Origin of the sequence: Shewanella insulae, from assembly GCF_009831655.1 — a bacterium.
In the GTDB taxonomy this organism is placed as follows: Bacteria; Pseudomonadota; Gammaproteobacteria; order Enterobacterales; family Shewanellaceae; genus Shewanella; species Shewanella insulae.
Genome location: NZ_WRPA01000027.1, coordinates 1 through 52,023 on the forward strand (window position 1 = coordinate 1; position 52,023 = coordinate 52,023).

Here is a 52,023-nt window from a genome sequence, read left to right on the forward strand (position 1 = left end):
AAAAGTAGCACTGATCGCCTGCATGCGAAAGCTCATCGTGATCTTGAATACCATGCTTAAAAGCGAGGAGCTGTGGTGCGCAAAAAACGGATAAATATATTGACTAAACACCACAGTCACTTGTTATAATGTTTAAATACATTTGAGAGTTCTGCATCAGACAAAGACCTAAGTATTCTCAACGTATGTTTATTAGCCAGTTCTTTGCCCTGAAGTTCATTTAAAATGGCAACAACCTCATCAGCGACTAATACTTCAGAGCGTTTTCTATTGATAAACAGCAATCCCATTTCTCTCAAAGAATTTAATCCATCCAAAACATTATTTTGAGGTACAGGATTAATCAAATGTTCTATTGCAGATGCTTCATCCATAGATATCCCTAAGCGATCTGCCAACATATTTAATATGCTTCTCTCATCATCAGTAATCCTTGCCTCTCGATTAATTTTCTCATCATTCAGAAATGCAACGCTAAAACAATCATGATAAATAGCTAACTGTCTTCCCCTACAAAAATCTTCAGACCCAGAACTTTGCTCAATCAAATCTCTAATTTTTGTTGCTGAGTCATTTAATTCTTTCCACTCTTTGTTATACAAATGTTCAATCCATGAGATACGTGCTATACAATTTCCATCTCTCGTAAGAATATTTACCAAAAGACCGATTTGAGCATCGGACATAGCTATTTGCTCTTGAACAGACTCTTTATACATACAAGAAACCAAAGCAAACAACGAAGTGATTTCACTGCCAGAAGCATTCTTTATCTGTCCATCAATCTTACTTACTGATTTTGCCAATTGCTTATCATTTGGCAAAGCGCTATTGCACAACTTATCTAAACATGAAATAAATTTAGACTTTTCAACCTGATTGATGCTTGATAATACTTGGGATAATTTCATAGGTATCTCGACTCTCTAAAGTAGGCTTCTAGATAGCTACGAGACAAATGCACTTAAACTACCCAAAGCCTTAAACAACCTGAAATGATTGCAAAGAATGAGATACGTTCAATGGGAGGCAATTGAGAACTATTTCCTATTCGTCGTCTTCCATGAAATTAACTTAAGATATAATTACCTAAGTGTACCAATTCATCCCTGCAGCACTTTTTATCGACAACATTCAACATAGCGTTCAAAAAATAAGCTGTCCAGATATTTTGCGACAGAACCGCCAGTTAAGTTAAAGCTAAAGTTATAATAGTTTTCGAAAATTACCGGTTGTGGCTACAGTAAATCCCCATCGAAGTTGCCGAAGGGTGTTGGAATAAATCGAGTGAGGCGGGCATGGATGCCCGACTAGCTTCCGCAGGTGCATGGATGCATCCTTCGGAAGCGGTAACGATTTATCCATAAACACGAGGCTCCTAACCAATGCAGTTAACTTCGTCTGGGGCGGCAAGGGGAGATGCAAGAGGGGGATTGCTGGAGATCCCCCTCTTGCCTGGGTGTGGGATGGAATCCCACGACTTACCTCGGCCGTAAGGCCGCACATTCCAAGGTATGGGATGAAAACCCATGACTTTCTTCAGCCGCCAAACCAACTCCCCCTCGAGTGAGGAATAGAATCTCAAACGAGGTTTGCCCCCACTCCCCTCTAGACCCAGCTAACACCTTGATCTACTATGCCAGCTCACCAGGATGTCTGGTCCAGACCAGTTGGAAACAAGGATTAGCGAAAATGGAAGTTACACTCACCCCGAGCAACGCACTCGAAACCGCCCTGCAGGCGGCACTTGCCGATCACACCCAGGCCAAAGCCCTCTATGAACACCTGATTAAGGCCAAGCTCTACCTGCTGAGCGACGGCCAAGAAACGCCTCAGGCCGATGGCACCACAGAGCTCTCCATCATGCAATGGCACATCCCCGTCAGCGATGATCAGGTGCACTACTTCGTCCCGCTTTTTACCTCACAGGAGGCGGTCGACCAGGCCAAGGCGGTTATGGAAGCAGAGGGCAGCGAATTTCACGGTCAGATAGAGATAGATGCGCCTCAGGCATTTCAGCTGCTGCTGACCAACCAGACGGATATGGCGCTCAACCCCAATAGCAACCTGTCGAAAGTCGTCAGCAGCGATGAGATCCGCTACATGTTGCTGCCTGACATGGCGCTACTCAACCAGGGCAATCAGCTCCGGCTGCTGGGCAAGGTACTGGCAAGCGATCTGCCCATGTTCGGCGCGGTGCGCCAAATTTTGGCTAATTACCCCAGCGTCAAGGCGGGCTATTTCATCGAGTCATGCGAGCTGGATATCCGCCGCGGCGGCCAAGACAGCGCCTTCACCCTGGCGCTCACCCTAGAGGGAGACAGGGTGAGTGATGATTTCAGCCGTATTCGCAGCGATTGCCGCAACCTGCAAAGAGAGATAGAGCTCCACGGCTGGGAAATACGTCCCTACCTGCTAAGAAGTGACAAACATGATGAGATCAGCAGCTTCTGCCTGGAGAAGCTTGAGCCCTTCTATCGCCCTTCGCTGCTAAGCAAATTCAAGACCTGGTTTAGCTGATCGGCAAGCAAGGCTTGGCTGCCAACTTAATCAATGAAAATTGCTGCTAAATCAGCTGAATAAACGATATTAAATCAGCAGTAAAAAACACCACTATACCAACGGTGGAAAGCAGTGCTAAACCTAGAGAGAAAGCGGCGCCTGAGCCTTACTGGACTATACTTATCGTTAACGTTTCATAACGTTAACGAGGCAAGTATATGAGTATTTCAAACCGGTTAAATCACTATCTGACAAAACATGATGTGAACTATGAGATAGTGCTGCATCGACACAGCTACAACTCCATCAGTTCGGCCGTTGCCGCCCAACTGGCCCCGGCCCAAGTTGCCAAGGGAGTCATATTGGAAGATCATCAGGGGCGCAGGATCATGGCGGTACTGCCCACAGATCATAAGATCAACCTCAAGGCGCTGGGCGACAAACTCAACCGCGATCTGCATCTGGTGAAGGAACAATCCGTTTATCAGATGTTTGACGATTGCGAACATGGCGCCATCCCCTCCCTCGGCGCGGCCTACAATATCGAGACCATCTATGACGACCTGCTGATCGAGGCTAAGGAACTCTACCTCGAGGCCGGCGATCACACCAGCCTGGTCAGGCTAAACCGCGAAGACTTCATCAAGCTGATCAAAGACGCTAAACACCTGAGATTTAGCTACCAGAGCATCCACTAGCGCAGCCCTTTCAGGGAAGCCCCGGCTTCCCTTTTTCTGCCCGGGCTCACGTTAATCCCTGTTACCTGGTCCATCCTCTGGCATCGACTGCCAGTTGCGGCATAATAGGCCGACCTAACACAGCTTATTGAGTGAATCGATCATGATATTAATTACCGGTGCCAGCAGCGGCCTGGGCGCAGCACTGGCCAAGCGTTATGCCGATCTGGGTGAGCAGGTGATGATCTCCGGCCGCAACCAGGCCAGACTGGCAGATGTGGCACAGGCATCGAAGAATCTACATCCCATGGCGGCTGACCTTTGTGATGAACAAGGCGTCACGGCCTTGTTCGATAATCTAACGACCATGAGCGGAGGCGCCGCACTCGACACTGTGATCCACTGCGCCGGCAGCGGCTATTTCGGTCCCATCACCGAGCAGCAAACCGATGAGATCCATAAGCTGCTACAGAACAACGTCACCTCCTGCATCTTGCTGGTGCGCGAGCTGGTGAAACGCTATCAGGACACGCCGCTGAATCTGGTGGTGGTGATGTCGACCGCAGCTCAGCAGCCCAAGGCGGGAGAGTCCACCTACTGCGCGGCAAAATGGGCGGTGCGTGGCTTTATCGAATCGGTACGCCTGGAACTCAAGGGTAAGCCGATGAAGATCATCGCCGTCTATCCCGGCGGCATGGATACAGGCTTCTGGCCCAGCAGTGGTAAGTCTCTCGACACCTCCAGCTTCATGAGCGCAGACGAAGCCGCCGAGATGCTTCAGGGCGCCCTGAAGGCCACCGCCCATGGTCACATTGCCGATATCACCATCGCCAGGGGCTAGCAAAGGTTCGAGAGTTAGCTAGACCAAAACAAAGGCTCGGCCTGAACTCATGAGCGTCAAAGCAGGAGCGCCGAGCCTTTATCTTAATCCTAGTTACAAGCGAAACCATAGCTGGTCTTATCCGGCCGGGCTCTTGCCTGCTTGGTGACTGTACAGTAGATCTCTCCTCGCCTGTTAGGCACCGAACCTTCGATCCCCATGCCTCGCATCAACTCGGCGCAACTCTGCGCCTGAGCCAGATTTCCACCGAAACCATAACCGTCGATGGATATCTCGGAAAGCGGCACTCGTTTGCCTCTGTTATCTCTTGCCAGTTCGGGAAGCGCTTTGAAGACTAACTTCAAATAATCATCTAGGGCCTTGAAACGAATATCGACCAGAATTTGGGAGGTGTCTGAAAAGCTGACGACCCAGGAACGCTCTTGCGTTAAAAGACCCAGGATGGCCGAAAGATTGCGGTAGCTGAAACCAAGGGCCTTATCGAGTCGTTGCACCTGATTACTCACTCGGGTAACCCGTTCATTGAGTCTTGAGAGATCTGCACCACTTAAGTCGGTCGCTAGAACGCCCTCAAAGTCGGCGATCTCCCTTAACGCGTCGGCAACCGTGATAAATCCCGTCTCTGGCGGTAATATAATGCCCTGCTTTGCCTGTTTGGCTAGCGCCAAATTGATGGCCTTGAGTTCGGCCAATGCGCTAGCTGCTTCGAGCAGGTGTGGCTTGTCACTATTGATCTCGACAACATAGGGAGTCGAAGTGGTCGTCGGGTTATCTTGTGCGTAGCGCAGCCTGATCTCGGTCGCCGTCGCCTTCTCTCTGTCCAAGACAACCAGGCTCTCATAAGCATGTTTTTCAGCGCCACTTATTTCAGCGCCACTCGTCTCTAGGGAGTGAGTCGCTTCCACATGTATCTCTATTAGGGCGTTGAGCTTGGTCTGAGTACAGTTATCGCAAACGTATAGCTGAGCCGCATGGAGATTAACGCTATAGAAGGCGGTTAAGCATAGGAAGCGTGCAATTAATTTTTTCATCGCAATGTCCTTAATATAAATTTGTTATCCGTAACAAATCCATACTAGAAAATCTGCGCTGTAATACTTCCCGATTATGTCGAGCATGCTCTTGGAAAATAGCGGCCCAAAGGGCACCGGTAATCAGCTAGGCTCGCACTAAAGAGAAAGGCTCGGCCTGAACACGTCAGTACCGAGCCTTTTATTGACTAGGCTATTCGCGCATTAGTCGCGCGATTAACCTTAGATTATTTGCGCTTGAAGATGGCTTCCATCTCGGCGGCCATGGCCTCTGCCTCTTCCAGCTGCAACTTATGTTGTTTCTCGCCTAGTTCGATAAGTTGTTGCTCAAAATTCGCCAATTGCTCCTGCTCGGCCTGAGTGAGCTCTGGCTTATCCTGCAGGGCAAAGATGGCTTCATGGATCTTATCCATCTCCATATCCAACGCCTCGATAGGGTCGGGATTAGCGGCGTCCTGACGGTCGAGCTCATCCAGCCAGACGTAAAACTGCTCATTAGTCACGCCAAACTCTGCGGCGGTCTGGTCGATGAAACAGTTGGACAAGGCCTCGGCGTTCTCTTCTGTCATCTGATCATACTTATCGAAGCAGAACTTCATGGCGCTGCGATAACCACGCTCCAGCTTGCCACTACCGATTCTAGAAACCTGCTCCATGGCGGTAAAGTCACCGTCGGCTTTCATCCGCGAGACATTCATCTCGATAAATTTATCGACATCCACCTCCATGCTGGCCAAGTCATAGGGGGCATTGTCGGGCAGCTCAGCACCTTGGGCGCTGGTGAGGATAAAAAACAGTGGTAGTAAGAGTTTGGCTTTCATCATTAATCCCTTGTTTGATGTGAAAAGCTGGTGATGTATTGGCAATGTGATGGTTAGTCGACCAGGCGGTAACATCCTTGTTGCCGCCATAAGATAGCTCAGCCCACTCAGGCCTGTCTAGTGAGAAAAAGTCGATAGATAAAAGGCTCAGGTCAGCAGATCTAATCGAGACAGAGGCATGAATATGGGTTAGAGATAGGCCTCTATCATCTCCTGGATCGCATCCGGCATTACAGGCTTGGTGATATAGTCATCCACCCCCAGCTTGAGGGCAAAATCCTTGTCAGACTGCTCCGCCAACGAGCTTATCACCACCACGGGGATCTTGGCCGTCTCCTCGCAGCCCTTAAGATGCTGAATCACCTGATAGCCGTTGACATGGGGCATGGTGATATCCAGCAGGATGAGATCCGGGGTCAGAGATTGCAGCACCTCGATGCCGCCGCTGCCCGAGTTCACCGCGGTCACCTCATAATCGTCCCCCAGCATGGCGAGTAATATCCCTGTGCACACGGGATCGTCATCTATGATCAAGATTTTAGCTCTGGACATCTATCTCTCGCTCTTGCAGTTGTAATGGTTACATTGTATCCAAGTCTGAGGTGAATACCAGTCGCTAATGAGTCGACTGGTTTAAGGATTAGACCCAGCTTTTTCACTTAAGTTTCAGCGACAAGAAGCGCCCATAAAAAAAGCCCCATACAGAGATGGGGCCTTTTTTCAATAGAGAGTCCCTAACGGGCGATCTTCACCTCTGGCTCATTGAGTAACGCCAGCATGGGATTGTTGTGCATCACCTTTGACTTGAGGCTTATCCCCAAGATCAGCCCCATCACGAAGCCACCTATATGGGCCCAGTAGGCCACACCTTGGCCGGCCATCACCAGGCCAAAGATGTTAAAGCCCAGCCAGATGGCGAAGAAGGCCATGGGGCTGAGCTTCTTCTGAAACACCACGAACATGAAGGTCAGGCTGGCATGGCGGAACCACATAAGATACATGCCGAACAGCCCCGCGATGGCACCGCTGGCGCCTACCATATAGATGCCTGAGCCGGGATCGGCGGCGATCTGCGCCCCGGCGGCAGCCAGGCCACACAGAATATAGAGCCCAAAAAACTTGGCGCGGCCCAGCGCATCTTCTAGGTTATCCCCCACCACATAGAGGAAATACATGTTACCCGCCAGATGCATGATGTCACCGTGCAGGAACATATGACTCAGCAGAGTCCAGGGATGATGGCCGGCCAACAGCTCGTTGGAGCGCATGGCGAAGTTTTCAAACACCATATCTGTGGTGCTCAGGTTAAAGCCGTAGGCGAAGAATATCAGGATATTGAGCGCCAGCAGCATATAGGTCACTAAGGGCGTCGATTTCGGCTTGAGGTTAAATTCCACCGGCATCTTAGAAAGGAACTGGAACAGCCAGGTCTTGACGCTGATGCTACCATTTAACTCCTCCAGCAGTTGTCGCACCTTGGGCGACTGCACCACCTTGGTGCGCTCATGCTCATCGACCCAGACACCGCTACAGCTATGGCAGACATCCACCTCGATCTCATAGCCAGTCATCAGATGATAGCGATGCAGGCTCAGGTCGCACTGATGACAGCTGCGGCTGGAGATCCCTAACAGGTCGCCCAGTGTCTCTTCGACCCTGACATCGTCATCGCCGTTGTCGGCCTTCGACAAGGCGGCGTTAAGTTCGCCGTTTTTAAACCAGAGTCCACCGCACTGACGGCAGCAATCCACCTGTTCGCCGTGAAAATTGTATGCTCTTAGTCGCCCCTCGTGGCAACCCGGACAGATATTGATCATGGGGAGTTCCCTTCCTAATCTACTATGATGTCGTTGCGTCTCAGCTCATCGGCCAGCGCAGTGTAATTAGTCTTCAGTGCCGGCAGGGTATCTTCGCTCATCGCTTTGGTCAGGGCCTTAAGCAGGTCGCCGCCATACTTGGCGCCATAGACCCGCCCCTCTATCTTGCCAATGATGTCGTCTACCTCCAGATAGAAGCGTCGGGTCTGTGACAGCAGCTGAGGCGGCGTCTCCAGGGTATAGGGCGAATAACGCATATTCTCCCACACGAAGCTCGCCAGCGCAGGCCTGTGATTCTTGATATCGAAGGGCGCCTTACCGGCGATAAAGTCGGCGTACTCGTTGATAATGCTGACATTGTCCTGTACCTCGTCATACAGGGCGTGGCGCAGATAATAGTTGTTCTGTTTATTGGTCAGATTATCGAAGGTGATCGCCTGAGACAATCCCTCTTGGGCTGCCAGGTAAACCCCTGCGACCGTGGCGATGATCATGAAGATCTGGCTGATCCAGAAGCTGGTCTTCACCAGTTCTCTATTGTCCAAGCGGGGAAAACGCTTGCCATTATCCGCAGGTGCGGCCTTGTCTTTAACATCCATATCCTGGTTCCAGTGACAGAAAAGCGACTCGCCGGCCCAGGGCGACAATGCCGGGGCGGGCAGACTAAACAGGGGCGGATACTAACACAAGCCGCTGACAAATTTGTACAGGGATATTGAATTTTGATAACAAAAACAAGGATTACCAAAAATTATTGTCGCACTTTTCCGCCATCAATCGCTTCCCGCGGTTAGCCGCAGCCAGTTTTAACATTCTATTTTTTAGAACCTATTGGGTATTATTTAGCGATATTCGTTCGATTATACCAGTGATAGGCTGATCCCATTCCCGCCAGCTACACTTAAGCAGCACCAGGCGGTTCCCAATCATGAGGTACTTAAGATGAAAGTGATCAGTCAATTTACCGCCCGCCCGGCAATGGATGGCGATGGGGTTAACATCCGCCGTGTGGCCGACTTTATGAATACCCGCTTCGATCCCTTCCTGATGCTGGACGAGATCAAGTCTGATGATGCCAACGACTATATCGGCGGCTTTCCGCCCCATCCCCACCGTGGCATAGAAACCTTTACCTATATTCGCAAGGGCGGCTTCGAACACAAGGATCAGCTGGGTAACGTCAAGGCAATCAAGGCCGGCGACGTACAGTGGATGAGCACAGGTAGCGGCGTGGTGCACTCTGAGATGCCCCTGGCCGATGCCCAGGATGGCCTGCACGGCTTTCAGATCTGGCTCAACATGCCCGCCAAGGAGAAGATGCGCCCGGCCATCTATCGCGACAGCACAGATGAGCCGCTGCCCGAAGCCTACAACGACAGCGGCGCCCAACTGCGCGCCCTGGCCGGCAGCTGGCAGCTAACGGGAGCCGAGCCCATCGAGGCGCCGATTCAACAGCTCGCCGGTCGAGGTAAGATAGCCGATCTCATGCTGGCGCCAGAGGGAATGGCTCAGCTGGATCTGCATGAGCGTGAATATGTCGGCCTCTACCTCTACCAGGGCGAGCTCCATAGCCAAGATATTCCCGAGAAGGCCTACCAGGCGGGACAATATCTGATTGTCGATAGCCAGCAACTCATCACGCTTAAGGCAGGCGAAAACGGCGCCGGTGCCCTGGTATTTGCCGGTGAACCAATCCGCGAGAAGATAGTGCATATGGGACCCTTCGTGATGAACAGCGAGCAGGAGATCCAACAGGCGATCGCCGACTATCAGGCGGGCCGATTCGGCAGTATTAAGGCCTAAAAAAGCGCAAGCTAAGGGGAGCCACAGGGCTCCCTTTTCGCTCTTATTCCATCTCGGGCACCAAAAGCGTGATCCTGTGCTAACTTGTTAACAGCGCAAATCGTGAAGGCATCACAAACTGGTGACAAAATCATTACCACTTTGTAGGTAAACATTTATTTTTTAAACATAATTTTCCCAATTTTATGTGACTTAGCCGAAACTAATACACATAAACTTGAGGCGCATCAAAATTTTCAGCAGGAAAGCTGTGGTAATTTTTAAGCTATTCCTAACACAGAGAATACTTAATGAAACACCTTAAGCCCCACTTTGGCAGCCTTGCCAATCCCCTAACAAGCTTACTCTTATGTTTGGCCGCACTGTTTAGCCCTGCCGTCTTTGCCAGCAGTGGCGAGACCGGTGGGCAACTCCTAGATCTCACCGCCACCGGCGCAGGCTATGCCGCCCTGGTGATCTTTGTCCTCGCCTACCTACTGGTGATGGGAGAAGAGGTACTGCACCTGAGGAAATCCAAGCCGGTACTGGTAGCCGCAGGCCTGATCTGGGGAATCATAGGTTACATCTATGTGCAGCATGGCATGTCCGAGCTCTCGGAGGCCGCCTTCAAGCACAACCTGCTTGAGTATGCCGAGCTGCTGCTCTTCCTGCTGGTCGCCATGACCTATATCAACGCCATGGAAGAGCGCAACCTGTTTGACGCTCTGCGGGCCTGGATGGTGGGTAAAGGTTTTAGTCAGCGCACCGTCTTCTGGCTCACCGGCTTCATGGCCTTCTTCATCTCGCCTATCGCCGACAACCTGACTACGGCCTTATTGATGTGCGCCGTGGTAATGAAGGTAGGGGGCGACAACAAGAAGTTTATCGCCCTGGCCTGTATCAACATAGTGGTGGCGGCCAACGCCGGTGGCGCCTTTAGCCCCTTCGGCGATATCACTACCCTGATGGTTTGGCAAAAAGGCGTGGTGCATTTCGAGCAGTTTATCGACCTCTTCATCCCATCCTTGGTCAACTACCTGGTACCGGCCGCGATCATGAGCGCCTTCATCGTCAATCAGGTGCAGAAGGCGGAAGAGGAGAAGGTGATAATGAAACGTGGCGCCAAGCGCATAGTCGGCCTGTTCCTGCTCACCATTGCCACCGCCGTCAGCACCCACAGTCTGCTGGGTCTACCTCCGGTACTGGGCATGATGACGGGGCTGGGCTTCCTGCAGTTCTTTGGTTTCTATCTGCGCAAGAGCTTCCCCAAGGCGGTGCTCAAGGCCAAAGAGCAGGCCGAGCGCGACAACAACCTCAAGCGTTTGGACCAGCTAGGCAACGTGGTGCCCTTCGATGTGTTTAGCCGCATCGCCCGCGCCGAGTGGGACACCCTACTCTTCTTCTACGGCGTGGTACTCTGCGTCGGCGGTCTGGGCTTCATGGGCTATCTCAGCATGGTCTCCGAGGCCATGTATACCCACTGGGACGTCACCTATGCCAACGTCGCCGTGGGCGTGCTCTCCGCTATCGTGGATAACATCCCCGTGATGTTCGCCGTGCTGACCATGAATCCAGACATGGCGCTGGGCCAGTGGCTGCTAGTCACCCTGACCGCGGGTGTAGGCGGCAGCTTGCTCTCTATCGGCAGTGCCGCCGGGGTCGCCCTGATGGGACAGGCCCGCGGCATCTACACCTTTGCCAGCCACCTCAAGTGGACGCCCGTGATCGCCCTGGGCTACGCCGCCAGTATATTGGTGCATCTCTGGCTAAACGGCTCGCTGTTCTAAGGCGTTCTAAATGATTAAAGATTACCTATAGTCACCCTATGGGTTAATCAAAAGGGGCGTCGACTAGACTAGTCGACGCCCCTTTCTCTTTCTGTACTTCTTTCTTAAGGCCTTAGGCCAAGATCAGGAAGCCTATGAAAGTCAGCCCGGCCGCCAGCAAGGCATAGGGCAACTGGGTCACCGCATGGCTCACCAGGTTACAGTCTGAGCCCTGGGCCGCCAGCACGGTAGAGTCTGAATAGAAACAGGCCTGACTACCGAAGGATGAGGCCGACAACAGGGCGCCGATCACCAAGGGAATATCGGCATCGACCGCCTGGGCCAGCGGCATCACGATAGGAATAGACACCGCGAAGATCCCCCAGCTAGAGCCTGTTGCAAAAGCCAGGATAGACATGGTCAGGAAGACCACGGCGGGCAGCCATTGTGAGGTCATGAAGGGGCTCAGGTTGCCAATCACATATTGCGGCAGCATCAGCTTGTCGCACACATCCTTAAAGACGAAGGCGGCGATGACAGTGCCTATGGCCGGCAACATAGACTTAAAGCCGTCGAGCATCTGCTCCATCATCTCTGACAGAGGCATCAGGCGTTGCACCCCGTAATAGGGCAGGGTCACCGCAAGGGTGGCGATCAGCCCCTTGAGCACGTCGATGTCGAAGTAGACGGTAAAGCCCACCAGCAAGAGGATGGGCACCATGAAGTTGTGCAGCTTGCCCAAGTTATCGGCATGCTTGAACTCCTCTTCGATCGCCTTGAGACCGTAATCATCCGAGGTCTGTACCTCCTCTGTTGCATCCACCGCCTTGGCCGGTTGGCCCGCCATGGCTGCCAGCTGCGCCTTCTTCATCGGCCCGAAGGCGGGCACTATGCCCAGAATCACCAGCAGCACCATGGCCACCGCCAGCCAGGCATAGAGCATGTAAGGAATCGCCGACATATAGACGCCGATCCCCTGCCCTTCGCCCGCCACGCCGTTATCCACCAACAGGCCGCCAAAGAAGACGGCCCAGGTCGACAATGGCACCAGCACACAGATGGGCGCGGCGGTAGAGTCCACCACATAGGCCAGCATCTCCCGCGACACCTTAAACTTGTCGGTCACCGACTTCATGGTCGAGCCCACGGTCAGGGCGTTAAGATAGTCGTCGATAAAGATCACCACGCCCAGGATAAAGGTCATCAGTAGGGATGACTTAGGCCCCTTGGCATATTTGAGCGCATGGCGACCGAAGGCCATGGAACCGCCGGTCTTGACCAGGAGGGCGATCAGGGCACCAAAACCGCCACAGACCAAGATCAACCAACCTATGGTTTCATCGGCCATGACAGAGAGCGAGATGTCGGCGAAATTGTTCAGCACCTGATCGGGTTGGTATAACACCAGACCCACTAAGGCACCGATAACTAACGAAAGGATTGGGCGGCGTAGCCAAACCGCTAACACCAAGACCACCACAGGTGGGATAAGACTTAAGGCTGTCGCGTCAGACATGGCTTAAGGTCCTTCTAAAATTGAGCCGATACGGCAAACTCATTTTACTCGGCGCATAACCCCAGGGTTTATACGCTTAATTGCTGCTTTATTATGGACATAAGGACGTTCGCCCCTAGCGAATCCTGTCTTTATTTGTGCACCCCAGCTAAAACATCGGGCGCAAAATAATCTGCAATCGTGACCGAGTCAATCAGAAATAGTTATCCAGCGACAAAAAATTTTTACGCCAAACAAAGACATAATACAACTCATTGATATATAGCAATATAAGCAAATCACGATGGGCGAATAACCCATGCATTGCCTCTTGAGCTTATGCAGGTAAAGCGCGTATTTAACAACAGCCAGCCCTACCCCTCCCAACAGGGACGAGGCGCCTCATCTGGGCCTGCTAGCCGGGTTTATCGACGCTTTGTCTGCTTAATCACAAATTTTCATCTCAAAGGTGACAGGCGCCTAAAGCGTGTTACTCTGCGACAGGTGTCAATCAAAGGAGCATGACCATGACTCAATCTAACGCTGCCTCACATTCTCACGCAGCAAACGCTTCTCCCAAAGCCATCCGCCCGCTCTCCTCGGCGACCCCGATTATTCTCGACTGCGATCCGGGCCATGACGATGCGATCTCCCTGATCCTGGCCCTGAGCAGCGAGCGCCTCAATCCGCTGGCGGTGACCACCAGCGCGGGCAACCAGACGCCGGACAAGACCCTCAACAACGCCCTGCGCATCCTGACCCTGCTCAATCGCACCGATATGCCGGTGGCTGGCGGCGCAGTTAAGCCCCTGGCCAGGGAGCTGATTATCGCCGACAACGTTCACGGCGAGAGCGGCCTCGACGGTCCAAAGCTACCGGATCCCGCCTTCGATCCCCTAACGCAAAACGCCGTCGAGCTAATGGCCGAGAAGGTGCGTCAGAGCGCCGTGCCCGTCACCTTAGTGCCCTCGGGGCCACTGACCAATATCGCCCTGTTTATCGCCAACTATCCCGAACTTCACAGCAAGGTGGAGCGCATAGTGCTGATGGGCGGCGCCGCGGGCGTAGGTAACTGGACCCCAGCCGCCGAATTCAACATCTTCGTCGACCCGGAGGCGGCCGACATGGTGTTCAAGTCCGGCATTCCTATCACCATGTGTGGCCTGGACGTGACCCACGAGGCGCAGATCATGGATGAGGATATCGAACGGATCCGCGCCATCCCCAACCCTGTGGCCCAGTGTGTCGCCGAGCTGCTGGACTTCTTTATGATCTACCATAGAGACCCTAAGTGGGACTTCACCGGGGCGCCGCTGCACGATCCATGCACCATCGCCTGGCTGCTCAAACCCGAGCTGTTCACCGCCCAGGAGTGCTGGGTCGGCGTCGAGACCAAGGGAGAATATACCCAGGGGATGACGGTGGTGGATCGCTATCAGCTCACTGGCAAGGCGCCTAACACCACAGTGCTGTTTGACTTAGATCGTCAGGGCTTCGTCGACCTGATTGTCGACTGCCTCAACGCCTATAATTAATAGCCTTGGGAGGGTTCGCCCTCCCCTCAGGCGAGAGGAAACTATGACCAGACTGTTAATCCTCGGCAGTGCCAATGCCGATCATGTGATGAACCTGAAGCAGCTGCCCAGCGCCGGACAGACGCTGATGAGTCGCGGCTATCGGCTGGAACACGGCGGTAAGGGCGCCAACCAGGCCGTGGCCGCAGCGCGCCTGAGCCAGAACGACACCCGAGTGGACTTCATCTGTCATCTTGGCCGAGACGCCGTAGGTCAGGCGATGGCCCAGGCCTGGCAGCAAGATGGCATAATGCCGGATGGCATCACCTACACGGACGCACAACCCACGGGCACGGCGATGATCTTCGTCTCCGACAAGGGCGAGAACGTGATAGGCGTCTCCGCCGGTGCCAACGCGACCCTGACCCCAGAGGCGCTCGAGCCCCACCTAGCGCTGATCGAAAAGGCCGATTATCTGCTGGTGCAGCTGGAGACGCCTGCGGTGACTGTGTTGGATGCCCTAAAGCACGCCAAGGCCAACGGCGTAACCACCATACTCAACCCGGCACCGGCCATGGTGATCGGCAAAGATCTGTTCCGCCTGGTGGATGTGATCACCCCCAACGAGACAGAGGCCGAAACCATCACAGGCATAGAGGTGACCGACGAGCAGAGCGCCAGAATGGCGGCGCAGATGCTGCATCAGCTCGGGCCACAGGTCGTTATCATCACCCTGGGTAAGCAAGGCGCCCTGCTCAGCACCAAAGATTCGTGTGCCCTGATCCCCGGCGTTCAGGTAGCAGCGGTAGACACGGTAGCCGCCGGCGACACCTTTAACGGCGCCCTCATGGTGGCCCTTGGTGAAGGCAAGTCTATCGAAGAAGCCGTCGCCTTTGCCCATAGTGCCGCCGCCATCTCGGTAACCCGCACCGGTGCCCAGCGTGCCATCCCCTATCGACACGAACTGGCAGATAGCTGATAGGCTTTAACTTTAACGGTGGCCCTCTCTTTCGAGCCGCGGGCCACCCTATTCATCCGATAAAATTAAATATAAGCAACTGAATTAAAGGATAAAACATTATTTACTAATTTATGGTAATACCAATCACGGTAAGTAAGTGATTAGAAATAGCGCAGGAAAAACGTTCGAGAACAAGGCATGATTTTTCGATAAGTAGTTATTCTACAATCAAAAATAGTAACGCAGTTATCGGACGTTTTAACAAGCTAGTATGGTCAGTTATTTACTACGATTGGTATGATATACTGTTTGCTTTTTAGGCAGCCTGGGCGTAATCTTGCGCCGCCTGACAGAGTCAGGCCCAAGGAGTTAAGACTAGAGTTAACACAGAAATATTGAGGATAGTTTATGAGCAAGAAATCGCGCCGCAGCGGGCACGCTCCCCACGAGAGCGGCCGAGGCGTCATCAAGGACAACGCCCTAAAGGCGATAGTCACCAGCGAACTGTTTAAGATGCGTGTCGAGAAACCCAAGAAAGGCAAAGGGTCTTACAAACGCCAACAACAAAAGGGGCATATGCTAAAGGGCAATGCCCCTTTTGATTTATTGAGCCTAAACCACTGGTTCCAACTAAACGGCTCCAACTAAACCGCTCCAACCAAGTTAGCCCCTCCTAACATAAATTTTTCTCAAGGCCACACTTGGCCATAGCTTTCCGCCGCAAACTGGTTCAGAATCGCCTCTATCACTCTTTGCTTATTTTTGTACCAGGGCCCAGCCAGCATGTCTTCCCATCCTCCAAGCGACTCAGCACAACTGCCACGGCTAGTTCCCGTCTCGTTTCTGGCGGTGGTGCTCATCTGGTCGACCACCCCCCTGGGGATCGTCTGGAGCAGCGAGACGGTACACCCTACCATGGCGGTGTTATCACGCATGGTGATCGCCCTGATCATTGGCAGTTTGATCATACTATTTAGCAGCATACGCCTGCCTTGGCATCGCACCGCCTTCAAGCTCTACGCCTATTCCGCCATTGGCATAGTCGGTGGCATGCTACTGAGCTACTTCGCCGCCCGCTATCTGGCCTCGGGTACCATGTCGCTGCTGTTCGGCCTGTCGCCCCTGGTGTCCGGCCTCTTGGCCCAACGACTGCTGAATGAACCTAAGTTCAGCCCCATGCGGCTCCTGGCGCTAATACTGGCCTTCAGCGGTCTGGGCGTTGTCTGCTCGGCCAAGCTCGCCCTGGGGAGCGATGCCTGGATAGGCCTGGTATTAATCCTCTGCGCCGTATTTCTGTTTAGCCTCAGCGGCGTGCTTATCAAGACGGTGGAACTGGCGATTCACCCCATCGCCAGCACGGTCGGCGCCCTGCTATTTTCCACTCCCCTGTTTGCCCTGGCCTGGCTGATATTCGATGCCAGCCTGCCGGTGGAGACCTGGTCGCTACGCTCCATCGCCGCCATCTTCTATCTGGGGATCTTCGGATCTTTGATCGGCTTCATCGGCTACTTCTACATCTTGCAGCATCTCAATGCCAGCACCGTCGCCCTGGTCACCCTGATCACGCCGGTTTTCGCCATGACACTGGGCGCCCTGGTGAATCATGAACAACTCTCCCAGACCCTGTTAATCGGCGCAGGCCTGGTACTGGCGGGGCTCGGCCTATTTCAGTGGGGCGATACCCTGCTGGCCAGACGAAGGACCAGGGTCTCCTCACAACTCTAACCCTTTATCAGGCTAGCCTGACGCTCACGCCGGGTGCCCCCCTTGTCCGCTTGGTGGCTGCCCCCGCCTGTCAGACGCATCAGCTTAAAGATATAATCGATGCGCTGTCGATAGGCCAAGCTGCGGGCATACAGGGTCTGATTAACCACAAAGCCTAGCCGGGGAGCTTGATTGCATAACCTCATCGCCGACTCCTTATCCTCTATCAAGAGGTATATGGTTCGATAACTTAGTGCAGCATAAGGCGTACCAAGTCCGGCCAGGGGAGTCCAAGCCATTAAAACAGAAGGGATTGTTGCCTAGGTTTAAGCGGACATGATTCGACCTCACTTAAAGGCGTCAAAAAAGCCCCATGCAAATCACCAGGGCCCTTAATCCTCGGCCTTAACCAGATGCAGGCGGCTAAGATCTTTGTTCCATAGCTGGATGATCTTACGGGTCTTATTTTTGTTCCAGAAACATTTGCCGAAGAGGATGATACCAGCCCCTTCGAGATCCTCCCGTTCCTGGATATCAAATTTCTGACACAACTCAGCCTTTACCTCTTCGATGGGGATGCCCACATCTTGACAGTCGGCGGGGTTGAGCCAGAGCAGTGCCTTGTCGGCGTGAGAGATGGTGCCCCAATACATGCGCGGGGCGTGACGCTCGGTGGGCTCGGCATCGGCAAAGTTGACGAATAGATTCTTGGCCCGCCAGCGGTACTTATCGTCGGTATAGACCCAGAGATCTGAGCTCGCCAGATCGCTGCCCCGCAACAGGCTGTGGAGGAGCTTCTGTAGCCCCTGAGTGACTATCTTAGTTTCTGGCGCGCTCTTCGGCTGATGCTCAGATTCGCCTTTAGTCTCGCCTTTGAGCTCATCGGCTTTAGCGAGATAGCTCCCCTTGGGGCTCTCCACACCATCCGCCTGCTCGACTTGAGCTTGCTTGGAATTGGCTTGCTCGCCTTTAGCTTGCTCTGCTGGTTGAGCCTTGCGCGTCAGCGGCATACTGAAGTCTATCTTCAGGGCGTCACTCTCCAGCAGCTGCTGATTCACCTCAAGGGCATCTTGCTCCTCCTGTTTACGGCTGGCCGAGGGGTTAAACTCGCTACAATCGGTCTGATGATAACGCGAGCCGAAACAGGCGGCTTTACCATCGCGGGACGCCTTACGGAAATAGGCCTTACCGTCACACACGGGACAATAGAGCTGCTGGCGTAGCGCCTCTATCTCTTGCTCACTAAGGCGCTGAAAGGTAAATACCGAATAGGTTTTCTCGGCTTGGCCCTCGACCCGGCAGACGGCATCTAACATAGGCTTACTCCGCCGCCTCGATATCCTTGGACTTATCAGGCGTTTCCGCCTGGGCTAGTACTGCCTCGGGCTCACCGCCATTTAGCCAGGCGATGAAGAGTTCATACCAGATGGCGAGTACCACGGCCCCCAGGAAGAGACCTATAATCCCGGCAAACAGCATACCGCCGATGGCACCGATCAGTATCACTGGCATGGGCACATCCACCCCCCGCCCCATCAACATAGGCTTGAGGATATTGTCAGAGATGCCACCGAGGAAAATCCACACGCTAAAGACGGTTGCCGAGGTGCCCTCCATGGAGGAGTAGGCGTAGCCTATCAGGGGCAACACTATGATCAGCGCCGGCAGCTGGGCGATCCCCAGGAACAGGACCACCAGGGTGAGCAGGCCGGCGGCGGGCAGGCCGAAGACAAACAGGGCCGAACCGATCAGCATGGCCTGGATAAAGGCAACGCCGACCACACCAAGGAGCACGCTTCGTATGGTGGCCGCGGTCAGGCTGGCCCAGGCGTGGGCATTTGGGCCTACCGCCCGCATCGCCACTTTACTCAAGGCGGCGGCGCACTGCTCTGAATTCGCCATAAAGCCGGCGGCGATCAGCAGCGAGATGATGAACATCACTAGGGTGGCCAGGCTACTGCCTATCACCCCGGCCAGCGCCGAGAAGCCAGCCTTGATCTCCGGCAGGAAGTGTAGAATCGCCTTCTCCAGGTTACTGGCAATGTTATGCCACACCTCAAACAGGCGCTCGCCTATGATGGGAATTTCCGCCACCCTTTGGGTCGGCTCAGGCAGGTGGATCTCGCCGCTCTGCAGCACCTTAAGGGTATTGGAGACCCCTTCTAAGATGGAGCCGGAGACCACCACGAAAGGGGTCACCAATAGGGCGATCCCCACCAGGACGATGAGGGTCGCGGCCAGACCACGACGCCCCTTTAACAGACGCTCCAGCCTGTGGGTTAAAGGCATAAGGGCGACGGCGATGATAGCGCCCCACAGGGCCGGCACAATAAAGGGCCGCACTATGTCATAGGTCCATATCACTAAGATGGCGAGCAGGCCGATGCGAATCGCCGACTCTGTCATATTCGCGATAAACTCTTTACGTTGCAGCGCCTTGGCTTCATTGTCCATAACTTTCCCTTCCCAGCATGTGTCAGTGCGTAGCGATAACCCGACTAAGACCCACAAGCTTAATCGCTACCCCCAGTTTCTAAGGCTTAGCCCTCACCACATGGCCTGAGCAAAATATAGCCGATAGTGTTAAATAATCCCACAAGTAAAACAATAATATAGCCCACATTTTGCCTCCTTTGGCCTCGCCCTATTTCCTGATCTTGAGGCTGATCATCACGGGCGCATGATCTGTGCTGTGGCTGTCGCGATCATATTGTGGGTTAATCAGGTGGCTATCATAGGTGTGATACTGGCTCACCTCGGCCAGGCACTGGTCGTTGCGGGGGTCGAACTCGTTGGAGAGCAGGATATAGTCGATCACCGCGCCGCGGTTCAGATGATAGTGGGTCGGGGCGCGCGCCACCGATGCAGGGCAGTACTCAGAGCGCTCGTGGAGCAGATAGGCATCTTGTAGACGATAGGCCTGAAATGCCTCCTCACCCAAGCCCCCAAGCAGGCGACTATCCTCACTCACCAGGGCCGACAGCACGCCACCGGCCAGGCTATCGTTAAAGTCGCCCATCAGGATCACAGGGTAGCGGGTATCGATACGGCGCCTGGCGATGGCGACTCGCAGCAGACTCGCCTCGGTGCCGCGCACCAGGGAAGCGGCCCACTTGGCCGCCGCCTCGATGGCAAACAGGGTGCCACTCCTATCAATAGCCAGGCTACCGCTCTGGGACGCCAACGCCGCCGGCTCGCTCCCCGAATCAGGCGTCACAGCCAGTTCAGGCTCAAACTGAGCCCGCTTGGATTTGAAATGCACCAGATAACAGTCGCAGGGGCCAAGATGCGGCAGCGCTATGGTGGCCCTCAGTGGCAGACGGCTGTATTGAAAGCCGGGGGCGATCCCCATCAGGCTGGCGACCGTCTGATCTATGCCGCACGCCTCAAAACTTAGGATGGGATATTTGCTGGCCAGCGCCAACACTGGATGGCGGTAGATGAAATCGTCGCTGACCTCTGGCCTGTCGACGGTGACGAAATAGGGATAGCCGGCCTCTGCCAGCAGGGCCTGCAATGCATCTATCGAAAACACCTCCTGAAAGCCGATGATACAGGGGTCATGGCTCGCCAGGTAGCGCCTTATCCAGTCACATTTCTGCTGCCACTGGGCCTGAGTGTAGATGTTATTAAAATCATAGTAGGCGTCGGGCGGCGCAATAAAGTTGTACAGATTGAAACTGGCGATCCGTATCTGACCCGCCTCTACTGACGTTTGAGTCACGTCCCCTCCTCTAAGCCTATAATAACGGCAAAGCCTTTACGCACGGCTAATACACCAGACTTTAACGTATCTCTCCTGCCTCACGCTCAGCCAGGCTTAGCCCCAGGGCATGTCGAAATAGACTCTGACGAAGAGATCTTTGTTCCAGGGCAGGATCGGCAGATAGTCCGGCGAGTCCACGGGCACCCTGGCATAGGGATCCAGATTATACTCGTTATATTTCACGCTGAAGATGAGCTGACTCTCGGATGACCAATGGTCGGCGTCATAGCTTAGGCGCGCCTCCAGCTGGTTCTCCAGCCAGTCGCTGCCATCGTGCCACTGCTGCGCCGCCAGGCTCAGCTCAAAATCTTCACCCAGAACAAACTGGGTTGCCGCCGCCAAGGTATAGGCGCCTGTCTTATTCTGGAAATCTTCCCTGTCATAGCCACGCATGCGCGGCACATCGTCGTCGATCTCTAGGAAATAGTAACCGCCCCCCAGCTTAACGTCGGCCTGAAAGCCCTCTCTCTGGTAGCCATAACCCAGGGCCGGAAACAGCCTGACCTGCTTCTCCACCGAGCTGACCGTATTACGCTTGCCCCCCAGGCTAACATCCCAAAAGAGACGAGAATGTTGCGATAGCGAGAAGAGGTCACCACCTGCGCTGTAATAGGAGCTAAACCAGACGGGAATATGATCGGGGTCGAGCTCGTCCACGTCGTGATCCACGAAGATATTCAGCTCACCGGTCAGCTTGATCTCACGCTCGGTGAGATGAGTCAGGGCGATACTCACCCCAGCGCCTAAGGTGTGGGAGTCGGCCTCATCCACATAGTAGTCGTGTCCGCCTATACCTAGGCGCCAGTCCAGGGCCATGGCGGGCGCACTCAGCAATGCTCCCATCAGGGGCCAGGCGATGATGGATGAATCGATTCGAAAAGCCATGTTTTCTTCTCCGGCGCAGGCAAGTCGGGCGGGTTGCTCGACTCGAGATGACAGTGTTGAAAGTTAAGCATAAATTATCTTTTTTGTCAGGTAATTACCTTCACTTATCAGGCGGCAACCTTCTGAGTAATCATCAGCGATTTTGCCTAGGCAATTCCAAAGGCTGTCCCTGACTGGCGACGACTAATTATCAATAATTTTTTGAAAGTATATGTGACTTTGCCATGTTTTTATCGGTGAAAGAGTCACGTAGAATCGGCCTCACTCTCGACATAAAAAATCGACATAAAGAATCGACTCAATCATAGGATGCTTGTCATGCAACAACTCAGTTTCTACACCAACAAACGCTACACCACTAAGGCATTCGACCCTAGCCGTAAGATCGCCGACGACAAGGTCGAGGAGATCAAGCAGCTGCTTCGCATGAGCCCCTCATCGACCAACTCGCAACCTTGGCACTTCGTGCTCGCCTCGACCGAAGAAGGCAAGGCGCAGATCGCCGAGGCCACCAGTGACTTCGCCTTCAACACCGCCAAGATCCTCGACGCCTCCCACGTGCTGGTGCTATGCACTAAGACCAACATGGATGAGGCCCACCTGCTCAAGGTACTCGAGCAGGAAGATGCGGATGGCCGTTTCGCCGACGAGGAGGCCAAGCAGGGTCAGCATAATGGACGTTCCTTCTTCGCCAACATGCACAAGATTGAGCTGAAAGACAGCCAGCACTGGATGGAGAAGCAGGTCTATCTGGCGCTGGGCACCCTGCTGCTAGGGGCCAGCCTGCTGGATATCGACGCCACCCCTATCGAGGGCTTCAACGCCACTAAGCTCAATCAGGTACTGGATCTGCCGGCTAAAGGCTATGCCGCCTCTGTGGTGGTGGCCCTGGGTTACCACAGCGAGGAGGACTTTAATGCCAAGCTACCTAAGTCGCGCCTGCCTATCGAGACGCTCTTTACCGAGATCTAATCATCTCGTTAAATAATCAGCCATATGGCGATGCATACACGTGCGTCGCCTCTTCATTAGCTTCTGGCCCGACGAGCCCTGGCTCAACCAATAAGACTTGCGTTCTATTTTCACCATTGTCATAGTAGAAATTATCGCCAGTCATGGATAAGACTCTCAACATGCTTGTTGCCAAATCGAGCCCGACCGCAGCCAGACTAGAGGATGCCTCATCGTCCAGCCAATGCTTCGCCATCAAAGGCGACAACCCGCTCATCTGGCCGCTACTCACACTATTACAGCGCAGCAATCGTAGCTGGAAGGTGCACCACCTGGCCGCCGCCCTGCAAGAGAAAGGCCTGATGCGCGAGCTGGACACCGACCCACAGAAGGCCCTGTTCAAACAAAACTTCCTCTTGATGAATGCCCTGTTCGAGTTACAGGCCATGCTGCTGCCCGGTAGCTACCTGCAGACCAAGGCGATGGAGATACAGATCTTTCGCATTCCCCCCATTAACCTTGATAGCCAGCTGAGTCAGGACGACGCCTTGCGAGCCTATTATCTCGACTGGCAGCACTACGATACCTGCCCGGATATTATTCAGGAGATGCTGGAATCCTTCTGGCAACGTTATGAAGACTATATAGGTACCCGCCACAACGCCCTGCCCAAGCGTCAGGCACTGGAAGTGTTTGAACTGGCCCAAGACGCCAGCGACAGAGAGATACGCAAACAGTGGCGTAAGCTGGCCTTGCAATGGCACCCTGACCGCGACGGCGGCGACGCCGCTCAGTTTAAGCGTGTCTGTGAGGCCTGGCAGACACTGAGAGAATCTCGCTAGCACAGTCACAAAACCGAGCTTCCTGCCGCACAGCAGATCCCAAAACTTCAGCTCAGGTCACACTCTGGCCCCTGTTTCTCACCGCGCCTTCAGTCATAATTAAGCTTTGGCATTTAGGCTAACCCTATTGTCGATTGACGTTAGCCATTGATTGCACAACGACGCTATCAATTTAAGGATCATCATGATTAAACATATCGCACTCGCCCTGACCCTAGCCGTGGCACCGCTCACCAGTTTTGCCGCCCAGTTTGTCGAAGGACAACACTTCATGACTGTGTCTGACAAGGCTCCCAGCACCAGCCCCAAGCTGACCGAATTCTACTCCTTCTACTGCCACAACTGCTACAACATGGAGACCCAGTTCCTGGGAGACATCAAGGCCAACCTGGACAAGCGAGTCAGCTTCGACAGCAAGCACGTGGATTTCATGAACTCGGACATAGGCACAGAGGTGATGCGCTCGCTTGGGGTGATCCAGGAGCTGGGTGTCGAAGACAAGATGGTTCACGCCATGTTTAGCGCCATCCAGGGCGAGCAAGGTGGCCACGGACACAGCCATGATCATGACCATAGCGCCCATGAGAAACCAGCCATCAACACCCGCGACGACATCAAGAAGGTGTTTGCCGATCAGGGAATCGATATCAGCAAGTATGATGAGATCGCCGATGGTAAAACTGTCAGCGGCAAGCTCGACCTATGGCGCGCCCAGCAGCGTGAGTTCCGCATTCAGAGTGTGCCTACCTTTATTGTCAACGATAAGTATGCGGTCAACCTGAGCCAGATCCGTACCTTGGGAGAGCTGATCGATCTGATCAACTACCTGGCCGTCGAGCACAAATAGGCTTGGCAAAATGACAGAAGAAAGGCGCCCTAGGGCGCCTTTTTCGTTGCTCGTTTTAGCCTTAACCGGCAACAAACTGCTGCGCGTCCTGATAGGTCTGCTGTTCCACCCGCGCCAGCGCCTTAGTCTGGGCCCGATAGATATGATTAACCAAATTCAGGGTGATCAGCGCAAGCAGAATCCCCGATACCTCTGAGACCTGAGAGACCATGTTCGCGTAAACAAATTCTTGCAGCTCCTCGGCCCGCTCCGCAAATTTATACTCGGCCTGACCTAAAATATTACTGACGATCCAAAGCAACCACCAGAGGTTCACGGTGGAACTCGAGTCACTCAGGCTCCAACGCTCGGGATCATGACTCGCCAGCCAGATCTCCTTCATCGCCTGGAAGGGCTTCCAGATGCAGAAGATGGGAATGAAGAAGTAGCCGATGGACCAGCCCGGGGTAAAGTTCATATCAGTGGCGCCCAGCTGACGCGCGTTGAAGTTCGCCCTGTATATCCACTTGAGGATCATGACGCCCGAGACAATAAAGACCAGAGAATAAATCAGACCGACCCATAGCTGACGCATATCGTTGGCGTCACCATCGGCAATCGCCTGCTCCTCTGAAAAATAAGCCCCAGACTGATAATCCATCAGCAGCTGATACTCAAGGTAATTGGAGCCGATGGCGATAAGCGCAACCACTATCTGGGCGTACAGCATGTAGCGCACCCAGAGGGTTAACTGCGTCGCGTCTTTAAATTTAAAGATATTCCCTGACATTTTGATTTTCCTATTTTTTTCACGCATTATCCGTTTACTAAAGAGCTCATTGTAAGGCACCCGCTCAAGGCGTCGTGCGATGCACCAGGCTTGAGGCCGCTTCATCCTCAGGGACACACTTGAAATGCACCTCCCCTTCCTGCATATGTTTAGTTTCATATTCTGATTCGGTGCGGCTCACGCCCAAGACAGATACAGAGGAAGATTTCTTGGTTTGGTCGATGGCTTCACCCGTCATCTCGATATTTTCAGAGATGATGTCGTAACTCAGTCCCTTTTCACTACATATCTTATTCATGAATCCTTTAGAGGTTTTCACCACCTGTGTCTTACTGGGGTGGGCAACAAACACCTTATAAGTACCATCAGCTAGCTCGATCACCTCGGGCATAGGTGGGATACCGTTAAGAGAGACCTGGCAGCCGCCAAGGCCGAGTAGAAACAGCAAACTCACCTTGCTCAATCTAGGCATATCTAATTAATCCTTTAATTTTTAGCGAAATACATTAGGCAATGTAGGTAAATCTAGACTGCTGAAGGTGTGTGATTGCTAGGAGAGATCCCAGGTGCCTTCCATGAATTGACCCATTCCCTGCTCGCTCCGGCCAAGACAATGAGCCCGTGACCAAAGCGATCCCTCCAAGCTATCACACTCATAGTTCTCTGCAAAGACGCCTCTGCTAAGCCTTGGCAACTAAAGCCTAACCTTGAGCAGGCTAACCCACTTCCCCCGCCTTTTTAGATACCTAGGTCATATAAACACCACTAAAACGAGACTTGTTACTTGCTGGTAACAGGATCGAGGATTACCATAAGACAATCTCTATTTGTCGAGGCGAAGGCATGTCTGCTGCGGAACAATCATCACGGAAAATGAGTTTTTACATCATAGGCTTAATCTTAGTCGTCTGGCTCTATAGCCTGTGGGCCGACAGGGTAACGCCCATGACGAGCGATGCCAGGGTATATGCCTATCTGGTGCGGGTGGCCTCCGAGGTCGCAGGTAATATCACAGAGGTGAACGTCAGAGATAACCAGATCGTCGAGGCGGGCGAGCCCCTGTTTCAGATCGATCCACGAAACTATCAGCTAGCCCTGCAGAGCGCCCAGGCTAACCTGTCACTGGCGGGCCAGAATATTGGTGCCAGCACGGCGGCGGTAGAGGTGGCCCAGGCCAAGGTGGTGGATGCCATCGCGGCGCGCAACAACGCTAAGGAGCAAGCCGCGCGCGTAAGCGAGCTGGCCGGACAGGGCGTACTCAGCCAGGCAGAGCTGGATAACGCCATCGAAGCAAGAGACAGGACCCAGGCGAATCTGGAGGCGGCTGAGGCCTCACTGGTGCAAGCCAGACAGGCCCTGGGCCCGGCGGGTCAGGATAATCCGCAGATCCTCGCGGCCATGGCAAACCTGGAGAAGGCTCAGCTTGATCTGCAAAAGACCCAGGTCAAGGCACCTTCTAAGGGGGTGGTCACCAACCTTCAGCTGACCCTGGGACAGCGCGCCAACGTCGGCTCCCCCATGTTGACCTTTATCGACCCAAGGGGCGTGTGGATCTCGGCCCTGGTCAGAGAAAACTCGCTGGAACATATCAAGGTGGGCAACAAGGTAGAGATAGTCCTCGACGCCCTGCCGGGCAGGGTGCTGGAAGGCAAGGTCGACAGCATAGGCTGGGGCACGGGCGGCAGTAACAATATCGACCAGAATACCGGGTTTCTTACCGCAGACAGCAATGGCATCAAGGCCCAGCGCTACCCGGTCAACATAGTCTTCACCGGCACCAAGCCCCCAGGCAATATTCGCTACGGTTCTCAGGCCACAGTGGCCTTCTACACAGAGCAGAGCAGCATAGGCGAGTTCCTGGCCGGCATCTGGATGCAGATAGTGAGTATCTGGACCTATGTTTCATAGCCCAGCCAACCCTATCATACGCCTGGTATTCGGCCCGCTGGCGCTGCTGTTTTACCTCTGGTCACAGGCGGCGCCGCTAGCCATATTGGCCCCCATGTTCATGGTGATTTTTCTCACCCTGATGCCTTCGCGTCCGCCCCTGAGCCTGATGCTCAAGCTGCTGCTGATCGTCCTGTTTGTCAGCATGGGGCTGGTGTTTATCGGCGGGCTCTTGCTGGACTCCCCCAGCGGCTACCTGCTGTTCTGCTGGTCGCTGCTGTTTTGGAGTTTCTATCGCAGCCACAACGACGGCAAAGATCTGCTCGCGACCCTGATGCTGATCGTGGTGATCATCATGACCATCATGAGTAAGCAGATGCAGGCGCCCATCGAAGTGCTGCCCTGGTTGTTGATGCAATCTGCGGTGCTGGCCTTGGTGCTTACCTATTTGAGTTTCCTGTTATTTCCCGGCGACGACCAAGACATACTGCCCGATGAGACCCAGGCCGATGGCAGCAGTGCCCATATGGGCACCATATTATTTAAGACCACCGCCATGACCATAGTGCTCACCGCGCTGATAGGCATAGGCAGCTCCCAGAGCATACTGATTGCCATCACCATAGGCAGCATGATCAAGCTGGCGGATCCCAGGGAACATAAGAGCTTCAAGCAGAATCGGCTGATCACCACGGCTATCGGTATTCTCTTCACCTTCCCCGTGATGCTGACCTTCGCCTTCGGGCTGCCGACCTGGGTCGTGTTGGGAATGGCCATCTTCTGCGGCCTGCAACTGGCGGGCTTTGCCATCAGGCGAGCCACTCCCCTGGCCATCTATCAGCTGCTATTTACCAACTTCGTGGTGCTTGTGTATCAGATCATCACCCACATAGGATCCGATGCCCTCTATGCCCAGCTGGTGCGTCTGGTCTCTATCAGTATCGCTATCATGATAGGCGGGCTGCTGCTCAGCCTGCTGCACCATGAGACGGGATCAACTGATGAAACGGAATTGACTGATGAGACGGGCGCGGATGATGAGAAACGCTCCGATGAGGGGCCTAGCAATGCTCCCGCAAAGGAACCTGAGGCGGCACAAGCTGGCAACTAGCCATAGGGGCTGATAAGAAAAAGCGCGGCCTAAGCCGCGCTTTTCTAAACCCATTTTGTTAAGGCATTCGCCTAGCTTACATATTAGACCAGGTGATGGTCTGAGCGCCTTTGTCTACCTGAGCCATGATATCGGCATGCATTGGCGTCTTGAAATGCTTGGTGTCTTCCAGGTTAAACTTGATCTCCTTGCCACTCATCAGGCTGCGGAACCAGATATCACCATTATCCAGGTTGTACTGCATGCTGAAGAAGCTTGGGTAGTCTTCGCCCGTCTTAGGGTCCTGCACACCGAATGGCACCAGCGCCGCCGCATCGAAGGTGCCCTTCTGACGAGCAACTGTCTCTGTGTAGCTCAGCCCTTCTAGGTCCATGTGAGTCGACATGGCTAGCAGGCGTGAGTTACGCTCCAGGCCGCCTATGCTCCAAGGCATCTTAGTGGCAACGCTAGGATCCTTAAGGTCGAACTGCTGCATATACTCTCTGTGCTTCTCCTGCAGCGGGTCGTTAGTCTTCACGCGCAGATCCGATTCGGCATCACCCAAGTAAATCTTCTGCTCACCGCCCTTCACCAGTTGGATCAGCATGATGTTACCGTCGGCATCGACCACAGAGTAGTGCAGCGGCGCAGCGTGCTCCATACCATTTGGCGCAGAGGCCCAGGCGATTTGGAACTCACCGTTATCCAGGGCCGCTTTCACCTCGGCAGTGGTGGCATAACGCTCGGTGATGAAGCTCACTACGTCGGCGGTGTTGACCGCTGGTGCGCCATTATCTTTGTGCTGGGCCAGATAGGGCTCGCTGTCATGCTGAGATAGCGCCATCACGCTGAGTCCCTTCTCGTTAGAAGTCTGACCCGACAGGCCGCCGAAGGCGCCATGCTCTTCGATAGAGAGGGTGTGGTACTTAGTCTGCCACTTGGTCATGGCCTGCTGGTACTCGGCAACCTGACCGCGCATGGTGCGCTCGGTACCAACAGGGAAGACAGACATGTGACCGTCGAAAGGGGCTGTGCTCACCCAGTCTGCGGTACGCATTAACATAGTGCCGTATTGGGTCTCTGTCACCAGACGAGAACAGGCTTCGGCGTTTATGGCGGCGCCCATGGTCGTGGCAAACAGGGCGGCGATAGTGGTGCTTAGTAGTACTTTTTTCATGGTAACAATCTCCGTAACTGAGGATGTTGATTCGTTGACGGGTTAATCGTACCAAAGGCGAAAAAAGTGCTACCCTAAGAACTATCAACCTAAAGTTAAAGGTTCGCCGATGATCATCACCACAGAGAGATTGCAATACCTGGTTTCCGTAGCCCAGCATGGCAGCTTTTCCAGCGCCGCCAAGGAGTTAGGGGTCAGTGTCGCCGCAGTCAACAAGGCGATACAACATCTGGAGTTTGATCTTGAGCTGACCCTGTTCGAGCGCCATGGCGGTAAGAAGCCACAGCTCACCCAGGAGGGCAAACGCCTCTATGTGAAGGCGCTGGAGATACTGCCCAAGCTTATCGCCATGGAACGTCAGGCGCAGATGATGAGCGAAGGGATAGAGAGCCAGCTCTCTATCTGCCTGCATCCCTATACCTGTTACCCCGAATACACCCGGCTCATCGGCGAGCTGGCGGCGCGCTACCCAGATCTGGAAATCAACATAGTCGAGGCGGAAACCCTGGAATGGCAAAATCTGCAGTGCGATATCATTATTGCGCCTAATCGCCTGGTGAATCTCAGGGGCGTCAACATACAATCCATCAACAGCATTAAATGGCTGCTGGTGAGCGCGCCCCAACATCCGCTGGCGCAGCTAAGGAGTGCCCCCGAACTGGAAGACTTCGATCACCATCACCAGCTGATGCCACCTGCGGGTAATATCATACTCCCCCATTACCTGGAGGTGATGCGCTACTCCAGCAAGCTGGTGACCGTCGAGCGCTTCTACCAACTGCGGGAGCTACTGTTGGCGGGCTGTGGTTTTGCCATGTATCCACAGGCGCTCGCTAGGCCGCTTATCGAGGAGGGTAAGCTTAAGGATCTGAACTTCGATTATGGTAAGCAGGGCAATCACTGGCCCATAGATCTCATCTGGCAGGAGGGGCTGGGCCAGGCGGGCAACTGGTTTATCGAGCAGTTAATCGACGAGGAGTGATCAACTCTAACCTTGTCTTGCGGCGCTTAAACTCCTGCGGGTGCTGGCACAGGCCTAGCGGCGAATGAAGTCCAACAGGTGTGACAGGGCAAACAGGGCGTGGATCACCATGAAGACAATGAAACCGTGGGCCAGGCTGTGATGATAGCTTCGCCAATCAAGCGCCTCGCTGCTGCCCTGGGTCAGAAACCACATCAGGCCGGTAACGGATACCGCCACAAACAGCAGCATGCCAATTCCCTCGACCACGCTAAACAGGCCGCGGCCACCGGCCAGGGGCAACTTGCCGCGCATCAGGCCGCACACGTCGTTACTCAGCTGGGTAAAGTCGCCTACCAGATAGGGGAAGTATTGCCGCCACTGGCCGCGCATCATGTTGGTCACCAACATGGTGACAGAGAAGATCCCCGCCAGCAGCCCCAGATAGACGTGCAGGATATCCCACACCGAGGCGTTGGCCCGCAGCGCTCGCCCCATCATGAGCCAACCGCTGGTGCTTACCAGAAACAGGGTCAACAGGATGACAAACAGATGCTGATAGGTCTCCAGCACCTCGCGCAGCTTGGTCAGTGTCTTCAACTCGCTCTCCCCTCGATATGACTCACGCTTAGTTTACCCATACGCCTTCAGGCCATACTAGAGCGCGGCGACCTGCCGGGCATAGTGTTTCACCTTATCCCAGTCGGTGTACTCGACCTTGGTATCCGGCGCCGTCGGCCCCTTAGTGATCCACATGATGAAACGTATGATGTTGCGATCCAGGGCATTATACCCCTGATAATCCAGGTTACCGCCGAACACCGCCAAGAGCTTAGGCTGCCAGGGCGACTTGGCCAGAAATGCCTGCATGTATGGGTTGGTCTCTGGGGTATTCTTGGCGGGCTTACGCGCCACCAGGCTCACCGAAAAGAAGGTGCTGGCCTTCTCCTGTAGCACCTTGATGTTCTCGCGAATGAAGTCATACACCCTGGGATTGTGCTTGCCATGACGAATGCTGGCGCCCAGGACTATCTTGTCGAACCCTTCCAGGGCTGGCGGGTTATCTATGCTGGCACAGGTGACGCTATGTTCCAGCGCCTCGAGCTCGCGCTGCATAAAATCGCACAGCTTACGGGTCTGCCCATGCACACTGGAATAGATGATTAATATTTTGCTCACGAAGGCCCCTAAGTCGACTTAACTCTTGCTATAGCACCATGATAGGGGAAATCGGGCAATATTTAATTGAAACAGATCACGAGGACTGAGGGCAAAATCCGGCTTAAGTTTACCGAGGTCACAAATTGCCTTCTGGATACATTTTGTCATAAAAAAGCGCGGCCTAGGCCGCGCTCTTCATCGCCTTTCTTGCTCCCTTAGAGGGACATCACGAAGGCCAGCAGTTGCGCCCGCTCCTCTTGGGTCAGGGCCATGAACTTATCGGTACTGGCCTGGGCCTCGCCGCCATGCCAGAGAATCGCCTCCTCCACGCTCGCCGCACGGCCATCGTGCAAAAAGCCCGCCTGGGGATTGACCGTCTGAGTCAGGCCTATGCCCCAAAGCGGCCGGGTGCGCCATTCGCTGCCACTGGCCAGGAAGTCGGGACGAGCGTCACTCAGGTCTTCGCCCATGTCATGAAGCAACATATCTGTGAAAGGATAGATGGTCTGTCCCTTGAGGGCATCTATCATGGGCAGGCCGCCGATCTCACCGCTGCTCTTGGTGACAAACTTGGGCTGGTGACAGCCGCTGCAGTTGACCTGCTCGAACAGACGCGCGCCTTCCTTCACCTTGGCATCATCCACCTGACGTCTTGCGGGCACCGCCAGGGTCTCGGCGTAGAAGACCACGTCGTCGCTGAACTCGGCGCTCGCCTCCGGCTCACCGTCGACACCGCTGCCGGTATCGACGAACCCGGTGCGGGTCAGGTAGCTGTCATGCATGCTGGTGCCCGCTATGCTCTCCTGGGGAAACAGAGGGTTAGTGATCCCTATGTCACCGCGCAGCGCGCCCAACGACTGCACCCGCACGCTTGGGGTATTGGCCTTCCAGCCGAAACGTCCCAGGGAGACGGGATGGCTGTCGCCGCGCTGCGCCTTAACGGCATCGAACACATAGTTTGCCCGCCCCGAGATACCATCGCCGTCGCTGTCGGCCTCATCCTCCAGCGCCAGAATGCTCGCCTCGGGGATCGCCTCCAGCAGCCCAAGACCAAACACCGGCATGCCGTTGCGCCAACCCATCAAGACATCGCTCTGCAAAAGCTCAGAGGTGACGTTGCTGCTGTTGAGGCTCTCTCCCGGCGCATCGAAAGGATTTTCCACCGCAAACAACGGCCTTTTCAGCGTCACCTCGGTGCCGTCGGGATAGGTCACCGTCTTTAGCTCATAGGAGAGGTAGACATCCGCTTGGCCGCCGAACAGGTTCTGCTGCCAGTCTTCCCTGGCCTTAAGCACCCCGCGATGAAACAGCTGAGTGCCAAAATTTGGCACAGGGGTAGGCGCGCAGTAATTGTTCTCTGCCGTCCCCTCAAGGCAGGGCTGGTCCGGCGCCTTGCTGATACGCAGGAAGATCCCCGCCTCGGAGCCGAGCTTAATGCGATCTTGACCGGCAGGCACTATCGGCGTCGAGTTACGACCGTCGCGCTGATGGCAGGAGTTACAGTCGGCGTTGTTGAACACGGGCCCCAGGCCATCGAGCTCGGGATGCTCCTCGTTTGGCGCCGTGGTAAAGGCGGTCTCAAAGTTCAGATCGCCGCTAAGGTGCTGAGCAAGCTGCGCCTGGTCGAGGTTTACTGCCGGGGTGGAGTAGCCGTGGCCCGAACTCGAGGCATCGAAGGTGGTTGTATCACCGCCCAATGCCGTCACCTGGGTATAGTCCGGATACGCCTTCTCGGGTTCTGGCACTGCTATCTCATCTCCCGAGCCGCCACAGCCGCTTAGCACCAATGTCTGTGCCAGGGTCAGGGCCGCCAGCAGGGCGGATGGTTTGATTAAGCAATTCATCATCTTTTTCACACTTTATTGCAGTCGGGCTAAATGGGCCTTTTGCCATTTAGCCTTTGTTTTTATGAGGTTATATAGGCAAGAAAAAGAGAGCCTGGGCTCTCTTCTTGACTGGCCTTATACCTTCCACTCTTTGAGTAGCGGCAACACCTGGTTTTCCAGGCTCGCCTGCAGGGTAGCCAGGGCATCGACCGCCTTCTGGATACGCTCACGGCCCGCCTCATCTTTTATCGCCTGACGGAACGGCATCTTGTCTGTGCCCTCGATGGCGCGGATCTGCAAGATGGCAGCGTCTATCTCGGCGGCGACCCGGCTAGCCAATTCGCTGTCGGCGGCGCGCACGAAATCGATGATCCCTTGCTTGTCGGCCTCGCCGGTGAACTCGCCCTGATAGACGTTGCGTACCCCTATGATGTTGTCGCTAAAGTCGGTCAGCGAGTTCCAGGAGTATTGCGACTCCACCTTAGAGGTGTCGGCGCTGGCCTGTGAGCCGCCGAAGGGGTCGGCGATCTTACCGTTACCCACCTCATCGACTATGCCTATCATCCCCTTGATCAGCTCCTCTAACACGCCCACCTGAGAGCTGTAGAAGGTGTTGCCATCGACGCCCGGCGATTTCAGCAGCTCGCCATAGGCTTTGCCACTCTGACCGTCATGGCTAACCAGCCAGGCATCGGCCAGCTGCTTGGTGTAGTCGCGAAACACCTCGGCCAGCCCCATGAGGTAGTCGCGCTCAACGGCGGTCAGCTCGTCGATCTGCTTGACGTTATCCTCGATACCGTCACCGAACAGCAGAAACTCCATGGTGTGGAAGCCCTGCACGTCATCGTTCCAGCCCTTGATGGTCTCGGCGTCGAAACCGCTGCTGTTGATCAGCACAGTCTTGAGATCTGTGGTGTTCAATGGCCAGCTATCCAGGTGTGGGTCGATCCCCAGAGAGTCCACTGGGCCGAAGATGTGCGACTCGCCCTGCTCCCAGGGCTGACGGGCCGCCTTCCAGGCAGACTGCGCCACCTCAAGATTTGCCTGAGTCGGTGTGGCGACCAGGGTCTGGGTGGCCTGTAGCAGCGCCTCGCCGCGATCCGCCAGGGTGCTGTAGCCCTTGACGATCACTTCGTCGCTCAGGTTAACGATCAGGGCATCGGCATCGAAACTAAAACCTGTCTCGGGCACCACCACCTCGGGCTCGTCGCTACCCGAACCGCCACAGGCGGCTAGGCCAGAAATAAGTGCCAATGCGATCGCGCCATATTTAAATTGCTTCATCTTTCTCTCCATAAAAAATTAAAGTTGTCCGCCGTTAGAGCGAGAATTGATAGCCCACGCCCAGGGCAAAGAAATGGGTATCCGGAATGGCGGCTACAGCCACCTGATGCAGGCCGCCCTCGGCCTTGATCACTATCTCTGGGATCGGCGAGTAGTTGATGCCGACGCTGGTCCAGGTGTTCTCATAGCGCTTGGTGGCCGTGCCGGTTTCCACCTCGCTCAGCGGGTTGGCGTAATCCAGGTTGGCAAACACAGTCAGCGGCACAGAGAAGAAGTGGTTGAGATCCAGCCCCGCCTCGACGAAGAAAGACTCGGCCTTACTGCCCAGCTGGGCGAAGTTACCCGGCTTGAGGCCCGGGGTGGTCTTGTTGGCCTGAGTGATCGCATCGGCATCATCTAGGGTGCCCTGCAGGTACTGCCCACGCAGGATCCAGGGCCCATCCACATAGGCCCCCGACAGCGCCAGCAGGCTTACGCTGCCATCACCGGACAGCTTGTTGCTCTTGTGACGATTGCCACTGGTATTGCCATAGTAGTAGGCGGCACCTAGGGCCAGACCAGGCTGCTTGAAGCTGCCATAATCCAGACGCAGCACATAGGCCAGCTCGTCGGCGTTGAGATGTTCGAAGCGCTTCTGATGGCCGGATGCTATCCAGTCGTAGGTGCGGAAGTACTCAGAGTTGAGGCCGCTGACCACCTGAGCCTGATAGTGGAAATCCCCCAGCTCGCCGAAGATGCCGATACCCGTCTCATTCCAGACGGCGGGCAGCATGGCCGCCTCGCTGCGATGACGCAGCACAGTCAGGTATTGGTTTGGCTTGTGCAGCACGCTGGAAAGCCCCACGGGCAGATGTATATTACCGAACTTGACGCCGAAGGCTTTGCTTGGACGATACCTGAGCTGGGCCTTCTCGATCATCACCTCGCCGCCGGCCTCGACCTCTGACTCGAACTCGCCGAACTCGTCGAAACCATCGTATTCCAGCGCGCTGCCCGTGCCGCCATGCTCATACTCTATCTCCACCTCCATGTCCCACTCGTCGTTGAACTGGTAGCCAAACTCGGTGACGATCCGCTCCAGATCCAGACGGCCGCGACGCTCGGGCGAGGTGTCCTGCACGTTATCGAAATACTCGTCGCTGGTGTAATTCATGCTGCCGTAGGATTCAAACTTGAAACGGCTCCAGGGGCTGTTTGCAGCCTCCAGGGCAACCTGCTCCTGCACCGCCTTTGTCAGCGCCTGCCGGTCGATCTGTTGCTCGACTTGTTTGTCCGCCTGCTGCGCCTTGAGCTGGGCCAGCTCCTGTTTCAGCTGAATAAGCGCCTGCTCCTGCCTGGCGATCGACTCGGCTAAGGTGGCGGTATTGGTTGTGGCATTTTTTTGTGTGTCGGCATAGGCATTGCCCGCCAGCAAGCCGGCGATTGCCATCCCTAAGGTGGTTAATTTCAGTGTCATCTTCTCTCCATGCTGAATGAACAGCATCCCCCATTAAATTGCGGGCACAATATTTCAAATAAGAATGATTTGCATTACAATTTACATTTGTTAATAACAAATTGATGACAAAGCATGCTAGGGCGTAATGATTGAAACCAGTTTGTAGCGCCCAAGCTATGGGGTAGACTGATTGCCCCGGGAAAGACTGGAAGCCAATGGAATGTTAAAAAAGAACCCGCAGACCCTCTTACTCCTCATGACCTTCGTGATGTCCTTAGTGTTTTCTGTATGGCAGGTGCTGCTGAATAACTTCGTCATCGAGCGGGCCAGCTTTACCGGCGCCGAGATAGGCATACTGCAGAGTCTGCGGGAGGTACCCGGGTTTCTGGCCTTTACCGCCATCTTCATCTTGCTGCTGCTCAGGGAGCAGACCTTCGCCCTAGTCTCGCTAGCCCTGCTGACCATAGGGGTAGGCATCACGGGCTTCTTCCCTCAGGTGCTGGGCCTCTACCTGACCACCATACTCATGTCGGTGGGCTTTCACTACTATGAGACCATCAATCAGTCCCTCACCCTGCAGTGGGTAGACAAGGCCGATACCGCAGGCTTCATGGGCAAGGCGCTGGCCTGGCGCTCGGCGGCGGCCCTCACAGGCTATGGCAGCATCTGGGCGGTGATGACCTATCTGCAGCTGGATTATCGGTGGATGTACGCCATCATAGGGGGACTCGGGCTGCTGATGGTGATCGCCCTGAGCCTTTACTTCCCAAGGTTTCCCCAGGGCGAGGTGCAACACAAGAAGGTGATCCTCAGACGACGCTACTGGCTCTACTACCTGCTGACCTTCTTCTCCGGCGCGCGGCGACAGATCTTCATGGTGTTTGCCGGCTTCATGATGGTGGAGAAGTTTGGCTATAGCGTCAGTCAGATCACCGCCCTATTCCTGATCAACTATGTGGTCAATCTACTGTTTGCGCCCGCCATAGGCCGCTTTATCGGCCGCATCGGCGAGCGCAACGCCCTGATGATAGAGTATGTGGGCCTGATAGTGATCTTCACCAGCTACGCCTTCGTCCAGCAGGCAGAGACGGCCGCCGTACTCTATGTGTTGGATCATCTGCTGTTTGCCATGGCCATCGCTATCAAGACCTATTTCCAGAAGATCGCCGAGCCCAAAGATATCGCCGCCACCATGTCGGTCAGCTTCACCATTAACCATATTGCGGCCGTGGTGATCCCTGCGCTACTGGGGATGCTCTGGCTCTACTCCAATAAGTGGGTCTTCTTTATCGGCGCCGGCTTCTCCCTCTGCTCCCTAGTGCTGGCCTTCAATATTCCGCGCCATCCGGCCCAGGACAGGCATGTCAACTGGCCGGCCAACGTCTGAGACTAGGGTGAGCGTCGATTTTCAGATAGAATCGGACAACAGGGCAACCCGCAAGATAAGACTATTCATAAGATAAGACTATGGCCGAGATCGTTAAGCTAACCAATTCAGGGTCGAACCAACCCGACGTATCAGCCCGCCGCAAGGCCCTGCAACTCGGGCGCCTCATAGGTCTGGGCAGCGAGGGGGACTATCGCCCCTCTAATGCCTCGGTGGCCGAACGCTGCGACCATCGTCTGCGCAAGCTCGCCAGCCAATATCAGGCTAACCTGGAAAACATCTACGCCATCGCCCTCTCCCACACGCCGTCGGATGTCACCGGGGCCGATCTCGACCCCGACTGGATCCACCAGTTCTTTCAGCTGGCGGAGCAGATCCATAATCGCAACATGCAGGCCCTGTGGGGACGGATCCTGGCCAACGAGATCACCAGCCCAGGCAGCTTTAGCCTCAGGAGCCTGGCCACACTTAAGCAGCTGACCCACAAAGAGGCGCAGATGTTCGAGAAGGCCTTGGGGATGGCGGTGACCTTCAACAACGAATCTAAGCTCAAGCTGGTGATCGGCTTTCGCCACGCCGGCGGCATAGGCCAGCTGTTTCGCAAGACGGATACCACCCAGATCGCCCTGTCGCAATTTGGCCTGCCCTACTCCTCGGTGCTCACCCTGGTGGATGCAGGGTTGTTACACAGGAGCGAGTTTGAGACGGGTCAGCTCAACGCCAAGAACCCCATCAGCTTTACCCTGTCGGGCAAGCGCATGACGCTGACGCCCAAGCACGGGCACTTAGTATTTAGCTATTATCGATTAACGCCGACCGGCGACGAGTTGGCGCAGCTGGTGCGCCCCAAGGCAGATGAAGAGTATGCCCGCGCAATGCAGGCACTATTTAAGAAAGATTTTAAGATAGATCAGTGACCCAGCGACTGCTTTACCGACGCACCCAGAGTCTTAGGGCTGTTCTCAGGGTTAAACCAGTGCAGACTATCGGCCAGACCGACCACCTCACCTATGATCATCAGCGCCGGCATTGCCAGCGCCGGGTCCGCCGCCAGTTCGGCCAGCTCACATAGAGTGCCGATGAAACGCCGCTGGGCCGCCGTGGTCGCCTTAGAGACTATGGCCACCGGCGTCTTAGGCGAGCGCCCGGCCGAGATCAGCCCATGTTGAATGCTGGCGGCGTTGAGGATCCCCATATAGACCACTAGCGTATTGGCGCTGTTGGCATAGGACTGCCAGTCCATGGGACGACTCTCTAACTTGCAGTGACCGGTAATGAAGGTGACTCCCTGGGCATGGTCCCTATGGGTCAAGGGAATCCCTGCGTAGGCAGAGGTGCCGCTGGCCGCCGTGATGCCGGGCACCACCTCGAACTCAACTCCCGCCTCCACCAGGGTCTCCAGCTCTTCGCCACCACGGCCGAAGATAAAGGGATCGCCGCCCTTGAGGCGCACCACATTCTTGCGGGTATAGGCCTTGGTCACCAACAGCTGGTTGATCTCCTCCTGGGCGGCGCTGTGTTTACCGGCGCGCTTACCCACGGCGATAAGCTCAGCCTCTTTCGGCACCAATGCCAGGATCTCATCGCTCACCAGGGCGTCGAACAAGACCACATCGGCCTTCTTCAGGATGCGGTAGGCCTTGAGCGTCAATAGCTCAATGTCGCCAGGACCGGCGCCCACAAGCCAGACTTTGCCCTGTGCCTGCTGCCCGGGTAGAGTAAATAGTTCCATATCCGCATCTCATACAATAGTGATGAGGTTAATATAGCGTCATTCTTATTCCATAAAAAATAGAAGTTTATTAGGTTTTATTCTTTTTAGTTATTAGCTTTGTTTGGCGACATTTTCATGAACCAAATCAAGTAGACAGAATTAAAATAGGTGCGCGCGGCGGGCTCAAATGTTACAACATAGCCTAGATTGGAGACGACGCGCTAAGCTTGCGACACGAGAGGAAACAAGGATGCAAACCACCCAATACCTTAAATGGCTTCCCCTGATCACCCTATTTTCACTACCAGCAACCTGTATGGGCGCCGAGCCCACAGAAGAGGAAAAAAACAAAGCGGATGGTTCACTGCTGGACCAGCGCGTCGAAGATGAGCTGGCCACCTCTGAGAGGCCCTTCGTGATCACGCCTCACAAGGTCAACTATATTCTGCCCGTGACCTACAACAGCTCTCCAAATATGGCGCCCTTTGCCGACAAGCTAGACGAGCAGAATTCGGAAATCGATAATCTGGAAGCCAAGTTCCAGATAAGCTTCAAGTTTCCCTTGATGTATAACGTGTTCGGCGACAACGGCCATCTGTTTTTCGCCTACACCAACCAGTCCTATTGGCAGGTATACAACAAGGATATCTCCTCGCCGTTTCGCGAAACCAACCATGAGCCAGAGATCTTCATGCTGTTTAACAACGACTGGCAGATAGGTCCCCTGACCAACTCCTTCTGGGGGGTGGGCGCCGTGCACCAATCCAACGGCAAGTCCGGTGATCTCTCCCGTAGCTGGAACCGTATCTATGGCACCATGGTGTTCGATAGTGGCCCCTTTGCCCTGGCGGGCAAGGTATGGTGGCGCATTCCGGAAGATGAGAAAGAGACGCCCGACTCACCCAGAGGTGATGATAATCCGGATATCCTGGATTACATGGGCAACTTCGAGCTCATGGGGGTCTATGGCGTGGATAAACACAGGTTCTCGCTGATGTTGCGCAACAACCTCGAGAGCCCGAATCGCGGCGCGGTAGAATTTACCTGGAGCTATCCCATCATTGGCAATCTGCGTCTCTATACGCAATATTTTAATGGCTATGGCGAGAGCCTCATCGACTACAACGCCCATACCCAGAGGATAGGCATAGGCTTCGCGATAAACGACATTCTCTAACCATAGGCGCGCCCTGCCCGCCACTCGCATCAGGAAGCAGAATGAAATTCGGACATCAGAGCATCATCAATGGCTTCGGCCTCATCATGCTGATGAGCTGCATCCAGCTCACGGTGATCGCCCTTAACGAAGAGCCGCCTAAGGCGCAGCTCTCCGCCCGGGAGATGCGCTCGGATCTCTATTTCCTGCAACAACACCTGACGCAATACTCCGCCAGTGCGGCCGCATCGTCCGAGCGCCTAGCCCGCCTGGAGACCAGTATAGACAAGGCCTTGACCCAGCTCCCCCTGGGCGGCGATCGCCAGCGGTTCGCCCAGCAACTACTGAAGGTCATGGCGGCCATCGACGATCCCAGCGCTCAGATCGATGACGTCAAAGTCCAGGCCTATCTGCCACTCAAGCTGCGCAAGCTCGAGGATAAATGGCTGGCACTGACCCAGGACAATCTCCCCCAGGATAGCGAGGCGCCCTTTATCACCCATATCGATGGCCTGCCCATCGCCCTCTGGGTCGGCGCCACCCAGAGCTTTCTGCCCCCCAGCCTGGCCAATTCGACGAGCGAACAGGCAAGGTACCTTGCGATGATCCCTTTGCTCAGGCGAGAGATAGGGCTGCCGGCCAGTCGTTACTGCCGGCTCACCCTCAGCGATGAACAGGGCCACAGCCACCAGCTCAGCCTGACGCTCACAGCCAAGCCACCAAGCTCATTGAGCACCACAGAGCAGCGTAAGCAGGCAAGTATCGATCTTCAAGGGGTGTTCACTTTCTACGACCTGTCTGACTTTAAAGCCGATAGTCCCATTGGGCGACGACTCAAGCGTGCCCTTCAATCCCCCGTAGCCATACTGGATCTGCGTCAGGGGCATGGCGCTGGCGATGAACTGCTCGGGCTGCTGGCCCAGATATTCAGCCCGGATATCAGGCCGCCGCAGCTGGCGGCCTGGCCGAACTCGTTGCTAGCGGTGGCGCGCTACAAGAAGGGACCGAACCTGCGCAGCGACTACCTCAAGCCCTTAGGCTTCCGACCGCCCGTAGGCCTGAGTCAGGAGGAGAGGTTACAACTGGATCTGCTGCGCACTCAGCTGCCCAAAGAGGAGCCGGGCTTTAGTCCCTGGCAGGCCAAGTTTTGGCATCATGCCAACCTCTCCTGGTCCCATCTACCTCGCCCCATGCGGGGTAAACTGATGCTGCTTATCGGCCCAGAGTGTCGTCAGCAGTGCCAGTGGATAGCCCACTTTTCCAAGGCCTGGCCGGATACCTTAGTGGTGGGTGAACCGACGCGGGGCGAATTTGGCAGGCAGCAACGGCTCACCCTGCCAAGCAGCGGCATTAAGCTCCGATTCAACACCACCCAGGTATACGATGCCACAGGAAAAGCCCTGTCTGGGGTGCCGACCCAGCCGGATATAGAACAGCCTCTCGATGAAATCATCTACTGGGAAAACTTAACCGACCTGTTTGCCCCCGCGACAAACGGCCAGACACAAACCTCTACCAACTAAGAAAGGACAGCACATGAATAAGTTAGTCACCAGACTCCTGCTCGGCCTGAGCCTATTGCTCGCCGCCCAAGCCAACGCCACCGATCTTAAGGTGGGCGACAAGGCTCCGAATTTTCGCCTGCAGGCCACCGACGGCCACTTTTACCAGCTAAGCGATTACCTGGGCAAGCAGACTCTGGTCCTGGCCTGGTATCCCATGGCCAATACCCGAGGCTGCACCCTGGAATGTAAGTCGCTGGTTCAGAAAGGGGATCTTATCCGCCAGTACAAGGCTGTCTACATGATGGCCAGCGTCGACGATCTCGAAGACAACCAGAAGTTTGCTAAGGAACAGAAGGCCGACTTCCCTATGCTCAGCGATCCCACCAAGGAGACCGCCAAGGCCTATGACGTACTCAACCTGGTACGGGTCGCCAGCCGGGTCACCTTCTACATAGGCGAGGACGGCACCATACTCAAGATAGACGAGGATATTCATCCTAAGACGGCCGCCGAAGATATTGCCGCCAACCTGGCCGCCTTAGGCATCGCCAAGGCAGAGTAACCCGTCATTCCCGCAATAAAAAAGCCCCGAGCGCTCAGGCCTAGGGGCTTTTTTTAGTTGAAGCGACAGATAATGCTTAGTCGTTGCGAGTCTGCACCAGGCTGTCGATGACTATGCCCTTGGCATTGATATCCATCCCCACCTTCAGCTGGGTGCGATAGTCTTTAAGCGCCTCCAGCTCCTCGGGAATAGGTTCGCCGCTCATGGCCATCAGGTTCATGGCCGGGGTAAACAACTTGGCGTAATCGGCCGTCATGGAGAGCAGACCGTTAGCACTTGGCTGCTCATCGGCGAGCTTGTCGGCGATGGCTTGGCTCTTGTCGCCCGTATAGATGGTCAGGTGCTGACCCTTTAGCGCCATCTGCGCCCTCACCCCGAGGGATGGCGGCAGTTGCAGCGCGGCGCCGAGATCGACTGTGCTACCGTCGCTAGGCAGGTTGACGTTGGCCAGCTCAGGTGCAAATGGTTTCACCATGTTAAACAGGGTCGCCGGATCGTCCGCCGTCAGGGTCGCGATGGCATCGAGATCCTTAAGGGAGATCTGCTGAGTGTCTTGCTCCAGGGCATAGTCCAGCAACGAGATGGAGACCCCTTTCACGCCGTTAGCCATACCGGTAAACATACCGAGCATGGCCGGGCTCTGACCTTCCATCTCACTCTGTAGCTGCGCCAGCGGCTCACACTGATAGCTCGGGGTGAGCAGATCGTCCCAGATCTTAGACACACTCGGCACGAACTGATTAACGTCCAGGCCAAGTGCCATGGAGAACACGCCTGTGTCGATCGTCTGGGTATGGGCCGGAATGAAACCACGCATCTGACTCAGGGCGCCGAGGATCACCTGATTATTGCTCTCGATAACCGTGCTAAAACCTATCTTGGCCTGCTTGTTCTTCACCTCGAAATCCGTGTAGCCGATCACCGTGCGCGGCCAGTTGGCGGCAATGCCAGACAACTCGTTATGACAGGCCTGAGAGCGCAGCTCGACGAAGGGATCGTCATGCATCAGCTTGAAGATCTTGGTCAGCTGGCGCGCCATCTGGTTACCGTCCAGCGTGGTGATCGCCTTAACGATCTCTTGATGATTGATATAGCTGATGCCGTCCTTGCTAAAGCCGTGCTTCTTGACGATATCATCGACCGTACCGGCCTTGGCCAGCGACTCTTGTACCGGCTTGATCCCAAGGGCATTCTCAAGCAGTTGAGGCTCGAGGAAGCTGGTTTCCAACGTCAGGGTCAGCATCCCCTTGTCGATGGCAAACACCAGATCCACACGCTCGCTCTCACCCTCGTCGGTAAGACGATAGGCGCGATACTTCACCGCGCCCAGCTGCTTGGGCTCATGGGTCATGCCACTGTCGGCCTCGGCCTTGTCCAGTACCGCCCAGAACTGCTCAGGGTTAGCGACATCCAGCTTGATCACGGGCAGCACGCCCAGGGTATAGAAATAGCTAGTGATCTTCTCAGGCAGGCCGAAGGTATCGATCAGCTGCTGACCATCCTGGGAGGCGTCGAAATAACGCTCCAGCACCCTGAAGAAAAACTGGGCTCTGGGATCGTCTTCCTCAGACAGCAGGTTCTTCATCTCTACGGGATATTGCTTCTGCGCCTCGGGGAGGGCGTCGATATAGTCCTTTATGGGAAAAGGCTCAAACTGTGCGGAAAATAGTGGAGTATCGGCAGGCACATAGGCCAACACCTGATTATCCACCGACTTAGGCGCCTGTTGCATCGCCCAGTAGCCCCCCGCGCCTATGGCAACGATTGCCGCCGCCACTAATGCCTTCTTCATTCAGTAAACTCCCTGTTAATTCGCGCGGGCAGTCGGGCCTATCCCAAGCTGGCAAGCACGTAAGAAAAGAATGGGGACGATATTACTATATGGATGAATAAAAAGGGAAATAAGTTTAGCGGGTGTATCCCTGGATAGCCGCAGCGGACTATCCAGGGCCTATGGCTATTAATTAGCATGCGCCAGCAGACCAATCAAACAACTAGCTCTCGCCAAGCGAGTTGGGCTTCGATCTTGTCGGCGGCTCTGTCTGTCGCTTTAAAGAGGAAGAAAAAACGACTGGACCCAAACCAGATCCGATACAGACAACAATTCAAAACCATCTACGGGAACTTACCACTATAGTTCAAATATCCGACCTGTGCATAACCGTGTGCAAAAGAAGTGCAAAAAAGTACACAAATCAGAAGAAAGTACTAATGAATCAGCATGCTAGAGGCTTTACATCTCATAAAGCCTCCTAGTTCACCAATCCTTAGATATCGTAGTGCAGACCACACTCGCGCTTGAGGCCGTTGAAACGGGTCTCCTCCTCCGTCATCCCAAGTTCCAATGGACGGCTCGAATGGGTGTCGCCAACCGACACATAGCCCTGCTCCCATAGGGGATGATAAGGCAGGTCATGCTTGGTGAGATATTCGTGTACATCCTTGTTGCTCCACTCCAGGATAGGCAACAGCTTGTAGCGATCGCCATGTATCGCCAGAATCGGTAGATCCTCGCGCGTACTGGACTGCACCCGTCGCAGGCCCGCAAACCAGGTACCGACTCCAAGCTCCTTGAGCGCCGTCTGCATAGGATTGACCTTATTGATGCGGTTGTATTGCTCCAGGCCATCCAGCCCCTGCTCCCACAGGCGACCGAAACGAGCCTCCTGCCAGGCGCTTGTCATGGGCGCGCGGTACACCTTGAGGTTGAGCTTGAGCCGCTCGGTCAGCTCGTCGATAAACTGATAGGTTTCGGGAAACAGGTAACCCGTGTCTGTGAGGATCACCGGAATATCCTGCTGTACCTGGGTGACCAGATGCAGCATCACGGCCCCCTGAATACCGAAGCTCGATGAGAGCGCATGGGTGCCCGGCAGGTAAGCCAGGCCCCAGATCACCCGCTCGGCGGGCGTGAGCCCCGCCAGGAAGGCATTGACTCGGGCCAGCTCTGCATCTTGCTCAACCTTGGGCGCGCTCAATAGAGCCTTTAGCGCCTGGGCAGAGATCACTGAATTATCCATGGAAATCCTTAGCGGCATCGATAACCGCCTTCACCACGCCGACACGCACGGTGAAGTTACCAAAGGTTTCGCCTGCCTCACGCTCTTTGACGTAGCGGGCAAACAGTTCGTCCAGGGCCGCCAGAATCTCGGCTTCCTGAATGTTCTCGCGATAGAGTTTATTCAGGCGTGTTCCCTCGAAACTCGCCCCCAGGTAGAGGTTGTAGCGACCCGGCGCCTTACCCACCAGACCGATCTCGGCGGCGAAGGGACGCGCACAGCCGTTAGGACAGCCCGTCATGCGGATCACTATCGGCTGCTCCAGGAAGCCGTGCTTCTCCTGCAGCGCCTCGACCTTGGTCATGAAGTCCGGGAAGTAACGCTCGGCCTCGGCCATCGCCAGGGCACAGGTCGGCAGCGCCACACAGGCAATTGAGTGGCCACGGGTCGGGCTGATCAGCTTACCCATCAGGCCATGACTGCGGGCAATCGCCTCGATCTGCGCCTTATCTTCTTCGGCCACACCGGCGATGATGATGTTCTGGTTGGCTGTCATGCGGAAATCACCCTTGTGTACCAGAGCGATCTCACGCAGGCCAGTCTGCAGGGGTTGTCCCGGCAGATCCTTGATACGGCCGCCTTCGATAAACAGGGTCAGGTGCCAGTTATTATCTACGCCCTTGATCCAGCCGTAACGATCGCCACGATCGCCGATCACCACCTCACGCTTAGGCTCAAATTTTACCCCGGCGCGCTTCTCCACTTCTGCCTTGAAGGCCTCAAAACCATGCTTGACTATGGTGTACTTAAGGCGCGACTGCTTACGATCCGAGCGGTTACCCCAATCGCGCTGCACCTTGAGCACGGCCTCGGCAAACTTGAGGCAGTCTTCGGCCTTGATGAAGCCAAAGTCGTCGCCCAAACGCGGGAAGGTCGCGACCTCCCCATGGGTCGAGCCCATGCCACCACCGGCCACCATGTTAAAGCCTACCAGCTCGCCATCTTCGGCCACGGCGATGAAGCCGAGGTCGTTGGTGTAGACATCTACATCGTTATCCGGCGGCACGGCCACGGCCATCTTAAACTTACGGGGCAGATAGGTCTTGCCATAGACTGGCTCCACCTCTTCGCTCTCGCTCACCGCCACCTTGTCGTCACCGAGCCAGATCTCGGCGTAGGCCTTGGTGCGGGGCAGGTAGTTGTCCGACAGCTTCTTCGCCCAATGGTAGGCCTGCTGATGCAGCTTGGACTCTACCGGATTAGGGTTACACATGACGTTACGGTTCACGTCGCCACAGGCGGCAATAGAGTCCAGCGCCTCTCTGTCCAGATCCTGGATCAGCGTCTTCAGGTTACGCTTAGGGATACCGTGGTACTGGAAGGTCTGGCGGGTCGTCAGACGAATACTGTTCGAGCTGGTCAGGGTCGAGGCTATCTTATCCACCCCCAGCCACTGCTTAGGGGTACAGACACCGCCTGCCACACGAGCACGCAGCATGAAGCTGTAGAGGGGCTCAAGCTTCTGCTCCTTACGCTCGTTGCGCAGATCGCGATCGTCCTGTTGGTAGAAACCATGGAACTTGATCAGCTGCTGATCCGCATCGTTGAAGGCACCGGTCAGCGAGGTGTCTAACCCCTCTTCTATGGTGCCACGCAGATAGTTACTGTCGGTCTTAAGGTACTCGTTTACTGATAATTTCTGATCGCTCATGGCTACTGCCCTATCCTGTTTTTGCACCGGCGCTGCCCATGCAAGTTAATCTGTCGGCGACTGGCGCCCTGTCTCAATTAATAAACGTCTTTCTGATAACGCTTGTCGCTGCGCAGGCTCTCCAGCAGGGCCTCGGCCTGCTCTTCACTCTTGCCGCCATGTTGCTTGATCACTTTCACTAGCGCCTGATGCACATCTTTGGCCATGCGCTCGGCGTCGCCGCAGATATACAGATGTGCGCCGCGCTCGATCCACTGCCACAGCGTCTCGCCGCGCTCCAGGATGCGATGCTGCACATAGACCTTATGAGCCTGATCTCTCGAGAAGGCCGAATCCAGGCGCGTCAGGGTGCCGTCTTTAATGTACTGCTGCCACTCGGTCTGATAGAGGAAATCCTGCTCGAAGTGCGGATTGCCGAAGAAGAGCCAGCTATCGCCCTGGGCGCCCTGGGCCGCGCGCTCCTGCATGAAGGCACGAAACGGTGCCACACCCGTACCAGGGCCAATCATGACCACAGGCGTATCCGGATTTTCCGGCAGGCGGAAGTGATTATTCGGCTCCACATAAACCTTCACCTCGGCGCCCTCCTGGGCGTTTGTCAGGAAGTGAGACGCGCCGCCAAAGCGGGTGCCCGACTCGCGCTCGTCTTCCACCAGGGCCACGGTCAGGTGTACCTCGCTTTCCACCTCAGACTGGCTCGAGGCGATCGAGTAGAGTCTTGGAGTGATCGGACGCAGCAGCTCCACCAGCTGGAAGGCACCGATATCCACGGGATACTTGGCCACCAGGTCGGCCAGCTGATGCTTGAGAACAAATTGACGGGTCTGCTCCCTGTCTTCGCTGATCGCCTGCAGCTCACTATTGCCGCTTAGCTGCGCCCAGTTTTGTACCAGGCCAGGATAGAGCTGGGTCAACTCACGCTTCTCTTTGAGGGCCTGGCTCAGGGTCAGGGTTGCATCCCCTAAAGTGACCTCTGCCTCGCCGTCTAACTTGAGGCCCTCAAGGATCTCAGTAACTAAGGCATCGCTGTTACTGAACCAGACGCCCAGGGCATCACCGACCTGATAGCTCAGGCCAGACTCGCCGAGATCTATCTCCACATGGCGCACGTCGCGATCCGAATCGCGCCCCGTCAGCTTCTGACTCGCCAAGAGTTCGGCGCTGTAGGGCTTCTGTTTAGTAAAGCTCGAACCCGTCGTCGTGGTGCTTGCGCCGCCGATAGAGACCACGCTCGCGCCGGTGCCCACCAATGGCTTGACCGCACCCAGCACAGCCTCTTGCCACTGAGTCGCCGCCGACTCGTAATCCACGTCACATTCGGTGAGCGGCACGATCGCCTTTGCACCCAATGCACTCAGGCGTTGCTCGAAATCTTTACCCGTCTGGCAGAAGAACTCATAGCTGGAATCTCCCAACGCCAGCACGGCATAGTTGAGAGCATCTAGCTTAGGCGCACGCTTAGAGGCCAGGAACTTGTGCAGCTCGATGGCATCGTCCGGCGCCTCACCTTCTCCATGGGTGCTCACCACGGCCAGCAGCAGGGTCTCCTGTTTCAGCTGACGCGTCTTGTAGTCGGCCATAGAGACCAGATTGACGCTGTAGCCCTGGGCCTGCGCCTTATCGGCCAGCTCATTGGCGATGCCACGGCCGTTGCCGGTCTGGCTGCCGTAGAGAATGGTGATGGTCTGCTGGGGCGCTTGCTGCACCTCGCCGGCAACGCCGCTCAGTTCGGCCGTAGCCGCCAGGTAGCCGCCTACCCAGGCGAGTTGCACGGCGTTGAGTTCAGAGGTGAGTTGCTTAAGCTTATCCACCTGCGTCGCAGACAGGGGAGAAGCCAGTGATGAAAGCTCTTTTAACAGCATGGAAGACGGCCCTATAACAGTGTAATTAGCCTAGCTTAGTGGCTTAATAGAAAAGCAAAAAAGAATAAAATCTAATTTTTAATTCAATTTTGGAATATGCAAAGGTCATAATTTGAGCTACAAAAGTGAGAGTGGTGAGCGATATTTGCTTAAGCTGTGCCCTTAACCACAGAATTTGAAATGAAATTTTGTGGACTGGCGCAAACTTTTTGCTCCGACCAGTGAACCAGCGCTGATTATGAAAAATTCGCGCTTGTGTCTAAGTCCAGACTCGCCACAATAGCGAGCCAAGAATTCAAACGACGTCTGTCCCCAACTAAGAGGTTTCTCAGTGAAACTAGGTCTACCTAAAGAGAGCCATGCCGACGAAAAACGCGTTGCGTTGATCCCGGCCAATGTGACTCGGTTAATCAAAAAAAACCTCCAAATACTCGTGGAGAGCGGAGCGGGTGTCGCTGCAGGCTTTAGCGATCAAGCCTATCAGGAAGCGGGTGCCGTTATTGCCAACAGAGACGAGGTACTCGGCGCCGATATCATCACCCTGGTCAACCTCAAGGGTGAGCAGTTCGAGGAGATCAAGGCCAAGGCAACTCCCCAGCAGCTGTTTATCGGCATGATGGATCCCCTGGCGCAACCGGAAAATGCCGCCGCCCTGGCCGAAACAGGTACCAGCGCCTTGGCACTTGAGCTGGTACCGCGGATCACCCGTGCTCAGAGCATGGATATCCTCTCCTCAATGGCCACCATAGCTGGTTATAAGGCAGTGCTACTGGCCGCCCATGAGGCGCCGCGCATGTTCCCCATGATGATGACGGCCGCCGGCACACTCAAGCCCGCCCGCGCCTTCATCATGGGTGTCGGCGTCGCCGGCCTACAGGCCTGTGCCACCGCCAAGCGCCTGGGCGCCGTGGTGGAAGCCTACGATATTCGCCCCGCCGCCAGGGAGCAGATCCTCTCTGTGGGCGCCAAGCCGGTAGAGCTGGATCTGGAAACCGAAAATACCGAAACCAAGGGGGGCTACGCCACCGAACAGAGTGACGACTTCCTCAAGCGTCAGCAACAGGCGATGGCCAATGTGCTGGCTCAGCAGGATATCGTCATCACCACGGCGGCCATCCCGGGTCGTAAGGCGCCCGTGCTGATCACCAAGGAGATGGTGGATGCCATGAAGCCGGGCACGGTAATTGTCGACCTTGCCGCCGAAACCGGCGGTAACTGCGAGCTAACCCAACTGGACGAAACCGTGGTCCATAACGGCGTAACCGTACTCGGGCCATCGAATGTACCTGGCAGCGCGGCAACCCACGCCAGCCAGATGTATGGCACCAACATAGAGAACCTACTCAAGCTGATCGTCGACGATGAAGGCCAATTAAACCTGGACTTCGACGACGAGATTGTGCGCGACACAGTCGTGACCCATCAGGGTGAGGTGGTTAACGCCAGATTGCGTGACCTGTTATCACTGCCGCCACTTGCGGCAACAGAGGAGGCTCAATAATGGAGATCTTATTACTACTGACCCTGTTCGTGGTGGCAGTATTCCTTGGGGTTGAGCTGATCACTAAGGTGCCGCCGACCCTACACACCCCACTGATGTCGGGCTCAAACGCCATCTCGGGGATCTCCCTGGTCGGTGCCCTGCTCGCCGCCGGTTCCGGCGTGGGACTCTGGGTCAATGTACTTGGCTTTATCGCCGTGGTGCTGGCCACCATCAACGTTGTGGGTGGCTACATGGTCACCAACCGTATGCTCGCCATGTTTAAGAGGAAATAAGCCAACATGAGTATGACGATTATCTATCTCGCCTACCTTGTGGCTGCGAGTCTGTTTATTTTAGGGATCAAGGGGCTGACCAAGCCCCGTACCGCGGTGCGCGGTAACCAGTTATCGGCCCTGGGCATGTTTATCGCCGTAGTGGTGACTCTGCTGGATAAGAGCATCTTGAGCTATGAGTGGATCATCGCTGGTATCCTGCTGGGTGGCGCCATAGGCGCCGTGATGGCCACCAAGATCCAGGTGACCGCCATGCCGCAGATGGTAGCCCTGCTCAACGGTTTCGGTGGCGGTGCCTCGCTATTTATCGCCCTGGCAAGCTTCCTGGATCCCGATTCGGCAACTCATGTGGTGGCGCTGATCTCAATCGGTCTGACGGTGCTCATCGGCTCGGTCACCCTGTCGGGCTCCTTCGTGGCCTTCGCTAAGCTGCAGGAGCTGATCTCGGGTAACCCAATTCGGGTGCCGGGTAACAAGTTCATCAATGCCAGCCTGCTGATCGCGGCTCTGATACTGACGGTTGCCGTGGTCACCACGCCGAGCAATCCGACCTTCATCTACGCACTGGTGGCCGTGTCGCTGCTCCTGGGTCTCTTCCTGGTGGTACCTATCGGCGGCGCCGACATGCCAGTGGTTATCGCCCTGCTGAACTCCTACTCGGGTATTGCGGCGGCAACCACAGGTTTTATCACGGGCAACACTGTCCTGATCGTCTCGGGCTCTCTGGTTGGCGCCTCGGGGATCATCCTGACCCAGATCATGTGTAAGGCGATGAACCGCTCGCTGTTTAACGTGCTCTTTGGCGTCATGGCCGAGGGTGGCGAGACGGTAGATGCCGACGAGGTATACGCCGGTAAGGTAACTTCCTCCTCGCCGGAAGAGGTCGCCATGCTGCTGGAAACCGCCGAGCGCGTGGTGATCGTTCCAGGCTATGGCCTAGCGATGGCCCAGGCGCAACATGCGGTGCGCGAGTTAGCTTCTGTGCTGGAGGCGCGCGGCGCCCAGGTGCTCTACGCCATCCATCCGGTTGCCGGTCGTATGCCTGGCCACATGAACGTGCTGCTGGCCGAGGCCGAGGTGCCCTATGAACAGCTGATCGAGATGGATGAAATAAACCCTCAGTTCGAACAGACAGACGTAGCCATCGTCATCGGCGCAAACGACGTGACCAACCCTATGGCGCGAGAAGACAAGGGCAGCCCCATCTACGGCATGCCTATCCTCAACGTCGACAAGGCCCGCACCGTGGTGGTGGTCAAGCGCTCCCTGAGTCCAGGCTTCGCCGGCCTACCTAATCCGCTGTTTGCCAAAGACAACGCGCTGATGTTGTTTGGCGACGGTAAGAAGGCGATCGTCGATCTGACGGCCTCACTGAAAGAAGCCGATTAATTTCCCTGTCTTAAAAAGGCCGTTTAACGGCCTTTTTTATGGTTCATCGCGGATCTCCGGGGAACGCCTCTCTGACTTTCAGAAAGAAGTATTCGGTATCCCGGTAGCCATAGCCCATTCGCTTCAGCAGTTTGATTTTGTTGTTCATCCCTTCCAGTCGGCAGGTG

49 protein-coding genes are annotated in these 52,023 nt (G+C 55.2%); 23 read left to right on the forward strand and 26 right to left on the reverse strand.

Features of this window, described 5'->3' with window-relative positions; genetic code table 11:
- Positions 1–116 precede the first annotated feature (116 nt).
- Positions 117–911 carry a hypothetical protein gene (locus GNT65_RS19490; RefSeq protein WP_160798862.1) on the reverse strand — a complete coding sequence of 265 codons (795 nt, stop codon included), beginning with the start codon at positions 909–911 and terminating at the stop codon, positions 117–119.
- A 781-nt stretch (positions 912–1,692) separates the two neighbouring features.
- Here GNT65_RS19490 and GNT65_RS19495 point away from each other — a divergent pair.
- The 3 genes from GNT65_RS19495 to GNT65_RS19505 all read left to right on the forward strand — a co-directional run bounded on the left by GNT65_RS19495 (position 1,693) and on the right by GNT65_RS19505 (position 4,020).
- A complete protein-coding gene (locus tag GNT65_RS19495; protein ID WP_160798863.1) occupies positions 1,693–2,520 on the forward strand; it encodes an SseB family protein in 828 nt (275 codons plus the stop codon).
- Positions 2,521–2,720: 200 nt separating this feature from the next.
- A complete protein-coding gene (locus GNT65_RS19500; protein ID WP_160798864.1) occupies positions 2,721–3,200 on the forward strand; it encodes a YbaK/EbsC family protein in 480 nt (159 codons plus the stop codon).
- Between the two features lie 142 nt (positions 3,201–3,342).
- Positions 3,343–4,020 (forward strand): SDR family NAD(P)-dependent oxidoreductase, encoded by a 678-nt coding sequence (locus tag GNT65_RS19505; protein WP_160798865.1) that lies wholly within the window; start codon positions 3,343–3,345, stop codon positions 4,018–4,020.
- Positions 4,021–4,109: 89 nt separating this feature from the next.
- On the opposite strand, the gene GNT65_RS19510 is transcribed toward GNT65_RS19505, so the two are convergent.
- From GNT65_RS19510 to GNT65_RS19530, 5 genes are all read right to left on the reverse strand, one after another.
- Positions 4,110–5,051 (reverse strand): hypothetical protein, encoded by a 942-nt coding sequence (locus GNT65_RS19510; RefSeq protein ID WP_160798866.1) that lies wholly within the window; start codon positions 5,049–5,051, stop codon positions 4,110–4,112.
- A 227-nt stretch (positions 5,052–5,278) separates the two neighbouring features.
- A complete protein-coding gene (locus GNT65_RS19515; RefSeq protein WP_160798867.1) occupies positions 5,279–5,872 on the reverse strand; it encodes a hypothetical protein in 594 nt (197 codons plus the stop codon).
- Between the two features lie 189 nt (positions 5,873–6,061).
- Entirely contained in the window at positions 6,062–6,424 is a 363-nt protein-coding gene (locus tag GNT65_RS19520; protein ID WP_160798868.1) for a response regulator, read from the reverse strand.
- Positions 6,425–6,606: 182 nt separating this feature from the next.
- A complete protein-coding gene (locus GNT65_RS19525) occupies positions 6,607–7,689 on the reverse strand; it encodes a rhomboid family intramembrane serine protease (RefSeq protein ID WP_160798869.1) in 1,083 nt (360 codons plus the stop codon).
- A gap of 14 nt (positions 7,690–7,703) precedes the next feature.
- Positions 7,704–8,288 carry a hypothetical protein gene (locus GNT65_RS19530; protein ID WP_160798870.1) on the reverse strand — a complete coding sequence of 195 codons (585 nt, stop codon included), beginning with the start codon at positions 8,286–8,288 and terminating at the stop codon, positions 7,704–7,706.
- Positions 8,289–8,631: 343 nt separating this feature from the next.
- Between GNT65_RS19530 and GNT65_RS19535 the strand changes: the two genes are divergently transcribed.
- Both GNT65_RS19535 and nhaD read left to right on the forward strand, forming a co-directional pair.
- On the forward strand, positions 8,632–9,492 hold the full coding sequence (locus tag GNT65_RS19535; RefSeq protein ID WP_160798871.1) for a pirin family protein: 861 nt from the start codon (positions 8,632–8,634) through the stop codon (positions 9,490–9,492).
- Positions 9,493–9,782: 290 nt separating this feature from the next.
- Entirely contained in the window at positions 9,783–11,258 is a 1,476-nt protein-coding gene (nhaD, locus tag GNT65_RS19540; protein WP_160798872.1) for a sodium:proton antiporter NhaD, read from the forward strand.
- Between the two features lie 112 nt (positions 11,259–11,370).
- Here nhaD and GNT65_RS19545 read toward each other — a convergent pair whose 3' ends face one another.
- Positions 11,371–12,753: a Na+/H+ antiporter NhaC family protein gene (locus tag GNT65_RS19545; RefSeq protein ID WP_160798873.1), complete on the reverse strand. Its 1,383-nt coding sequence runs from the start codon at positions 12,751–12,753 to the stop codon at positions 11,371–11,373.
- 506 nt (positions 12,754–13,259) lie between these two features.
- Between GNT65_RS19545 and rihA the strand changes: the two genes are divergently transcribed.
- The 4 genes from rihA to GNT65_RS19565 all read left to right on the forward strand — a co-directional run bounded on the left by rihA (position 13,260) and on the right by GNT65_RS19565 (position 16,932).
- On the forward strand, positions 13,260–14,267 hold the full coding sequence (gene rihA / locus GNT65_RS19550; RefSeq protein ID WP_181006381.1) for a pyrimidine-specific ribonucleoside hydrolase RihA: 1,008 nt from the start codon (positions 13,260–13,262) through the stop codon (positions 14,265–14,267).
- A gap of 43 nt (positions 14,268–14,310) precedes the next feature.
- Positions 14,311–15,225 (forward strand): ribokinase, encoded by a 915-nt coding sequence (gene rbsK / locus GNT65_RS19555; protein WP_160798874.1) that lies wholly within the window; start codon positions 14,311–14,313, stop codon positions 15,223–15,225.
- A 390-nt stretch (positions 15,226–15,615) separates the two neighbouring features.
- Positions 15,616–15,855, forward strand: a complete 240-nt coding sequence (locus GNT65_RS19560) for a ribosome alternative rescue factor ArfA (RefSeq protein ID WP_160798875.1) — start codon at positions 15,616–15,618, stop codon at positions 15,853–15,855.
- Between the two features lie 135 nt (positions 15,856–15,990).
- Positions 15,991–16,932, forward strand: coding sequence for a DMT family transporter (locus GNT65_RS19565; RefSeq protein ID WP_160798876.1), 942 nt, complete (start codon positions 15,991–15,993; stop codon positions 16,930–16,932).
- Here GNT65_RS19565 and GNT65_RS19570 read toward each other — a convergent pair.
- The 5 genes from GNT65_RS19570 to GNT65_RS19590 all read right to left on the reverse strand — a co-directional run bounded on the left by GNT65_RS19570 (position 16,929) and on the right by GNT65_RS19590 (position 21,562).
- The gene (locus GNT65_RS19570; RefSeq protein ID WP_160798877.1) at positions 16,929–17,117 is read right to left on the reverse strand and encodes a hypothetical protein; all 189 of its coding nucleotides are present in this window, start codon (positions 17,115–17,117) and stop codon (positions 16,929–16,931) included. The genes GNT65_RS19565 and GNT65_RS19570 overlap by 4 nt on opposite strands.
- Before the next feature lie 186 nt (positions 17,118–17,303).
- Positions 17,304–18,227 (reverse strand): hypothetical protein, encoded by a 924-nt coding sequence (locus GNT65_RS19575; RefSeq protein ID WP_160798878.1) that lies wholly within the window; start codon positions 18,225–18,227, stop codon positions 17,304–17,306.
- A gap of 4 nt (positions 18,228–18,231) precedes the next feature.
- Positions 18,232–19,365 (reverse strand): AI-2E family transporter, encoded by a 1,134-nt coding sequence (locus GNT65_RS19580; RefSeq protein WP_160798879.1) that lies wholly within the window; start codon positions 19,363–19,365, stop codon positions 18,232–18,234.
- Between the two features lie 190 nt (positions 19,366–19,555).
- Positions 19,556–20,635, reverse strand: a complete 1,080-nt coding sequence (locus tag GNT65_RS19585) for an endonuclease/exonuclease/phosphatase family protein (RefSeq protein WP_160798880.1) — start codon at positions 20,633–20,635, stop codon at positions 19,556–19,558.
- Between the two features lie 96 nt (positions 20,636–20,731).
- Positions 20,732–21,562 carry a hypothetical protein gene (locus GNT65_RS19590; RefSeq protein WP_160798881.1) on the reverse strand — a complete coding sequence of 277 codons (831 nt, stop codon included), beginning with the start codon at positions 21,560–21,562 and terminating at the stop codon, positions 20,732–20,734.
- 318 nt (positions 21,563–21,880) lie between these two features.
- Here GNT65_RS19590 and nfsB point away from each other — a divergent pair, with 318 nt between their 5' ends.
- The 3 genes from nfsB (at position 21,881) to GNT65_RS19605 (ending at position 24,202) form a co-directional block, all read left to right on the forward strand.
- Positions 21,881–22,534, forward strand: coding sequence for an oxygen-insensitive NAD(P)H nitroreductase (gene nfsB / locus GNT65_RS19595; RefSeq protein WP_160798882.1), 654 nt, complete (start codon positions 21,881–21,883; stop codon positions 22,532–22,534).
- A gap of 161 nt (positions 22,535–22,695) precedes the next feature.
- Positions 22,696–23,355, forward strand: a complete 660-nt coding sequence (locus tag GNT65_RS19600) for a DNA-J related domain-containing protein (RefSeq protein ID WP_160798908.1) — start codon at positions 22,696–22,698, stop codon at positions 23,353–23,355.
- A 184-nt stretch (positions 23,356–23,539) separates the two neighbouring features.
- A complete protein-coding gene (locus GNT65_RS19605) occupies positions 23,540–24,202 on the forward strand; it encodes a thiol:disulfide interchange protein DsbA/DsbL (protein ID WP_160798883.1) in 663 nt (220 codons plus the stop codon).
- A gap of 61 nt (positions 24,203–24,263) precedes the next feature.
- Here GNT65_RS19605 and GNT65_RS19610 read toward each other — a convergent pair whose 3' ends face one another.
- Positions 24,264–24,971, reverse strand: a complete 708-nt coding sequence (locus GNT65_RS19610) for a DUF4328 domain-containing protein (RefSeq protein WP_160798884.1) — start codon at positions 24,969–24,971, stop codon at positions 24,264–24,266.
- A 64-nt stretch (positions 24,972–25,035) separates the two neighbouring features.
- Positions 25,036–25,443, reverse strand: coding sequence for a hypothetical protein (locus tag GNT65_RS19615; RefSeq protein ID WP_160798885.1), 408 nt, complete (start codon positions 25,441–25,443; stop codon positions 25,036–25,038).
- 401 nt (positions 25,444–25,844) lie between these two features.
- Between GNT65_RS19615 and GNT65_RS19620 the strand changes: the two genes are divergently transcribed.
- Entirely contained in the window at positions 25,845–26,879 is a 1,035-nt protein-coding gene (locus GNT65_RS19620; protein WP_239869136.1) for an HlyD family secretion protein, read from the forward strand.
- On the forward strand, positions 26,869–27,969 hold the full coding sequence (locus tag GNT65_RS19625) for a DUF2955 domain-containing protein (protein ID WP_160798887.1): 1,101 nt from the start codon (positions 26,869–26,871) through the stop codon (positions 27,967–27,969). Before GNT65_RS19620 ends, GNT65_RS19625 begins: the two co-directional genes overlap by 11 nt.
- Positions 27,970–28,045: 76 nt before the next feature.
- Here GNT65_RS19625 and GNT65_RS19630 read toward each other — a convergent pair whose 3' ends face one another.
- A complete protein-coding gene (locus GNT65_RS19630; protein WP_160798888.1) occupies positions 28,046–29,125 on the reverse strand; it encodes a linear amide C-N hydrolase in 1,080 nt (359 codons plus the stop codon).
- A gap of 109 nt (positions 29,126–29,234) precedes the next feature.
- Here GNT65_RS19630 and GNT65_RS19635 point away from each other — a divergent pair, with 109 nt between their 5' ends.
- A complete protein-coding gene (locus GNT65_RS19635; protein WP_160798889.1) occupies positions 29,235–30,107 on the forward strand; it encodes a LysR family transcriptional regulator in 873 nt (290 codons plus the stop codon).
- A gap of 54 nt (positions 30,108–30,161) precedes the next feature.
- On the opposite strand, the gene GNT65_RS19640 is transcribed toward GNT65_RS19635, so the two are convergent.
- The 5 genes from GNT65_RS19640 to GNT65_RS19660 all read right to left on the reverse strand — a co-directional run bounded on the left by GNT65_RS19640 (position 30,162) and on the right by GNT65_RS19660 (position 35,813).
- A complete protein-coding gene (locus tag GNT65_RS19640; RefSeq protein ID WP_160798890.1) occupies positions 30,162–30,686 on the reverse strand; it encodes a cytochrome b/b6 domain-containing protein in 525 nt (174 codons plus the stop codon).
- A gap of 57 nt (positions 30,687–30,743) precedes the next feature.
- Entirely contained in the window at positions 30,744–31,265 is a 522-nt protein-coding gene (gene hemG / locus GNT65_RS19645; protein ID WP_160798891.1) for a menaquinone-dependent protoporphyrinogen IX dehydrogenase, read from the reverse strand.
- Between the two features lie 197 nt (positions 31,266–31,462).
- Positions 31,463–33,094: a di-heme oxidoredictase family protein gene (locus tag GNT65_RS19650; protein ID WP_160798892.1), complete on the reverse strand. Its 1,632-nt coding sequence runs from the start codon at positions 33,092–33,094 to the stop codon at positions 31,463–31,465.
- A gap of 114 nt (positions 33,095–33,208) precedes the next feature.
- Entirely contained in the window at positions 33,209–34,357 is a 1,149-nt protein-coding gene (locus tag GNT65_RS19655) for an imelysin family protein (RefSeq protein ID WP_160798893.1), read from the reverse strand.
- Positions 34,358–34,391: 34 nt separating this feature from the next.
- Positions 34,392–35,813, reverse strand: a complete 1,422-nt coding sequence (locus GNT65_RS19660) for a hypothetical protein (protein WP_160798894.1) — start codon at positions 35,811–35,813, stop codon at positions 34,392–34,394.
- 202 nt (positions 35,814–36,015) lie between these two features.
- On the opposite strand from GNT65_RS19660, the gene GNT65_RS19665 reads away from it, so the two are divergent.
- Positions 36,016–37,182 carry an MFS transporter gene (locus tag GNT65_RS19665; protein WP_160798895.1) on the forward strand — a complete coding sequence of 389 codons (1,167 nt, stop codon included), beginning with the start codon at positions 36,016–36,018 and terminating at the stop codon, positions 37,180–37,182.
- A gap of 80 nt (positions 37,183–37,262) precedes the next feature.
- Positions 37,263–38,099: a TIGR03899 family protein gene (locus GNT65_RS19670; protein ID WP_160798896.1), complete on the forward strand. Its 837-nt coding sequence runs from the start codon at positions 37,263–37,265 to the stop codon at positions 38,097–38,099.
- On the opposite strand, the gene cobA is transcribed toward GNT65_RS19670, so the two are convergent.
- A complete protein-coding gene (cobA, locus tag GNT65_RS19675; protein WP_160798897.1) occupies positions 38,093–38,914 on the reverse strand; it encodes a uroporphyrinogen-III C-methyltransferase in 822 nt (273 codons plus the stop codon). The genes GNT65_RS19670 and cobA overlap by 7 nt on opposite strands.
- A gap of 298 nt (positions 38,915–39,212) precedes the next feature.
- On the opposite strand from cobA, the gene GNT65_RS19680 reads away from it, so the two are divergent.
- Genes GNT65_RS19680 through GNT65_RS19690 form a run of 3 tightly spaced genes read left to right on the forward strand, consistent with a single transcriptional unit; the run spans position 39,213 to position 42,119 of the window.
- Positions 39,213–40,073 carry a phospholipase A gene (locus tag GNT65_RS19680; protein WP_160798909.1) on the forward strand — a complete coding sequence of 287 codons (861 nt, stop codon included), beginning with the start codon at positions 39,213–39,215 and terminating at the stop codon, positions 40,071–40,073.
- Positions 40,074–40,114: 41 nt separating this feature from the next.
- Positions 40,115–41,575 carry a S41 family peptidase gene (locus GNT65_RS19685; RefSeq protein WP_160798898.1) on the forward strand — a complete coding sequence of 487 codons (1,461 nt, stop codon included), beginning with the start codon at positions 40,115–40,117 and terminating at the stop codon, positions 41,573–41,575.
- 13 nt (positions 41,576–41,588) lie between these two features.
- Positions 41,589–42,119 (forward strand): peroxiredoxin family protein, encoded by a 531-nt coding sequence (locus tag GNT65_RS19690; protein ID WP_160798899.1) that lies wholly within the window; start codon positions 41,589–41,591, stop codon positions 42,117–42,119.
- Positions 42,120–42,195: 76 nt separating this feature from the next.
- Here GNT65_RS19690 and GNT65_RS19695 read toward each other — a convergent pair whose 3' ends face one another.
- The 4 genes from GNT65_RS19695 to GNT65_RS19710 all read right to left on the reverse strand — a co-directional run bounded on the left by GNT65_RS19695 (position 42,196) and on the right by GNT65_RS19710 (position 48,691).
- Complete coding sequence (locus GNT65_RS19695; RefSeq protein WP_160798900.1) at positions 42,196–43,911, reverse strand: hypothetical protein; 1,716 nt, start codon at positions 43,909–43,911, stop codon at positions 42,196–42,198.
- 475 nt (positions 43,912–44,386) lie between these two features.
- Positions 44,387–45,139 (reverse strand): phosphoadenylyl-sulfate reductase, encoded by a 753-nt coding sequence (locus tag GNT65_RS19700; protein ID WP_244952234.1) that lies wholly within the window; start codon positions 45,137–45,139, stop codon positions 44,387–44,389.
- Positions 45,132–46,829 (reverse strand): assimilatory sulfite reductase (NADPH) hemoprotein subunit, encoded by a 1,698-nt coding sequence (gene cysI, locus GNT65_RS19705; protein WP_160798902.1) that lies wholly within the window; start codon positions 46,827–46,829, stop codon positions 45,132–45,134. Before cysI ends, GNT65_RS19700 begins: the two co-directional genes overlap by 8 nt.
- 77 nt (positions 46,830–46,906) lie before the next feature.
- Positions 46,907–48,691 carry an assimilatory sulfite reductase (NADPH) flavoprotein subunit gene (locus GNT65_RS19710; RefSeq protein WP_160798903.1) on the reverse strand — a complete coding sequence of 595 codons (1,785 nt, stop codon included), beginning with the start codon at positions 48,689–48,691 and terminating at the stop codon, positions 46,907–46,909.
- Positions 48,692–49,022: 331 nt separating this feature from the next.
- Between GNT65_RS19710 and GNT65_RS19715 the strand changes: the two genes are divergently transcribed.
- From GNT65_RS19715 to GNT65_RS19725, 3 genes are read left to right on the forward strand one after another with little or no spacing between them, the layout of a single operon-like run.
- Positions 49,023–50,192 carry a Re/Si-specific NAD(P)(+) transhydrogenase subunit alpha gene (locus tag GNT65_RS19715; RefSeq protein ID WP_160798904.1) on the forward strand — a complete coding sequence of 390 codons (1,170 nt, stop codon included), beginning with the start codon at positions 49,023–49,025 and terminating at the stop codon, positions 50,190–50,192.
- Positions 50,192–50,467, forward strand: a complete 276-nt coding sequence (locus tag GNT65_RS19720; RefSeq protein ID WP_160798905.1) for an NAD(P) transhydrogenase subunit alpha part 2 — start codon at positions 50,192–50,194, stop codon at positions 50,465–50,467. Before GNT65_RS19715 ends, GNT65_RS19720 begins: the two co-directional genes overlap by 1 nt.
- A gap of 6 nt (positions 50,468–50,473) precedes the next feature.
- Positions 50,474–51,856: an NAD(P)(+) transhydrogenase (Re/Si-specific) subunit beta gene (locus GNT65_RS19725; RefSeq protein ID WP_160798906.1), complete on the forward strand. Its 1,383-nt coding sequence runs from the start codon at positions 50,474–50,476 to the stop codon at positions 51,854–51,856.
- Between the two features lie 43 nt (positions 51,857–51,899).
- Here GNT65_RS19725 and GNT65_RS19730 read toward each other — a convergent pair.
- On the reverse strand, positions 51,900–52,023 hold a 124-nt coding region (locus GNT65_RS19730), incomplete at its 5' end, for a transposase (protein WP_146194370.1).

Excerpts from the sequence above, each read along its gene's own strand:
- GNT65_RS19490 (WP_160798862.1), bottom strand. The coding sequence starts at position 911 with ATGAAATTATCCCAAGTATTATCAAGCATCAATCAGGTTGAAAAGTCT.
- GNT65_RS19495 (WP_160798863.1), top strand. The coding sequence starts at position 1,693 with ATGGAAGTTACACTCACCCCGAGCAACGCACTCGAAACCGCCCTGCAG.
- GNT65_RS19500 (WP_160798864.1), top strand. The coding sequence starts at position 2,721 with ATGAGTATTTCAAACCGGTTAAATCACTATCTGACAAAACATGATGTG.
- GNT65_RS19505 (WP_160798865.1), top strand. The coding sequence starts at position 3,343 with ATGATATTAATTACCGGTGCCAGCAGCGGCCTGGGCGCAGCACTGGCC.
- GNT65_RS19510 (WP_160798866.1), bottom strand. The coding sequence starts at position 5,051 with ATGAAAAAATTAATTGCACGCTTCCTATGCTTAACCGCCTTCTATAGC.
- GNT65_RS19515 (WP_160798867.1), bottom strand. The coding sequence starts at position 5,872 with ATGAAAGCCAAACTCTTACTACCACTGTTTTTTATCCTCACCAGCGCC.
- GNT65_RS19520 (WP_160798868.1), bottom strand. The coding sequence starts at position 6,424 with ATGTCCAGAGCTAAAATCTTGATCATAGATGACGATCCCGTGTGCACA.
- GNT65_RS19525 (WP_160798869.1), bottom strand. The coding sequence starts at position 7,689 with ATGATCAATATCTGTCCGGGTTGCCACGAGGGGCGACTAAGAGCATAC.
- GNT65_RS19530 (WP_160798870.1), bottom strand. The coding sequence starts at position 8,288 with ATGGATGTTAAAGACAAGGCCGCACCTGCGGATAATGGCAAGCGTTTT.
- GNT65_RS19535 (WP_160798871.1), top strand. The coding sequence starts at position 8,632 with ATGAAAGTGATCAGTCAATTTACCGCCCGCCCGGCAATGGATGGCGAT.
- nhaD (WP_160798872.1), top strand. The coding sequence starts at position 9,783 with ATGAAACACCTTAAGCCCCACTTTGGCAGCCTTGCCAATCCCCTAACA.
- GNT65_RS19545 (WP_160798873.1), bottom strand. The coding sequence starts at position 12,753 with ATGTCTGACGCGACAGCCTTAAGTCTTATCCCACCTGTGGTGGTCTTG.
- rihA (WP_181006381.1), top strand. The coding sequence starts at position 13,260 with ATGACTCAATCTAACGCTGCCTCACATTCTCACGCAGCAAACGCTTCT.
- rbsK (WP_160798874.1), top strand. The coding sequence starts at position 14,311 with ATGACCAGACTGTTAATCCTCGGCAGTGCCAATGCCGATCATGTGATG.
- GNT65_RS19560 (WP_160798875.1), top strand. The coding sequence starts at position 15,616 with ATGAGCAAGAAATCGCGCCGCAGCGGGCACGCTCCCCACGAGAGCGGC.
- GNT65_RS19565 (WP_160798876.1), top strand. The coding sequence starts at position 15,991 with ATGTCTTCCCATCCTCCAAGCGACTCAGCACAACTGCCACGGCTAGTT.
- GNT65_RS19570 (WP_160798877.1), bottom strand. The coding sequence starts at position 17,117 with ATGAGGTTATGCAATCAAGCTCCCCGGCTAGGCTTTGTGGTTAATCAG.
- GNT65_RS19575 (WP_160798878.1), bottom strand. The coding sequence starts at position 18,227 with ATGTTAGATGCCGTCTGCCGGGTCGAGGGCCAAGCCGAGAAAACCTAT.
- GNT65_RS19580 (WP_160798879.1), bottom strand. The coding sequence starts at position 19,365 with ATGGACAATGAAGCCAAGGCGCTGCAACGTAAAGAGTTTATCGCGAAT.
- GNT65_RS19590 (WP_160798881.1), bottom strand. The coding sequence starts at position 21,562 with ATGGCTTTTCGAATCGATTCATCCATCATCGCCTGGCCCCTGATGGGA.
- nfsB (WP_160798882.1), top strand. The coding sequence starts at position 21,881 with ATGCAACAACTCAGTTTCTACACCAACAAACGCTACACCACTAAGGCA.
- GNT65_RS19600 (WP_160798908.1), top strand. The coding sequence starts at position 22,696 with ATGCTTGTTGCCAAATCGAGCCCGACCGCAGCCAGACTAGAGGATGCC.
- GNT65_RS19605 (WP_160798883.1), top strand. The coding sequence starts at position 23,540 with ATGATTAAACATATCGCACTCGCCCTGACCCTAGCCGTGGCACCGCTC.
- GNT65_RS19610 (WP_160798884.1), bottom strand. The coding sequence starts at position 24,971 with ATGTCAGGGAATATCTTTAAATTTAAAGACGCGACGCAGTTAACCCTC.
- GNT65_RS19615 (WP_160798885.1), bottom strand. The coding sequence starts at position 25,443 with ATGCCTAGATTGAGCAAGGTGAGTTTGCTGTTTCTACTCGGCCTTGGC.
- GNT65_RS19620 (WP_239869136.1), top strand. The coding sequence starts at position 25,845 with ATGAGTTTTTACATCATAGGCTTAATCTTAGTCGTCTGGCTCTATAGC.
- GNT65_RS19625 (WP_160798887.1), top strand. The coding sequence starts at position 26,869 with ATGTTTCATAGCCCAGCCAACCCTATCATACGCCTGGTATTCGGCCCG.
- GNT65_RS19630 (WP_160798888.1), bottom strand. The coding sequence starts at position 29,125 with ATGAAAAAAGTACTACTAAGCACCACTATCGCCGCCCTGTTTGCCACG.
- GNT65_RS19635 (WP_160798889.1), top strand. The coding sequence starts at position 29,235 with ATGATCATCACCACAGAGAGATTGCAATACCTGGTTTCCGTAGCCCAG.
- GNT65_RS19650 (WP_160798892.1), bottom strand. The coding sequence starts at position 33,094 with ATGATGAATTGCTTAATCAAACCATCCGCCCTGCTGGCGGCCCTGACC.
- GNT65_RS19655 (WP_160798893.1), bottom strand. The coding sequence starts at position 34,357 with ATGAAGCAATTTAAATATGGCGCGATCGCATTGGCACTTATTTCTGGC.
- GNT65_RS19660 (WP_160798894.1), bottom strand. The coding sequence starts at position 35,813 with ATGACACTGAAATTAACCACCTTAGGGATGGCAATCGCCGGCTTGCTG.
- GNT65_RS19665 (WP_160798895.1), top strand. The coding sequence starts at position 36,016 with ATGTTAAAAAAGAACCCGCAGACCCTCTTACTCCTCATGACCTTCGTG.
- GNT65_RS19670 (WP_160798896.1), top strand. The coding sequence starts at position 37,263 with ATGGCCGAGATCGTTAAGCTAACCAATTCAGGGTCGAACCAACCCGAC.
- cobA (WP_160798897.1), bottom strand. The coding sequence starts at position 38,914 with ATGGAACTATTTACTCTACCCGGGCAGCAGGCACAGGGCAAAGTCTGG.
- GNT65_RS19680 (WP_160798909.1), top strand. The coding sequence starts at position 39,213 with ATGGGCGCCGAGCCCACAGAAGAGGAAAAAAACAAAGCGGATGGTTCA.
- GNT65_RS19685 (WP_160798898.1), top strand. The coding sequence starts at position 40,115 with ATGAAATTCGGACATCAGAGCATCATCAATGGCTTCGGCCTCATCATG.
- GNT65_RS19690 (WP_160798899.1), top strand. The coding sequence starts at position 41,589 with ATGAATAAGTTAGTCACCAGACTCCTGCTCGGCCTGAGCCTATTGCTC.
- GNT65_RS19695 (WP_160798900.1), bottom strand. The coding sequence starts at position 43,911 with ATGAAGAAGGCATTAGTGGCGGCGGCAATCGTTGCCATAGGCGCGGGG.
- GNT65_RS19700 (WP_244952234.1), bottom strand. The coding sequence starts at position 45,139 with ATGGATAATTCAGTGATCTCTGCCCAGGCGCTAAAGGCTCTATTGAGC.
- cysI (WP_160798902.1), bottom strand. The coding sequence starts at position 46,829 with ATGAGCGATCAGAAATTATCAGTAAACGAGTACCTTAAGACCGACAGT.
- GNT65_RS19710 (WP_160798903.1), bottom strand. The coding sequence starts at position 48,691 with ATGCTGTTAAAAGAGCTTTCATCACTGGCTTCTCCCCTGTCTGCGACG.
- GNT65_RS19720 (WP_160798905.1), top strand. The coding sequence starts at position 50,192 with ATGGAGATCTTATTACTACTGACCCTGTTCGTGGTGGCAGTATTCCTT.
- GNT65_RS19725 (WP_160798906.1), top strand. The coding sequence starts at position 50,474 with ATGAGTATGACGATTATCTATCTCGCCTACCTTGTGGCTGCGAGTCTG.